55 protein-coding genes (1 of these 55 only partly in view) are annotated in these 57671 nt (G+C 35.2%); 33 read left to right on the top strand and 22 right to left on the bottom strand.

From position 1 onward, the window contains the following. Window positions 1-1215, top strand: the final stretch of a protein-coding gene (metH, locus tag BLR30_RS05985) for a methionine synthase (RefSeq protein ID WP_089856150.1). 1446 nt of this gene lie to the left of the window's left edge; only the last 1215 of its 2661 coding nucleotides appear in the window; its start codon lies beyond the left edge, outside the window; its stop codon occupies window positions 1213-1215. A gap of 91 nt (window positions 1216-1306) precedes the next feature. After that, on the top strand, window positions 1307-2266 hold the full coding sequence (metF, locus tag BLR30_RS05980; RefSeq protein ID WP_089856148.1) for a methylenetetrahydrofolate reductase [NAD(P)H]: 960 nt from the start codon (window positions 1307-1309) through the stop codon (window positions 2264-2266). A 93-nt stretch (window positions 2267-2359) separates the two neighbouring features. On the opposite strand, the gene BLR30_RS05975 is transcribed toward metF, so the two are convergent. After that, a complete protein-coding gene (locus BLR30_RS05975; protein WP_089856146.1) occupies window positions 2360-3514 on the bottom strand; it encodes a hypothetical protein in 1155 nt (384 codons plus the stop codon). Between the two features lie 98 nt (window positions 3515-3612). Here BLR30_RS05975 and folE point away from each other — a divergent pair, with 98 nt between their 5' ends. From folE to BLR30_RS05940, 7 genes are all read left to right on the top strand, one after another. Continuing rightward, entirely contained in the window at window positions 3613-4278 is a 666-nt protein-coding gene (gene folE, locus BLR30_RS05970; RefSeq protein ID WP_089856143.1) for a GTP cyclohydrolase I FolE, read from the top strand. Between the two features lie 145 nt (window positions 4279-4423). After that, window positions 4424-5890, top strand: a complete 1467-nt coding sequence (gene cysS, locus BLR30_RS05965) for a cysteine--tRNA ligase (protein ID WP_089856141.1) — start codon at window positions 4424-4426, stop codon at window positions 5888-5890. Window positions 5891-6211: 321 nt separating this feature from the next. After that, window positions 6212-7378 (top strand): T9SS type A sorting domain-containing protein, encoded by a 1167-nt coding sequence (locus BLR30_RS05960; RefSeq protein WP_089856139.1) that lies wholly within the window; start codon window positions 6212-6214, stop codon window positions 7376-7378. A 122-nt stretch (window positions 7379-7500) separates the two neighbouring features. Continuing rightward, entirely contained in the window at window positions 7501-10152 is a 2652-nt protein-coding gene (locus tag BLR30_RS05955) for a 4-alpha-glucanotransferase (protein WP_089856137.1), read from the top strand. A gap of 137 nt (window positions 10153-10289) precedes the next feature. After that, on the top strand, window positions 10290-11291 hold the full coding sequence (locus tag BLR30_RS05950) for a hypothetical protein (protein WP_089856135.1): 1002 nt from the start codon (window positions 10290-10292) through the stop codon (window positions 11289-11291). Between the two features lie 179 nt (window positions 11292-11470). Next, window positions 11471-11920: a Spy/CpxP family protein refolding chaperone gene (locus BLR30_RS05945; RefSeq protein WP_089856133.1), complete on the top strand. Its 450-nt coding sequence runs from the start codon at window positions 11471-11473 to the stop codon at window positions 11918-11920. Between the two features lie 124 nt (window positions 11921-12044). Beyond that, entirely contained in the window at window positions 12045-12554 is a 510-nt protein-coding gene (locus BLR30_RS05940) for a ferritin (RefSeq protein ID WP_089856520.1), read from the top strand. Window positions 12555-12631: 77 nt separating this feature from the next. On the opposite strand, the gene BLR30_RS05935 is transcribed toward BLR30_RS05940, so the two are convergent. After that, entirely contained in the window at window positions 12632-15772 is a 3141-nt protein-coding gene (locus tag BLR30_RS05935) for a UvrD-helicase domain-containing protein (RefSeq protein WP_089856131.1), read from the bottom strand. A 181-nt stretch (window positions 15773-15953) separates the two neighbouring features. Between BLR30_RS05935 and BLR30_RS05930 the strand changes: the two genes are divergently transcribed. Then, entirely contained in the window at window positions 15954-16691 is a 738-nt protein-coding gene (locus BLR30_RS05930) for a carboxypeptidase-like regulatory domain-containing protein (RefSeq protein ID WP_089856129.1), read from the top strand. Window positions 16692-16712: 21 nt separating this feature from the next. Continuing rightward, window positions 16713-17492 carry a carboxypeptidase-like regulatory domain-containing protein gene (locus BLR30_RS05925; protein ID WP_228400725.1) on the top strand — a complete coding sequence of 260 codons (780 nt, stop codon included), beginning with the start codon at window positions 16713-16715 and terminating at the stop codon, window positions 17490-17492. A gap of 52 nt (window positions 17493-17544) precedes the next feature. On the opposite strand, the gene BLR30_RS05920 is transcribed toward BLR30_RS05925, so the two are convergent. The 10 genes from BLR30_RS05920 to BLR30_RS05875 form a co-directional block, all read right to left on the bottom strand. Next, window positions 17545-18057 carry a GNAT family protein gene (locus BLR30_RS05920; RefSeq protein ID WP_089856125.1) on the bottom strand — a complete coding sequence of 171 codons (513 nt, stop codon included), beginning with the start codon at window positions 18055-18057 and terminating at the stop codon, window positions 17545-17547. Window positions 18058-18060: 3 nt separating this feature from the next. Continuing rightward, on the bottom strand, window positions 18061-18282 hold the full coding sequence (locus BLR30_RS05915) for a PspC family transcriptional regulator (protein ID WP_029297636.1): 222 nt from the start codon (window positions 18280-18282) through the stop codon (window positions 18061-18063). 1 nt (window position 18283) lies between these two features. Next, the gene (locus BLR30_RS05910; RefSeq protein ID WP_089856123.1) at window positions 18284-19549 is read right to left on the bottom strand and encodes a DUF2851 family protein; all 1266 of its coding nucleotides are present in this window, start codon (window positions 19547-19549) and stop codon (window positions 18284-18286) included. 210 nt (window positions 19550-19759) lie between these two features. Beyond that, complete coding sequence (locus BLR30_RS05905) at window positions 19760-20440, bottom strand: hypothetical protein (protein ID WP_139164594.1); 681 nt, start codon at window positions 20438-20440, stop codon at window positions 19760-19762. Window positions 20441-20512: 72 nt separating this feature from the next. Further along, complete coding sequence (locus BLR30_RS05900; RefSeq protein WP_089856120.1) at window positions 20513-21067, bottom strand: DUF6705 family protein; 555 nt, start codon at window positions 21065-21067, stop codon at window positions 20513-20515. A gap of 17 nt (window positions 21068-21084) precedes the next feature. After that, a complete protein-coding gene (locus BLR30_RS05895; protein WP_089856118.1) occupies window positions 21085-22371 on the bottom strand; it encodes a hypothetical protein in 1287 nt (428 codons plus the stop codon). A 325-nt stretch (window positions 22372-22696) separates the two neighbouring features. Then, entirely contained in the window at window positions 22697-23176 is a 480-nt protein-coding gene (locus BLR30_RS05890; RefSeq protein WP_139164593.1) for a hypothetical protein, read from the bottom strand. Between the two features lie 223 nt (window positions 23177-23399). After that, window positions 23400-24548, bottom strand: a complete 1149-nt coding sequence (bshA, locus tag BLR30_RS05885) for an N-acetyl-alpha-D-glucosaminyl L-malate synthase BshA (protein ID WP_089856114.1) — start codon at window positions 24546-24548, stop codon at window positions 23400-23402. An 18-nt stretch (window positions 24549-24566) separates the two neighbouring features. Continuing rightward, entirely contained in the window at window positions 24567-25205 is a 639-nt protein-coding gene (locus BLR30_RS05880) for a hypothetical protein (RefSeq protein WP_139164592.1), read from the bottom strand. Window positions 25206-25214: 9 nt separating this feature from the next. Then, window positions 25215-26906, bottom strand: coding sequence for a glycoside hydrolase family 3 protein (locus BLR30_RS05875; protein ID WP_089856110.1), 1692 nt, complete (start codon window positions 26904-26906; stop codon window positions 25215-25217). A gap of 121 nt (window positions 26907-27027) precedes the next feature. Here BLR30_RS05875 and BLR30_RS05870 point away from each other — a divergent pair, with 121 nt between their 5' ends. After that, complete coding sequence (locus BLR30_RS05870; RefSeq protein ID WP_089856108.1) at window positions 27028-27546, top strand: hypothetical protein; 519 nt, start codon at window positions 27028-27030, stop codon at window positions 27544-27546. Between the two features lie 66 nt (window positions 27547-27612). Here the strand turns inward: BLR30_RS05870 and ribA are convergent, their stop codons facing one another. From ribA to BLR30_RS05830, 8 genes are all read right to left on the bottom strand, one after another. Continuing rightward, on the bottom strand, window positions 27613-28209 hold the full coding sequence (gene ribA, locus BLR30_RS05865; RefSeq protein ID WP_089856106.1) for a GTP cyclohydrolase II: 597 nt from the start codon (window positions 28207-28209) through the stop codon (window positions 27613-27615). An 18-nt stretch (window positions 28210-28227) separates the two neighbouring features. Next, window positions 28228-28677, bottom strand: a complete 450-nt coding sequence (locus BLR30_RS05860; protein ID WP_089856104.1) for a hypothetical protein — start codon at window positions 28675-28677, stop codon at window positions 28228-28230. Continuing rightward, complete coding sequence (locus tag BLR30_RS05855) at window positions 28674-29288, bottom strand: DUF4254 domain-containing protein (protein WP_089856102.1); 615 nt, start codon at window positions 29286-29288, stop codon at window positions 28674-28676. Before BLR30_RS05855 ends, BLR30_RS05860 begins: the two co-directional genes overlap by 4 nt. Before the next feature lie 16 nt (window positions 29289-29304). After that, complete coding sequence (locus BLR30_RS05850) at window positions 29305-29511, bottom strand: twin-arginine translocase TatA/TatE family subunit (RefSeq protein WP_089856100.1); 207 nt, start codon at window positions 29509-29511, stop codon at window positions 29305-29307. A gap of 29 nt (window positions 29512-29540) precedes the next feature. Beyond that, a complete protein-coding gene (locus BLR30_RS05845; RefSeq protein WP_089856098.1) occupies window positions 29541-31106 on the bottom strand; it encodes a murein hydrolase activator EnvC family protein in 1566 nt (521 codons plus the stop codon). Beyond that, window positions 31103-31951 carry a lipoprotein insertase outer membrane protein LolB1 gene (locus tag BLR30_RS05840; protein ID WP_089856096.1) on the bottom strand — a complete coding sequence of 283 codons (849 nt, stop codon included), beginning with the start codon at window positions 31949-31951 and terminating at the stop codon, window positions 31103-31105. Before BLR30_RS05840 ends, BLR30_RS05845 begins: the two co-directional genes overlap by 4 nt. A 107-nt stretch (window positions 31952-32058) precedes the next feature. Further along, entirely contained in the window at window positions 32059-33075 is a 1017-nt protein-coding gene (locus tag BLR30_RS05835) for a sugar phosphate nucleotidyltransferase (protein ID WP_089856094.1), read from the bottom strand. A gap of 120 nt (window positions 33076-33195) precedes the next feature. Continuing rightward, complete coding sequence (locus BLR30_RS05830) at window positions 33196-34614, bottom strand: oligosaccharide flippase family protein (RefSeq protein ID WP_089856092.1); 1419 nt, start codon at window positions 34612-34614, stop codon at window positions 33196-33198. Window positions 34615-34817: 203 nt separating this feature from the next. Between BLR30_RS05830 and BLR30_RS05825 the strand changes: the two genes are divergently transcribed. Together BLR30_RS05825 and BLR30_RS05820 are read left to right on the top strand one after the other, a co-directional pair. Beyond that, window positions 34818-36155, top strand: a complete 1338-nt coding sequence (locus BLR30_RS05825) for a dihydroorotase (RefSeq protein ID WP_089856090.1) — start codon at window positions 34818-34820, stop codon at window positions 36153-36155. Between the two features lie 162 nt (window positions 36156-36317). Continuing rightward, a complete protein-coding gene (locus BLR30_RS05820; protein ID WP_089856518.1) occupies window positions 36318-37145 on the top strand; it encodes an endonuclease/exonuclease/phosphatase family protein in 828 nt (275 codons plus the stop codon). A 66-nt stretch (window positions 37146-37211) separates the two neighbouring features. Here the strand turns inward: BLR30_RS05820 and BLR30_RS05815 are convergent, their stop codons facing one another. Further along, entirely contained in the window at window positions 37212-37790 is a 579-nt protein-coding gene (locus BLR30_RS05815; protein ID WP_089856088.1) for a TetR/AcrR family transcriptional regulator, read from the bottom strand. Between the two features lie 460 nt (window positions 37791-38250). On the opposite strand from BLR30_RS05815, the gene clpB reads away from it, so the two are divergent. The 7 genes from clpB (at window position 38251) to BLR30_RS05780 (ending at window position 45483) form a co-directional block, all read left to right on the top strand. Then, on the top strand, window positions 38251-40857 hold the full coding sequence (gene clpB / locus BLR30_RS05810; protein ID WP_089856086.1) for an ATP-dependent chaperone ClpB: 2607 nt from the start codon (window positions 38251-38253) through the stop codon (window positions 40855-40857). Window positions 40858-41196: 339 nt separating this feature from the next. Continuing rightward, complete coding sequence (locus tag BLR30_RS05805; protein ID WP_089856084.1) at window positions 41197-41460, top strand: hypothetical protein; 264 nt, start codon at window positions 41197-41199, stop codon at window positions 41458-41460. A 223-nt stretch (window positions 41461-41683) separates the two neighbouring features. Continuing rightward, window positions 41684-42226, top strand: a complete 543-nt coding sequence (locus BLR30_RS05800; RefSeq protein WP_089856082.1) for a hypothetical protein — start codon at window positions 41684-41686, stop codon at window positions 42224-42226. 25 nt (window positions 42227-42251) lie between these two features. Next, window positions 42252-42899, top strand: a complete 648-nt coding sequence (locus BLR30_RS05795; RefSeq protein ID WP_089856080.1) for a hypothetical protein — start codon at window positions 42252-42254, stop codon at window positions 42897-42899. Further along, the gene (locus BLR30_RS05790; RefSeq protein ID WP_089856078.1) at window positions 42878-43663 is read left to right on the top strand and encodes a sensor histidine kinase; all 786 of its coding nucleotides are present in this window, start codon (window positions 42878-42880) and stop codon (window positions 43661-43663) included. Before BLR30_RS05795 ends, BLR30_RS05790 begins: the two co-directional genes overlap by 22 nt. Beyond that, complete coding sequence (locus BLR30_RS05785) at window positions 43660-44298, top strand: response regulator transcription factor (protein WP_089856076.1); 639 nt, start codon at window positions 43660-43662, stop codon at window positions 44296-44298. The genes BLR30_RS05790 and BLR30_RS05785 overlap by 4 nt, the downstream gene beginning before the upstream one ends. Before the next feature lie 189 nt (window positions 44299-44487). Then, a complete protein-coding gene (locus tag BLR30_RS05780) occupies window positions 44488-45483 on the top strand; it encodes a zinc metalloprotease (RefSeq protein ID WP_089856074.1) in 996 nt (331 codons plus the stop codon). A gap of 60 nt (window positions 45484-45543) precedes the next feature. Here the strand turns inward: BLR30_RS05780 and BLR30_RS05775 are convergent, their stop codons facing one another. Further along, the gene (locus tag BLR30_RS05775; protein ID WP_089856072.1) at window positions 45544-47406 is read right to left on the bottom strand and encodes a M1 family metallopeptidase; all 1863 of its coding nucleotides are present in this window, start codon (window positions 47404-47406) and stop codon (window positions 45544-45546) included. A 402-nt stretch (window positions 47407-47808) separates the two neighbouring features. Between BLR30_RS05775 and BLR30_RS05770 the strand changes: the two genes are divergently transcribed. From BLR30_RS05770 to BLR30_RS05710, 12 genes are all read left to right on the top strand, one after another. Beyond that, window positions 47809-49125, top strand: a complete 1317-nt coding sequence (locus BLR30_RS05770; RefSeq protein ID WP_089856069.1) for a phenylacetate--CoA ligase family protein — start codon at window positions 47809-47811, stop codon at window positions 49123-49125. Beyond that, complete coding sequence (locus BLR30_RS05765) at window positions 49126-50211, top strand: 2Fe-2S iron-sulfur cluster-binding protein (RefSeq protein ID WP_089856066.1); 1086 nt, start codon at window positions 49126-49128, stop codon at window positions 50209-50211. Window positions 50212-50228: 17 nt separating this feature from the next. After that, on the top strand, window positions 50229-51272 hold the full coding sequence (locus tag BLR30_RS05760) for a putative phage abortive infection protein (RefSeq protein WP_089856064.1): 1044 nt from the start codon (window positions 50229-50231) through the stop codon (window positions 51270-51272). Window positions 51273-51289: 17 nt separating this feature from the next. Next, complete coding sequence (gene paaA / locus BLR30_RS05755) at window positions 51290-52228, top strand: 1,2-phenylacetyl-CoA epoxidase subunit PaaA (RefSeq protein WP_089856062.1); 939 nt, start codon at window positions 51290-51292, stop codon at window positions 52226-52228. Between the two features lie 109 nt (window positions 52229-52337). Next, entirely contained in the window at window positions 52338-52619 is a 282-nt protein-coding gene (gene paaB / locus BLR30_RS05750) for a 1,2-phenylacetyl-CoA epoxidase subunit PaaB (protein ID WP_027373980.1), read from the top strand. A gap of 102 nt (window positions 52620-52721) precedes the next feature. Beyond that, entirely contained in the window at window positions 52722-53471 is a 750-nt protein-coding gene (paaC, locus tag BLR30_RS05745) for a 1,2-phenylacetyl-CoA epoxidase subunit PaaC (RefSeq protein WP_089856060.1), read from the top strand. Between the two features lie 177 nt (window positions 53472-53648). After that, window positions 53649-54113, top strand: a complete 465-nt coding sequence (paaD, locus tag BLR30_RS05740) for a 1,2-phenylacetyl-CoA epoxidase subunit PaaD (protein ID WP_089856058.1) — start codon at window positions 53649-53651, stop codon at window positions 54111-54113. Between the two features lie 101 nt (window positions 54114-54214). Further along, the gene (locus BLR30_RS05735) at window positions 54215-55015 is read left to right on the top strand and encodes an enoyl-CoA hydratase/isomerase family protein (RefSeq protein ID WP_089856056.1); all 801 of its coding nucleotides are present in this window, start codon (window positions 54215-54217) and stop codon (window positions 55013-55015) included. A gap of 183 nt (window positions 55016-55198) precedes the next feature. Next, window positions 55199-56329 carry a 3-hydroxyacyl-CoA dehydrogenase NAD-binding domain-containing protein gene (locus BLR30_RS05730; RefSeq protein WP_089856054.1) on the top strand — a complete coding sequence of 377 codons (1131 nt, stop codon included), beginning with the start codon at window positions 55199-55201 and terminating at the stop codon, window positions 56327-56329. A gap of 276 nt (window positions 56330-56605) precedes the next feature. Further along, entirely contained in the window at window positions 56606-56917 is a 312-nt protein-coding gene (locus tag BLR30_RS05720) for a hypothetical protein (RefSeq protein ID WP_089856052.1), read from the top strand. Between the two features lie 25 nt (window positions 56918-56942). Continuing rightward, on the top strand, window positions 56943-57191 hold the full coding sequence (locus tag BLR30_RS05715; protein ID WP_089856050.1) for a hypothetical protein: 249 nt from the start codon (window positions 56943-56945) through the stop codon (window positions 57189-57191). Next, window positions 57188-57601 (top strand): PaaI family thioesterase, encoded by a 414-nt coding sequence (locus BLR30_RS05710; RefSeq protein ID WP_089856048.1) that lies wholly within the window; start codon window positions 57188-57190, stop codon window positions 57599-57601. Before BLR30_RS05715 ends, BLR30_RS05710 begins: the two co-directional genes overlap by 4 nt. Window positions 57602-57671 lie beyond the last annotated feature (70 nt).

Below are 57671 nucleotides of genomic sequence, written 5' to 3'. Positions count from 1 at the left end.
CTGGAAAGACAAAATTTAAATTTTCCTTTACTGATCGGCGGTGCGACAACTTCAAAAGCACATACTGCCGTTAAAATAGATTTAAAATATAAAAACGCAGTCGTTCATGTAAATGATGCTTCCAGAGCGGTAAACGTGGTAAGTTCATTGCTGGGTGATCGGAATAAAGAATATGTTGCAGATTTAAAAAATGATTATTCAGAATTCCGGGAAAAATTCCTGAACCGGCAGGTGGAGAAGGATTATGTTTCTATTGAAGAAGCCCGACAAAATAAATTTAAAATTGACTGGCAAAATGAAGAAATCTTTATCCCAAATCAATTAGGAATTACGGTTGTTGAAAACCAGGATTTAAGAGAATTGCTGCCTTTCATCGACTGGTCTCCGTTTTTCAGAAGTTGGGATCTTCACGGAAAATACCCAAACATTTTAGAAGATGAGGTTGTTGGAGCTCAGGCTAAAGAATTATTTAAAGATGCTCAGGTTATTTTAAAGAGAATTCTGGATGAAAAATTACTGACTGCAAAAGCTATTTTCGGAATTTTTAAAGCCAATTCTACTGATAAGGATGACATTTTAATTTTTGATGAAGATAATGAACAGAAAGTGAAATTTCTGACATTAAGACAGCAGGCTCAACGTTCAAAAGGAAAGGATTACTTGGCTTTAAGTGATTTTATTGCGCCTCAAAGTTCAGGAAAAACCGATTATATGGGCGCTTTTTGTGTAACGACAGGTTTTGGAACAGATGAACTGGCAGCCGAATATGAAAAAGCAAACGACGATTATAATGCGATCATGGTAAAAGCTTTGGCAGATCGTTTTGCAGAAGCCTACGCCGAATTTTTGCATAAAAAAGTAAGAACCGAATATTGGGGTTACGCTAATCAGGAAAATTTAACCAACGAAGAATTAATTGCAGAAAAATACAAAGGTATTCGTCCGGCTCCGGGATACCCTGCCTGTCCAGATCATCTGGAAAAGCACGCCATTTGGGATTTGCTGAAAGTGAAAGAAAATATAGGAGTGTATTTGACTGAAAATTTAGCGATGTTTCCGACGGCTTCCGTTTCCGGATATTATTTCGGAAGTCCGCATGCAAAATATTTTGGCCTAGGAAAAATTGCAGAAGACCAATTGAAAGATTATTCCATAAGAAGAGGAATTTCTTTGCAGGAAGCGAGAAAATGGCTGTCGCCGAATTTAGCAGATTAATAAAATCGTTTATGGTTGATAGTTGTTGGTTTTTGAACTTTTTGTAACTACCATCAACTAACAACTTTCAACAAGCAACAAAAATATAATAATGAAAATCACAGACCATATAAAAAACGCAAACGGAAAAACCTTATTCTCCCTAGAAGTCGTTCCGCCGCAAAAAGGAATCGGGATTGAAGATTTATATAGAAATATTGATCCTTTAATGGAATTTAAACCACCATTCATTGATGTGACAACTTCGAGAGAAGAGTATATTTACATCGATAAAGGAAATGGTTTAATGGAGCGCCGAATCACAAGAATGCGCCCCGGAACATTAGGAATCTGTGCTGCCATTCAGCATAAATATAATGTAGATACCGTTCCACATCTGCTTTGCGGAGGTTTTACCAAAGAAGAAACAGAATATCTTCTGGTCGACTGTATGTATCTCGGAATTGATAATGTAATGGCTTTAAGAGGAGATGCGATGAAAGGGCATCAGTATTTTGAACCTACGAACGGGGGACATGCCAGCGCAATGGATTTGGTTCACCAGATCAATAATTTGGGAAGAGGAAAATATCTACATAATGAAGATCAGGAGTGTGATGAACATAACAAATTTTGTGTTGGCGTTGCCGGTTATCCTGAGAAGCATATAGAAGCTCCTTCCATGAATTATGATTTAAAATGGCTCAAACAAAAAGTAGACGCAGGTGCCGATTATATTGTGACGCAAATGTTTTTTGATAATAAAAAGTTTATCGAATTTGTAAAAAAAGCCCGTGAAATGGGAATTACAGTTCCTATTATTCCTGGGATTAAACCCATTGCCACTAAAAAGCATTTAAAAATTCTTCCTCAGATTTTTAAAATTGATTTGCCAGAAGAGTTAATTAATGAAGTGGAAAATGCTAAAAATAACGAATCCGTAAAACAGATCGGAATTGAATGGGCGATTAATCAGTGCAGAGAATTGCTGGATTTTGGAGTTCCTGTTTTGCATTTTTATTCGATGGGAAAAAGTGACAATATTAAAAAAGTAGCCGGAGCGCTATTCTAATAAAGTAAAAGTGAATTGATTTTAAGTTCTGCATATGCAGAACTTTTTTTGCTTAGGTTTCGGCGGCTTCGCCGCCGAAACCTAAGCAAAAACTCATAAAACAGGATGTCTTTCAAATTTTTTATTCCTGTCAAAAAGATATCGGTACGTTGCCAGTTTTCTGGTTACCGTGGTATCAAGATTTTCCGCAATTTTTATCATTTTAGGATTAAAATCCCCAATCCACTGCATCTCAGTTACTTTAAAATAGGTATGTTTTCTAAGGTGCTGAGTTCCTTCCCAGATCATGTATCCCTCAAGACCCTTCTTTTGCCACTCTGGAACAACACCAAAAACAAGACCTACCATTTTTTCATTTTTCTTAAACTTTTTAACCCAGAGAAATTTCAATTTTTCCCAGATTCCAAACTTTCCATTTAGGTACTTAAACCATTGATTCGTGTCCGGAATATTCATCCACATGGCAATCGGCTTTTCATTTTCATATACAAACCACGAAATGTGTTCATTGATAATAGGTTTCATAATCTTGAACATTTTTAGAATTTTAGTCTCATCCATACATTTTCCTTCACCGTGAGATTCCCAGGCTTTATTGTAAATTTCAGTAAAATCTGCAGCAAATTTCTCCAGATGCTTCTTCGTCATAGGTTTTGCTGAAATACTGGGATTCTTGCTGTGCTTAGCATGCATTATCGTAAAAATTCGGGAAACCTCGGCGAAAATAGGACGTGAAAAGCAAAGCTGTTCAAAATAGATCTTAAACCCATAATTCTCGAAAAGATCTTTGTAGTAAGGAAAGTTATAATTCATTCCATACAAAGGTTCAGTAAACCCTTCAGTAACGAGTCCCCAGAATTTATCACGTTCTCCGAAATTTATCGGGCCGTCCATGGCTTCCATTCCTTTTTGCTGAAGCCATTTTTTGCAATGGTCAAAAATAAAATTCGCCGTTTCCTGGTCATCAATACAGTCGAAAAATCCAATTCCGCCCGTTGGCTGTTTTTGGGGATAATTTTCGTTTATAAAAACGGCAACTTTTCCTAAGGTTTTATTTTTTTTGTTTTTAAATAAAAATCTCTCACACTCACCGGTTTTGAAAAATTTATTTTTAAGAGGATTGAAAATAGCTTCAATATCTTTATCTAAAGGCCTTATGTAGTTTTTGTCATGCTTATAAAGTCTCGGAGGAAACTCTAAAAATTCACGTTTCTGATTTTCATTTCGTACTTCTTCTACAGTAATCATATCTTATTTTGGTAGTGTATAAGAAAGATAATAATTTTCGTTTAAATCGAAATCATTTAAAAAGATATTATCCGTATTTTTGTGCAAATTAAATAAAAATGGTTGATTTTACCGATAACGACGATGATATTTTCACTGGAAAAGAACATACGCCCATAAGGAAAGATGCTTTTGAGAAATCGCCAGAAGAAAAGATCGAAAAGATTACCACACTTTTCGGAGAAATCATGGAAACATTAGGATTAGACATGACTGATGACTCTCTGAAAGATTCTCCGAGAAGGGTTGCGAAAATGTATGTGAATGAAATTTTCGGAGGGCTTCTTCCTGAAAATAAGCCGGGAATTTCCACATTTTCAAACAAATATAAATACCGCCAAATGCTGGTGGAAAAAGATATTACCGTATATTCGTTCTGTGAACATCACTTTTTGCCGATCATCGGAAGAGCACATGTTGCTTATATTTCGAATGGAGAAGTGATCGGTCTTTCAAAAATTAACAGGATTGTCGATTATTATGCAAAAAGACCGCAGGTTCAGGAAAGACTCACAATGCAGATTGTGGATGCTTTAAAAGAAGCTTTAGGGACAAAAGATGTTGCCTGTATTATTGATGCAAAGCATCTTTGCGTAAATTGCAGAGGAATAAAAGACACGGCAAGCTCTACTATTACAGCAGAATTAAGTGGTATTTTCAGAACCAATCCTATTACAAGGCAGGAATTCCTTCATTACGTGGGAAGTCATGCAAAATTGGATTAAATGATAAACAGAATTATTAATGATAAAATTTAAAAAAATCTCAGATAAAATTTTCATCACGACAATTATTTGTTGTGAAAGATTTTCTTGAATTAAACTTTTTAAAAATCATTTATCAATCATTAATTATCACTTATAAAGAATCATGCAATTAAAAATATATAACTCGCTTGCCGGCGAAAAAGAAATATTTAAACCCATCTTAGAAGGAAATGTAGGAATGTACGTCTGCGGACCGACCGTTTACAGCAATGTGCATTTGGGAAATGTAAGGACTTTCCTTTCTTTCGACTTCATTTACAGAAGCTTAATGCATTTAGGCTACAAAGTTCGGTATGTAAGAAATATCACCGATGCAGGTCACCTTACTGACGATGGTGATGTCAACAACGACCGTTTCGTAAAACAAACGCGCCTTGAAAAGCTGGAGCCCATGGAAATCGTTCAGAAATATACTGTGGATTTTCATAAAGTATTGGAAATGTTTAATTTGCTACCGCCAAATATTGAGCCGACAGCAACAGGACATATCGTTGAGCAGATCGAATTAACTCAAAAATTAATTGAAAGAGGGTTTGCTTATGAAAGTAACGGATCTGTGTATTTCGATGTGTTGGAATACAACAGAAGAGGTTTAAATTATGGTGAGCTTTCCAAAAGAAATATTGAAGAGCTCTTCGCTAATACCCGTGATCTGGATGGACAGGGAGAAAAGAAAAATCCACAGGATTTTGCATTGTGGAAAAAAGCTTCACCGGCGCATATTATGCGATGGAATTCTCCTTGGGGAGAAGGTTTCCCGGGATGGCACCTGGAATGTACTGCGATGAGCACGAAATATTTAGGGGAGACTTTCGATATTCACGGCGGTGGAATGGATCTTAAATTTCCACACCACGAATGTGAAATCGCTCAGGGGAAAGCCTGCAATGATGCCGCTCCTGTCAACTACTGGATGCATGCGAATATGCTTACCATGAATTCACAGCGTATGAGTAAGTCTACCGGAAATTATATTTTGCCAATGCAATTGGTGACTGGTGAAAATGATTTCTTCGAAAAGCCCTTCCATCCTTCGATTGTACGTTTTTGCTTTTTACAGGCACATTACAGAAGTGTTTTAGACATTTCAAATGATGCCATGATTGCCAGTGAAAAAGGATTTATCAGATTGATGGAAGCGATTAAAGCTTTAAATAATATTATTCCTAATGACGAAAAACAATCATCTTTTAGTCTGGAAGAATGGAAAAATAAAGCATATGATGCCTTAACGGACGATTTTAATTCTCCGGTTTTAATTGCGCATTTATTTGAAGCAGTGAAATACATTTTTGCATTAAATGATGGCAAAGAAGCGATTTCAGTGGAAGATTTAGAAGAGTTAAAATCTACGTTAAATGCACTTGTTTTCGATGTTTTAGGACTTCAAGTCATCGAAGAAAACAACAACGAAAAACTGGATCAGACGCTGAAGGTTTTAATTGAATTAAGAAATCAGGCAAGAAAATCGAAGAATTTCGAGTTGTCAGATCAAATCCGTGATAAACTGCTTGCCGAAGGCATCGAATTGAAAGACGGAAGAGATGGTACTTCTTACGTTTTGAATTAAAATTAAGTTTAAAGCTTTTAATTATATCTCTCGCAGATTTTACAGATTTCGCAGATTTTTTAAACATGATCTTCTGCCAATCCGCAAATCTGCGAGAGTTTTTTATGCGTAAAACTGTCATTTCGACGAAGAAATCTTATAATTGATTTGCTGACTAATGCATCTTTGCGAACCAAAATGTTCTCAATGATTTAAAGAAATAATCAAGCGAAAGTTGCATTGAAAATAAATTGTTTTCTCAACCTTAAATTTTTTATAATTCAATTCAAAAAATATGTAACTTAGTTATAATAAAATGATTAAAAATTAAAATTTATATCTATGAAAAAACATTTACTCCCTTTATTTCTGGTTTTAATCGGTATTAATGCTTCTGCACAACAGGATTTTTTTGCACTTGTCGGTAAAGATACTCCAAGTATTATTTTCAATGATTTCCGTGCGATTGACGCTGCGAATGGTATCTCCGGAGAAAAAATATTTACAGCAGATTCTCCTGCCAAAGTTTTCTCGCAAAGCAGAAATGGTTCTGTAACTGAGGATAAAAATACATATAATAACGCTCAGGCAATCAATATGGCAACATTGGCTTATGACTCTTTCAATAATAATTTGGTATATATGCCGATGTTCTCGTCGAATATTTATGTATTGAATGCAAAATCCAAGGAAATTACTTTGGTAGAAAACAGTGTAGCAAGAGTAACCTCCTGCGATATTAACTCTCACGTAACGAGAATGGCAACAGGGGCTGACGGCAATATTTATGCAATCAATAACGCAGGAACACAGTTTTTACAGATCAGCAGAAAAGGAAATCAATATGCAGTCACTGATCTCGGGATCATTAAGGATGATGCTTCCAATGGAAAGAATTCTTTCACAACTATTGAAACAGGTTTTGGTGGCGATATGATTGCTGATGCTGATGGCAGTTTTTATGTATTCTCGGCTGCAGGAAATGTATTTAAAGTTTCAACGAAGGAATTGAAAGCAAAATTTGTTGGCAAAATTTCAGGAATTCCGGATAATTATTCCGTGAATGGTTCTGCTGTAAATTCTAATGGAAAAGTGGTGATTGCCAGCGCAAAAGGAGCTCCGATGTATGAGGTTGATTTGAATACTTTACAGGCAAAGCATCTTCCCGGCGAACAAAATTTGCATATTTATGATTTAGCAAGTAAATATTTAGCAAATGATAAGGCGATCTCAAATAATGTTTTTGCAAATATTGATATTTATCCTACAAGAGTTGATGAAAATTTAATTAATGTAAACATCAATGATAAAGAGATCAAAGGAAATATCAAACTGAATATTTTCGATTTGTCCGGAAAAAATGTAATGAACCAGAATTTATCTGTTAAAAATGGTTCCTTGAATCAGCAGGTTTATCTTAGAAATCTGGTAAGTGGAGCTTATCTGGTAAATATCACCGATTCGTCAGGAAAAGTATTGCTGAACAAGAAAATTCTGGTAACGGAATAATCTTTATCTTTATAAAATAGAAGCCTTTTCAAATAATTTTGAGAAGGTTTTTTTAATGAATATTTGATATTCAATAAGTTTTATTTTTCGATATTATAATGTATTTTTATAAAAAAATGTAAATGAAGCTATATTTTAATGTAGATTACAGTACAAAAGTAGGAGAAAGACTTCAGCTGCTCATCAATGAAGAAGGCGCTGTATCACAGACTCATCCTATGTTTTACGAAGAAAATGGCTTATGGAAAGGTGAAGTAGACTATTTTTCAAAATCTATTTCTTATCAATATCAGCTGGTAGACGACAGAGGAAATATCTTGCGCGAAGAATTTGTTCCGCACCGTTTGAATTTTCCTCATAATTACAAAGAGTTTATAATTTTCGATCATTGGAACAATAAGAATTTCCCTGAAAATTATCTGAATAATAAAATTCTCCATAACAAGCTAAATGTATTTAAACCTGAAAAAATTTCGGTTTTAAAAAAACATTCTCACCTATTCAGAATTGAAGCACCTATCTACAATCCGAATTGGGAAATCGCATTATTCGGTAGTACGGCTTCTCTCGGGAATTGGGATTATGAAAAAGCAATTCACTTATCACAAACTGATTTTGGCATTTGGGAGGCTTCTGTTGAAATTCCTGAAAATGAATTTATTCAGTATAAATATTGCCTTTACGATAAGCAAACCGGAAAGATTATCGATGTGGAAAACGGAGAAAATCGCTTTGCACTAGCCAATAATTCCAAAGATGTTTTACAGATTATTTCTGATCATTATTTTAAGTTTAAATTGTATCAGATGTATCACGATGCAGGTGTTGCGGTTCCTATTTTTTCTTTGAGAACTGATGACGGCTTTGGGGTTGGAGAATTTTCTGATCTGAAAAAACTGGCAGACTGGGCAAATGAAACCAGTTTGGGAATCATTCAGATTTTACCGATCAACGATACAACGGCGAATTATACATGGACGGATTCTTATCCTTACGCCGCAGTTTCAGTTTATGCACTTCATCCGCAATATATTTCTCTTGAAAATCTTGATTTTCCTTTACCTGAAAATCTTATTTCAGAATATGAAATTGAAAAGTCTGAATTAAATTCTCTTGCGCTGATCGATTACGAGAAAATGATCTCAGGCAAATGGAAATATCTGAAAGCGGTTTTCAATGAAGATAAAGACAAAATCTATAAAGACAGGAATTTCAAAAAGTTCATTAAAGACAATGAATCCTGGTTAGTTCCTTATGCTGCATTTTGTGTTTTAAGAGACAAATACAAAACTCCTAATTTCAACGAATGGAAAACGCATAAAAAATACATTCCGGGGAAAATAGCTCCATTCTTTACTCCAAAAAGTAAAGATTATGATGCCTCTATGCTTCATGCTTGGGTGCAATATCAGCTTCATAAGCAATTGAAAGAAGCGGTTGATTATATGCACGATTTAGGTATCTCGATAAAAGGAGATCTGCCGATTGGAATTTACCGATATTCTGTGGAAGCATGGACAGAACCCGAGTTATTCGGAATGGATTTTCAGGCTGGAGCACCGCCGGATCAGTTTACGGAATTAGGCCAAAACTGGGAATTCCCGACCTACAACTGGGAAGCCATGAAAGCCGATGATTATAAATGGTGGAAAAACAGGTTTAAGGCATTAGAGCAGTATTTTGATGCGATGAGAATCGATCATATACTAGGGTTTTTCAGAATCTGGAGAATGCCGATTTCTGCGACACAGGGTATTCTCGGTTATTTTTATCCTGCCGTTCCGGTTACGCTGGAAGAATTCAATGCGTGGCATATTCCGTTTAATTTTGACAGATATTGCAAGCCGTTTATCAATGATGATATTTTGTGGAAATATTTCGGAGAAAACAGAGAAAAAGCATTTGAATTTATCACGAGTAATCAAGACGGAACGTATTCATTCAAAGAAGAATTCAATACGCAGAGAAAATTATCTGATTTCTTTAAGAAAAATCCTCGAGGTCCGATAGAAGAACAATTGATTTCGCTTTGTGCCAATGTTTTATTTTTAATTGAAGAAAGAAACGGGCAGGTCGTTTATCATCCAAGATTCAATGTATATCATACAGATTCTTATCAGTATCTTTCGGATTGGGAAAAGAAAACGATCTATGATCTGTATCATGATTATTTCTTTAAAAGACAGGATCATTTATGGTATGAAAAAGCGATGGAAAAGCTTCCGGTAATTCTGAATGCAACCAAAATGCTGATCTGCGGTGAAGATTTGGGACTTGTTCCGGATTGTGTTCCTGTTGTGATGGACGAGCTGGCAATTGTTGCTCTAAAAGTGCAGAGAATGCCTTCTGATAATATTCCTTTTTATAATCCTAAAAATGCGGGCTATCTAAATGTTGTGACAGCATCTTCACACGACAGTTCTACACTAAGACAATGGTGGAAGGAAAATTCCTCATTAACACAGCAATATTTTAATCAGCAGTTGGTTCAATATGGAAAAGCTCCCGATGAACTGGACGCTCATCTGGCTGAAATTATTATGAAACAGCATCTTTATAATAATGCCATGTTAGCTATTTTCCCGATACAGGAATTTTTTGCTACCGACAAAGATCTTACGAATAGTGAGATGAATAATGAAAGAATAAATAATCCAGCTGTTTTCCCACATTACTGGAGATACCGGATACATCTCAGACTGGAAGATCTTAAACACAGAACAGACTTTAATAAAAAGATATCGGATTGGGTAAGAGATAGCGGTAGGTTATAAATTTAACATTTGATTATCAATTATTTAATATAAAATTAAAAGAAGTTTTATCATAGGATTTAACTTCTTTTTTCGTTTCATATCAAAAAGATAGAAAAAGAAATTCGACTTATATTAACCAATTAACGACTATAGAAATGAAAAAAATATTGATCGGTTTTGCTTTGAGCATCGGGACTTTTTCCCTCGCTCAGCAGTATCCAAATAACGGTTGGGAGGATGATGGATATTATCAGAATGACGGAGGTTATTACAGTGATGAAGATGACCAGAACTATTTCCCGGACGACTATTATTACAACTATCCGCAGGATTATTATCCACAGAACTATTATCAAAGTAATTACAATGATTACAGAAACAGCATCGTCAGCATCAACTGGAATGTTTTCTTTACCCAAAACAGATTGAGTCCGTGGCAGATTGATCAGATTATCAGATTAAATAATCTATATGTAAGCTTTTCTTCATGGAACAGGTTCTACAGATACAACCCGGACAGATGGTATTATGACAGATTCTACGCTTTACAGAGAATTATGGGACCAAGGGTTTTTGTAGTTTTCCAAAATAATTATTACAGAGGATACAGCCCGGTGGTTTACTTCCAAAATTACAGAAGAACGCATTATGCAGCTATCTGTAGACCTATACCGAGATACAGAAACATAAACATCAATATCTACAGGGTAGACAGAGCGAGGTTCAGGAGAATGGATAATCCAAGTTTTAAAATTGTGAGATCCGACAGACCAAACAATGGTTTCAGAGGCCCTGTAAGAGATGGAAATAACGGAGGTTTCCGCAACCAGTCAGAGAAAAGAAGTAGCGATAATTCTGGTTTCAGAAGTGATAATAATGCGCCGAGAAATAACGGAGGATTTAGAGGAAATGATAATGCAGGAATTAGAAATAATGAAGGCTTCCGTAATGAAAGAGCTGAAAATAACGGAAACCGTGGCGGTGGATTCAGAGGTGGTGAAATAAGAAGAGAGGAGGCTCCGAGAAGAGAAAATAATAGTGGTTTCAGAAATGAAGGCGGTTCAAGGAGAAGTGAAAATTCAGCTCCAAGACAGCAAAATAATGGAGGAGAAAGAAGAAGTAACGGCGGTTTCAGAACCGGATTTGCAAAGAATTAATTTTCATATATTATATTTAAGTGGTGTGAAGGGCAGGTTTCTATAATCTGCTCTTTTTTTTATTTAAGTAATTAATATATTGATATTTAATTTTAACAAAATTTATGAATTTTATAGTTTAACTTTTATTTTAACTAATAATCAAAAAGATATAAAAGAAATAATTAAAAATTTAGAATATGAAAAAATTAGTATTAGCGATAGCATTTATCGGATTCGGAGGTTTAGCAATGGCTCAAACAACTCCACAGGACAAACAGGCAAAAAGAGCTGAAATGCATCAGAAGTTTCAGCAAAGAGAGCATGAACATCTGGCAAAGATGCAAAAAGATTTAAATTTAAATCAGGCACAGGTTGATAAAATCAAAGCATTGCAAGATAAAAGAAAAGCTGAAATGAAAGCCGATTTTGAGAAGAATAAAGGGGAAAGACAGGCAAGAATGGAGCAGATGAAAGCAAAAAGAGCACAGATGGATGCGGACATGAAACAGATCTTAACACCCCAGCAATACGATAAATGGCAGGCTGACAGAAAAGCTAAAATGGAGCAACGAAGAATGGCGATGAAAGAAAGAGGAGCTAAAATGCATAAGCCAATGAATACAATGGCTCCGGATGCAACAAAGTAGTTTATAATTTTGATTTTTTAATGTGTTAGAGGACGGATTTTTTTCCGTCCTTTTTTTACTAATTTTTATTAAAACTTTTGATTTCGGGGTTTTATTCCCTAATTTTGACAGTAAATTATTATTTATGATTAGCGAGAAAATTGCGAAATTACTTAACGAACAAATAGCCCACGAACAATACGCTGCCCAATATTATCTGTCAATGTCTGCATGGTTTTCAGGAAAAGATCTGGACGGAATTGCCAATTATTTCAGAGTGCAGAGCAAAGAAGAAATGATGCATGCCGACAAAATGTTTGATTATCTTAATGATGTAGGAGGAGAGATCATCATTGGTGAAATACCAAAACCTCCACATGAATTTCTGGGAGCAATTGATATTTTTGAAAAAGCACTGGAACACGAAAGAAAAGTGACAAAAAGTATTTTCAATATTGTGAAGAATGCTAATGATGAAGGAGATTTTGCAACCACTTCTTTTCTGCAATGGTTCATCAACGAGCAGGTAGAGGAAGAAGCCAATGCTTCACAACTGGTTACAAAAATAAAAATGGTAAGTGACAACCCATCGGCTCTTTATCTTTTTGATCAGGAGCTTGCACAAAGGGTCTTTAATCCGGATGCAACGGCTTAATCCGGTTTATATAAAATAGTTTCGGCGGCACCTTTGGTGCCGCCGAAACTTTTCTGTTTATGAAGATTTAGACATCCTTACAGGTAAATAAGCTGTGTCTTCAACACTTTTTTTCCAAGAGTTTCAAGGATATGTTTATAATTTTCGATCTGACGTTCATTTTTAGCAGATTCTTCCCCTGTTTTAAAATCAACAATGATATAACCTTCATTACTCTTTAAAATGCGGTCAGGCCTGTACACTCTGCTTTCGCCTTTTTCGGAAATCATAATGTCTTTTTCATTAATCACTTTCCATTTTTCATCGAAAAATTCGGAGTGGGTATCTATAATTTTTTCAAGTTCAAATTGTATCGTGTGGCTTTCTTCAATAGTAATCTGACCTTCGATAATGTAGCGCTCAAGAACTTTAGTAATGTCTTTTTTAGTGTTGATTTGTGATAAAAGTTCATGTACAAAAAGACCAATCCTCACTTTTTCATTTCGCACCTGGTAATTTTTAGAAGGAGTAGCTACCTTTATTGATGTCGTATTTTCACTGATATTTTTCAAAACACGGATGTCTTTGGTTTTAAAAGATGAGGTCTTTTCTTTTGAATGTTTCTTTAACAGTTCAGGATTTACTTCATAAAGATCAAACTCATCAAGATTTTCTGTGTTTTTTGACTGAAGAAATTCCAGCAGCTCAAGATTGTTGGATGTTTTATTGGCCTTTTGGATGTAAAAAAACAACTGTTCAACAGGTCTTGTAGTAGCTACATATTGTAGACAAAGTCGATCTACGAAATTTTTGTAAGAATTTTGTTTGTTGAATTTCTCAATCTCTTCATCGTAAATTTCCAGGTTCTTGTTGAACTGATTGATATTAACAGACTTCAGAGGAGTGTCCTGCGAGGTTTCAAACCAGTTGGTAAATTCAGCATCGCGGTTTTTATTCATCATCGGAATAAAAATAATCGGAAACTCCAGACCTTTTGCTTTATGGATCGTCATGATCTGTATCGCGTCAATATTTTCAGAAGCCTGAATTGTGTATTTAGAAGCCTCTTCATCCCAATACTTCAAAAATTCTTTTGTGCTGGCGCCTGCATTTTGGGTAAAGTTAAAAAGCATTTCAAGGAAATTCAGCAGGAAATCTGTTTCTTTATTCTCAACTGAAAACTCATTAATATAATATTCAACAAAATTATAGAGATTAAATCTCGGAAAATGATCCTGTTTAAGTTTTATAGAATATTTGTTCTGAATAAATATCAAAACCTCTTCATGTGAATTAATATCAAGAATTTCTTTCATTTCCAACGTGAAATCTGCCATGCGAATTCGTCCTAACTGATTCAGATAATACATCATCATGATCAGATTCGGCTTATTTTTCGGGTTTACTTCCCATTTTAAAAATTCAATGACCGCTTTTAACGTGTTTGAAAGTTCCAGGGTAAGCCCTTTGTCGGAGATTGTTTTGATATTGGTTTCCTCTCCTCTGTAATGCACTTTCAGATTTCCCAATTTCTGGGAATAACTGAAAATATCGAAGTTCCCGCGACAAAGAATTGTAATGTCGGAAAATTTAAAACCATTATCCAGGCTTTCCTGAATATCTTTACGCATTCTCTCAGAAGTATCGTTGTAAAAATCTTCATTCGTCAGGTTTTCAATTAAATTGACTTTCACCCGGCCTTCCATCGAAGATTTTGGGTTTTGTTCCGCATCTGTCCCGAAAATATTTTTGTGTTCTTCTTCAAGTCTTTCAGAATGAAATCTGTACAGATCATTATTAAAATGTACAATATTCCGTGCGCTTCGCCAGTTATCTTTTAATACCAAAAGCTCAGCTTCCTTTGGCGTGATTTCTTTTTTGTTGATAATATCAAGCATCAATTTGCTTTCTCCACCTCGGAAACGGTAAATACTCTGTTTAGGATCGCCCACCAGTGTGAACGAAGTATTTTCCGTCGAAATTGAGTGGTCTCTCAGCGGAAGAAAATTCTGCCATTGCAACTCGGAAGTGTCCTGAAACTCATCAAAGAAATAATGCTGAAACTGTGATCCTACTTTCTCATAAATGAAAGCCGAAGGTTCATTTTTTAAATTTTCGTTGATAAGAATATTGAACTTTGAAAGGAGAACAAGATCATTTTCTTCCTCTATTTTTTTCAGTTCATCCTGAATGTCTTTATTAACTTTTAAGGGGAGAAGTGCCGATAGAATTTTCTCTTTCTTCTGTGTTTCGATATAAAGCAGAATTAGCTGCATCCTGTTCTCCAGCAATTGATCCAGAATTTCCAGAATGTCTGTTTCCTTGTGTTTTGATTTTGCAGAAGATCCTTTTCGGTAATTGTTCACTACCGATTCTTCAGCGGTGGTCGGAAAAGGAAATCCAGATCGTCTTTGCTGATAAAAATCTAAAACTTTGGTGAAAAATCCACCGATTCCGTTTTTGCCCTGTGCAAAATCTTCAACCTCAATATTTCTTGATTTGAATAATTCGATTGATTTTTCGGCGAGCTCAACGGCTTGTTTTTTATGTAATACAATCTCTTTACGAAGTGTATTTTTAATATTTTCATAATTCGTGCTGTCGAAATCTTTATTGTTTTTAAGATGTTCATAATGAATATCTTTTACGAATTCTTTCGCTGAATCATAAAGGTTTTTATTTAAATTAATTCTCTCATTGTTTTCCAGGCTATAGTCGACATAATCCATGAAAGACTCGGAGATTACTTCATTTTCCCCAATCTGGTCGAGCATTTTATCTACTGCTTCTATCAGAAAAGGTTCGGCTTCAATTTCCAGGTTGAAGTTTTTAGCCAGTCCTAATTCATAGGAAAAACTTCTTACCAATCGCGAATTAAAACGGTCGATGGTTCCGATATTTAGAGTAGAATAATTATGGAGAACATAATCCAGGAGCTTTTTTGCACGGATGTGAAGCTCGTCTATTGTTATTTTTAAACCTTCCTGCTCAAATGCTTTCTGAATATTCTTAAGATCACTGTTTTCTGCAAAATCTTCTGAAGAAAAATTTCCCAGCCATGTCAGAATCCTTTCTTTCATTTCATTGGCTGCCTTATTGGTGAAAGTCAATGCCAGAATATTCCTGATCGACTGTTGCTGATTGGGATAGCGGAGACAGATCATCAAAAGCCGCTGCACCAGGGCATATGTTTTCCCTGAGCCTGCTGAAGCGTTGATAACTGTATAAGAATTTTGCATTTTGAGTAGAATTCAACCTGCAAGTTAATTAATTTTTGAATGGAATTTTAACAATTATAGTTCATGATTTAACAATTTAAGAAAGAAAAATCTAAAATAAATCCTAAAACGAGTTAAGTGTGGTTAAACTTTGCATAATATTTAAAAATAATTTTAGTTTTGCTCTAACAAAAAACTTTCCGTGAAAATTAAACTATTCTTTCTTTTATTAACTGTTTTTTTTATCAATGCAAAGGCTCAGGATTACATCTTCGGAAAAGTAACTTCTGAAAATAACGCCGAAATTCCTGACGTTACAGTCATTAATATCAGAACTGATGAAAGAGTTCCTACCAATCGCGATGGTCATTTTATGATTTCAGGAAGAAGCGGCGACGAACTTCGTTTCGTAAAAAACGGGTACGAAAGAGCTAACCGGAAAATTACCATAGAAAATATCAAAGAACCCATCAACGTAACGCTCATAAAAGCTGCCACGCTGATCGCAGAGGTTGAAATAAAAAAAGAAATGACAGGAGATATTAAAATCGACGCTAAGAATCTTAATCCTCCGCGAAAAGTACAAAAGCTGAAAAGCGATCTTGCGGGTTATATATCCAGAAGATCAGACCCTGCAGTTTTGGCACCAAGACCGGGAGAGTTTGTACAGCCTGTCACTAAAGGAGTATTTTCAATCGGGAAAGTTAAAAATAAGTGGGATGATGTTGACCTGCTAAACTATCTTCAAAATTCACTTGGAGATCAATTTTTTGAAGAGCTTAAAATTGATAAACCTCAGATACAACATTTTATTCTTTACATCTTGAGAACAGGTTTTGAAAGAAAAAAGATCCTGAAATACGGATACGTTACGGAAGCAGATATGAACAGATTCAAAAATGCTGTTCTGAGCAGGATTTCGGCTTACAAAACTCCTTAAATTTATCAGTATAATTTAAAAATGATGCGAATAAAACTTTTACTTTTTCTTTTATTTCCGTTTTTGAATGTATTTTCTCAGGAAGTCATGAAAGGAACTATCACTGATGAAGACGGAGTTGTTCTGAAAGGCGTTACAGTAATGAACATTTCTTCGGATAAGAAAAGCTATACTTCTGCAGACGGAACTTTTTCTATTGAAGCAAAGTCGGAAGATGAGATTCGTTTTGTACGCTCAGGCTTTGAAAGGTCTTCAATAAAAGCTAAATATTTAGCGGATAAAAATGTGACCATACAGCTGATAAGAATAGCACAGCCTATTGAGGAAGTAGAAGTTACCAAAATTACGGGTGATATTACAAAAGATTCCCGGGCGGTTGCAAAAGCAGATAAAGGAAAAATTGTAGAAGATGCGGTAGGGCTTCCACAGCCCGTAGGAAAAATGCGGGAAGAACCGGCAAATGTAAAGCAAGTGCTGATTCCTATTCTTCTGGGAAACCTTAATGTTCAGGGATTGTATGATCTTGTCAGCGGAGATGCAAGAAGAATGAAACGCCAGTACAGGTATGACGACCTTCAGGAAGATATTGTGTGGATCAGGGATAGAGTGGAGGACGATTACTTTACGAAAGAGGGAATTCCTGTAGAAAGGATTTCCGAGTTTATTGAGTTTTCATTCTTAAATAATCCGCAATCCAGAACTTTTGTCAGAGCCAAAAATCTGACGGGTACTTTGTCAAGAATGGAAGAAAGTTTTCCGGTTTTCATACAAAGGCTGAAGGATAGCAAATTGGGAAAATAGTTTTCTCAATCACGGCTTATTAAGATGATTTTCCAAAGTAATAAAGTCTTTTTTAGTGATAAACGATATCGTAAATTTCGTCTTTAACCTCTTTTACATTTTCAGGAGTATAATTGGAAAGCAGCCATAAGTCCAATGGTTTTTTATCTTTCCCGTAGCTTGGTTGTACGTACATCTCATCAATCAGGTGAAAGCCGTTTTTCTGATAGAACGAATAACGTCTTGCAGCATTTTCACCAAAATGTTCAGGTTCTATTTCCAGAATAATTCTCGGATAGTTTTCAAAGAGATAGCCTGTGATATGCGATCCCAATTTTTGGCTTCGAAATTCTTCAAAAACTTCAAAGTGTTCTACAAAAGTAAAATTACTGAGTTCCCAAACGATAAGGTAACCGATATTCTGAGATTCATGAAATACAGAAATTATTTTTGCTTTCGGATGAGAAAACAATGTGGTAAGCTTTTCCCAATCTCTTCTTTCGTCTTCGGGGAAAGTCGTGCAGTATGCAGAATAAATTTCCTGAACTCTGTAATCTTCAGAGGATGTGATCTGTAAAAATTCCATAGTTTAAAGATCAAAAACGTTAGGTCTTCTGGTGATGAAAATATCTTTTACCCAAAGCGTGAATGCCAGTCCGAGGTAAATTAAAAAGAAAAAACCAGCCGTAGCAAAAGTAGAGTAGATAAAGAAAACCCTGAGCTTGGATACCGGAATACCCAACTTCGCACCGGTTCTGGTAAGAACACCAAACCATTCTCTTTCCATTTTGTGACGGATGTTATCTAGCATTTTAAGATTCTTTTAAAAGGTTAAATCCAATACCGCAATTTAAGCAATTTTTCTCAACACAGGAATGCCTAAAGTGATAAAGCAAACTCTGGCTTTCCAAGGAAGTCGGGATCTTCGTTTTTAGTTTTTTCCAGCTGTCGATAACAGAATTCTTTTCCGCAGGAAGGCTTTTGTAAAAAACAAGTATTTCATCTGCAATTTCCTCGTTATAGTATTTATGATAAGTATATTTTAAAGGTAAAATGGTATTTAAAATGATAAGTTCGATAAAATCTCTGCTTAGAAATTTTGAATTCTCTACAGTAGAGATTTTTCCAAAATTGAAATGATTGTCCCAATATTCAGAGGCTTTTATATTTTTAAATAAATCGAATAATTCTTCGGACGATTTTACATGAATAATCTTTGAAAACAAATTTTGGTGACGATAATATAAATCGGCAAGCTGAGCCAGCCGAATCGTCGGGAAATTAGGCGGTCGAAGTCTTAAGAATTTCGGATGAAATTTTAAATCCGAGATATTGAATTTTGCTTTTAAAAACTCAAACTCCCTTTTCCAGATTTTCATGGTTTCATCTTTAGGATCTTCCAGCCATCCAGAAACTCCGAATAACAATGCTTCCAACTGTGTTCTGTTTTGGCGGATTTTAAGGATAATAGTAAAATCAATACTTTCTGCCAGATGTTTGAAAATATCAGCATTTACTTTCAGTCCAAAAGAGTAGGCAAGACTGTGAAATAAGACCGCTTCAAAATTATTTTTAAATTGATTGAGACTTTTCTCCAGTTCAAAAGATTTTTCATTAAGTTTTTTAAGAATATTTTCTTCGTGAAAATGTAACGGAATCTTATCAGGATTAAAGATATTCTCGCAGGCAATGAACTGGTTTCCGCTCAACAGTTTTTCGTACTTCCAAAGGATATTCTGATCGATGTAGTTTTTCAGTTCAAGAGTGGGAACATTTTTATTCCTTAGTTCATCTATTTCCATATCGTTGTGGTAAACAACATGCAGGATCATATTCTGATAATTGGGATCGTGAGAATGATTATGAAAAATCCAGTCAGAAGCTTTTACATGCAGCTCTATATGACCGGCTAAAATAATGTTATTGATTTTTATTTTTGCTGTTAAAAAATCCGGACCGGAATTGCTATTCCATTTTCCAAAATCTAAAATTTCAACAGAGTTTCCTTCAATATCTTTGAAATCAAAATGCGTAAAAACCTTATAGTTCCAAAGGTATTGGAATAATTTTTCTGTCATGAGTGTTTTTTTGTGTTGAGCTAATTTAGGGAATTTGTGTTATTTGTAAAACAAAAAAGACTACCCAAAATTTATATATATTTAAGAAAATGAATTTTTGTGAGGGTTTATTCAGAGAATAATAATCTTACGGTATTTATATAACCTTTTTCCGGCTACCACCTCAGCCTCTTTATGATCAAATATGAAAAATTGAAATGCAGAATTCTATCATTGCTTTTTCTTTTTAATACATAAGATACTATTTCCGGAACCGTAGCAATATACACCGATTTTTTGTCCTTTTATTAGCTCTGCAAATTGATTTTTTAAATGGATTTCTTCATCAATTAAATTGACTATTTTTTGAGCTTTATTTCTTACGCAGTTTTCTTCAACCTTCCCACCATTCTGAGAAAGCGGATAAACTTCAGGAAATTCTTTATGATCCGTTTTATCATTTTTGATATCAATAACCAAATAATCGGCATCCAGAAAAGCTGTCTTTTCATTTTTATTTCCATTTTCACAGCCAGATAAAGAATCTATTCCACCATTTTTTAGTTTATAAAATAATTTTTCAGCCTGAGTCTTTGATAATTCCTTTTTAAAAGTAAGGTCTTTGCTTCTCCTACTTTTTAAAGTTTTTTTTATCCATAATTTTGTTTCAAGATATCCAGTGATTTTACCATTATTATTTTGGTTAAGTTGTAAGGTTTGAGGTTTACCGCAAAAAGAAATTTTATATTCAGTGATATTCTGCGAAAATAAATTGATGGATAAATAAAAAAGGGGGAAAAGGATATAATTCTTCATTGTATGTCTTTTTAAATAAACTGGTAAATTGAACTGCCCCAAAAAGCGTCTAACTTTTTTGGGCAGTTCAATAGAGTTGAAATTTTTAAAATTCAATTCGCTCAGCAATTTGAGAAAATATTACTTTTCCCAATGCGAGCGACAATATGATCAAAACTTTTTTGACCATTATTGTTTTGTTAGAATAATGCTTTTAGGAAGTGGTTCAGGAAATGGGCTTGCATTATAATAAGGACAATCGGGTGTTATAATGTCTGTCCAATCGGAAAATGTAAATAGCATTTGGGTTTTTGTCGGATTTGTGAAATTTATCAATATGCTTCCCATCATATTACATATATCAGGGTCAATATATCCTAAAGAATATTTATCATCAACTTTTCTTATTCCTGAACCCGTAATTTTAGCATCATTATCTGAAATAGATGTATTATCAAACAATATTTGTCCATTAGAATCTTCAACTTTAAATTTACCAATTAATAAGTCTTTATAATATTTTAAATTACTATTATATTGATTTGTTATCTTTTTGAATGTAATTAAAATAGTTTTGCTATTCCACGTTCCTTTCCAAGTCCCTACATAATATTGCAACTCATTGTTAGTGTCTTTTAAATAAGCATTTTGAGGTATTTGTGTAAATGTTCTCAATGGATAAATTTGTGCCCTGCAAGATATCGTAAGGGTAAATAATATTATAATTAAAAAGAAGTTTTTCATTGTTTAATATTTTAAAGTTAAGGACAAGGTGTTTTTGTGCCGTTTGTGTTAAGTTTAGAAGCTTTACCCGAACTTTTTTCTACATGGTAAACTTCTAATCCGGTTATATTTACACTTTCTGCTAAAAATTGTGCAAAAGTTTTCTCGACATTGAGTTGAGTTAGTTCATCAGTTCTAACCAACTCTTCATATTTATCTTTGTACCATTTTTTCCAATTATTAACTTGGTTAGGACCGATACTATAATCACCAGTTCCACTATACTGAAGCATATAATTTCCTTCGGATGTAATCACCATACAATAAGCATCTCCTATGCTTCCGTGTTCATCAGCATTTCTTACGCAATTTGTCAAAAAAGTGATAAGATCAGATGGAGAAAATATTTTTATTGGAGTTCCTCCATTACTTTCATTATTGTGAGAATGAATATACCCAAAATATTGATTTCCATCAGGTAATTTCACACTGTGGGTGCCTAATGAGTTTTCCATTGGTTGATACTGTATATCCGTAACAGTAGTATTAACTGGGTAGGCAGATGCAAAGCCCATTTCGTGGTCATAATCAAATACTTCAGGCTTATCTATAGCAGTTACTTTTTGTTTAAATTTTGTATTGTTAAGCATGTTCTCTGTTTTTTCGCAAGGTGTCTGGTTTACCACAATACTATCTGTAGGATTTTCATATCCTCCGCCCAAAGGTGGATAGTCATACCCTACGTTTCCACCACCATCATCCGGATTTTCAAAAGAATCGATGGTAAGGTCGGTACAAATGGTGTAGGATGAAGTCTCCCAGTGTCCGCTTCCGCTAGGATTGTTTTCATTGTCCGGATACCACGTAGAAAATGTTTTCACTACGCACACTATTTTTGATGCCATACTTACAGAAGATGCCGGAAGAGTTTTTTTGGGTCTGTCGGTCATCAGTTGATTAAAAAGGACAACTTTATCATCATCGTCAGAATACCTGAAATATACTTTTCTTCCAAATCGGGGAACTTCCAGAACTTCCACGATTCTGCCATTTCTGCGTACAGGAACTACAAGATAGCTTTCGTCAAACTTATCCATCGTCATTGCATATTCCCATAATGCTGCTCCATGCTCTTTACGGATCTCATTTTCATTTTCTTCGTAGATTTTAATAATATTTTTGATGTAGATTTCATCCTCTTTCCAGAGACTTTTAGAGTGATACTCTTCAGAAGCGGAGGCAGAATAGATCTCATCATGTACACAGGAGTTGAGAAGAAAAAGAAACACTGCCATGAAAGACAGCGATGAAATTTTTTTCGTCATAGTTATTGTAACGTTTTTTTGAGGTTTAAATATATAAATTTTTTATCACTTTGATGTGATACTGCAAATCTAAAATAAAATCCTGAAATTTTTCAAGTAATTTTTGTTTGAGCTCTTTTAAATTGAAACACTCGCCGTTGAGGTAAAAAGACTGGCGGTTGAGTCTTTTTATCTCAAAAACCAGTCTTTTAGAGTGGTTGTCGAGTCTTTTTACCTCGTCGGTGAGTCTTTTTGTGACAACGTTGACAGATTTAGTGTCAAAAACGACTCTTTTATACTCAATGACGAGTATAAAAGAGTCGTTTTACAGATAAGAGGAGATAACTTATTCTTTTTTAGGAACAGCCTTGTTTCCCCTTCTTACAAATCTTTGGCTGAGATCGTCATAAATGGGTTTGGCTGTAGCAATTCCTTTATCGGCAGCTTCTTTGGTGGTTCCGTAATAAAATAAGGCGGAAATTAAAGCTTCGCTTCCCGCAAGCGTTACCGTATCGTCGATGTCTGAAGCCAGTTGCGTGGCTAAATTTCCTAATGGGCTAAGGCCGGTAACCACGGCTTCATCTTTCAGAAATTCTGTTTTGTCCATGTAGGCAGGCGCAAATTCAGGATTGGTTTCAAGGTAGTCTTTTACTTTCTGTACGGTAGCAACGGTTTTGTCGCCCATTTTAAAAAGTTTTTTTCGTTGATCTACCGTTAGCCCCTGTAAATATGGAGCCAATAATGTTTTGCAGTCCTGTAGCTTTTGCGCTACATCATTAAGTACGGTCTGTGGGATTTCTACACTGATTTGATTGTTTGCACTCATCATTTATAATTTTAATTAATAGAAACTAAAATAATAAAAAACTTTTTAATTTGATTTAAATATTTAATAATCAGTGAAATATGAAAATATTTACTTTAAAATATTAAATGCGTTTATGATTTCAATGAAATTTTAGATTTGTATTAAAAAAATTAGCCAAATAAGAATAAGATAAAAAAAGCTGCATCAAAAAATGCAGCCTGTATTTAATTCTGTTAAACGCTTATGCTTTCGTCAGCTCTCTTTTAAAATTTTCGATGGTCGTTCTGTACATTTCCTCATAGATGGGAAGAATGTTTTTCAAATCGAATTTTATGGCCTGCTCTTTTGCGTTTTTTTTCATTTTGGTTAAAAGCTCTTCATTGCTCAGCAGCTTGATCGTGTAGTTGCTCATGGCCTCCACATTACCGATTTCTGCCAAAAATCCGGTTTCGCCCTGGATGTTTACCTCCGGAATTCCGCCCGCATTGGAACTTATGACCGGTGTATTGGCAGCCATCGCTTCTAATGCGGCCAACCCAAAACTTTCCTGTTCCGAGGGTAATAAGAATACGTCAGAAAGCTGAAGAATTCGGTACAGATCGTTTACTTTTCCGAGCAAACGGATCTTTGAAATAAGATCAGGATTTTCTTCTAAAAACTCATTGACCTTTTCCATATCCGGGCCTTCGCCGATGATGATTAATTTAGATTTTACTTTATTCTGAACATTTTTGAAAATCTGAAGTACTTCATTCACTCTTTTTACAGGCCGTAAATTGGAAACGTGAATAAGGATTTTTTCATCCGGGTTGGCAAACTGTGTTCGCTGGCATTCATTTCGTTCCTCAAATTCAGAATTGTCGATAAAGTTGGTAATCACCTGGATTTCCTTTTTGATTTTAAAGAACTGAAGGGTGTCTCTCTTTAAACTCTCGGAAACCGAAGTAATGGCATCGGATTGATTGATGGAAAACTCTACCGCATGTTTATAGCTGGGGTGCTGTCCTACAAGCGTAATATCTGTTCCGTGAAGGGTGGTTACCAATGGGATATCGTTGTCATCCTCTTTCAGCATCTGCTTTGCCGTAAAAGCTGCGTACGCATAAGGGATAGCATAATGGGCATGAAGGAGATCCAGTTTATAAAGATTTACCACACGATAAATCATCGAGCTCAACGCAATATCATAAGGCTGATACTGGAAAAGCGGATACGTCTGAACATTTACCCTGTGAAAGAAAATATTAGGATTCGTAATATCTAGTCTTGCCGGCAGCGCATTGCTGATAAAATGAACTTCGTAGCCTTTATTGGCAAGAGACATTCCCAGTTCGGTTGCTACAATTCCGCTTCCGCCATAGGTCGGATAGCAAAGTATGCCTATTTTCATTTATTTTGTTGGTATTTTTTAATTATTTGTACTGCAGTTCTTATCATAATACTCAATGAGTATTTGGGGATTATTATTTTTAATTACTATTTTTTCTGCCTCAAAATCGCTTACAAGTTCTGGGCATTTATCATTGAAGAATTTCCTGATATGTCTTTTCAGAATCTTATTTTTATTTATTGTCGGAAGATTTGTGTTGAAATAAATTAATTGCGGTTTTTCATCTTTATATTGAAGAAAGTAATTCACTAATGAAGATGGCACTGATGTATAATGATTTCCATGCATAATTCCTCCATCATAAGCGTAAGCGGTGTACATAGACAAGTTTTCATCGGTGTATATTTTGCTCATCCAAGAATACTGTGTTTTAGGTTTTTCCGATAAAAAATAGTAAGTGTATTCCTTTAGTACGGCAGTTACAGGCTGATTGTTTTTAGGATTAATATATTCTACCTTATCTAACAACTTTACGTTGATTTTTTCTTTCTTTTTTGAATCGTTTTCGATAAATAAAAGTTTAGGCTCTTCATTATTTACTATTGCAGCTTTTCCGGATCTTTTTGTTCCGTCCAGATAAAATAAAGTGGCATCATATGTTTGTGCATGAAGATGCAATGAAAAAATGACAATTAAAAAAACAAATAACCGAATCATATTTTAGGTTTAATTAGTAGAAGAATTAAGATCAATCCCCATCCCGGCTTTTAATTTATCATTTACCAAAACAGGCAGCCTTCCCCATATTTTTGTCTGTCCTTTTAAAGCTTTGGCAGTAGCCGTCATAGAATCATCGTTATTCTCATAAGCAACCAACACTGTGGAAACCTTTGAAATATCAATATCTTTCAAAGCATAAGCGCTTCCGAAAACACTAAGAATTACATTCTGATTTTTAGTAAGTTCAGATAAAATCTTTTTTGATGAGTCAGAAATTTTATAGGGCTTGTACGCTGTTGAATTATCTTTATGAAATCCTACAATCACGGTGGAATTGGCAGGGATTGTATTGATTTCACTTGCTTTTTTAATCATGATGTCAGATCCCATTTCATTAACGAAGGTTTGATAGGGAGCTTCTTCTAAAGGAACATAGTAAACCTGTTTGTCACGCAATGGAAGTAAGTTCTTTTCATCTTTTAATAAGGTTAAAGCATTAGCATATAAATGTTGAACCAATGTTTTGTGTGAATCATTATTTAAATCTGAATTGATATTGTCAGGATTTCTGGGAGTGTATTTATCTAAGCCTAAGAAGTATTTTGTCAGGAGAATCTTCTTTACGCTTTCTTCCACTCTTGACTGCGGAATTTCGCCATTTTCAATTGCTTTCTTGATGAGTTTTTTTCCTTCAGCAACCCCTTGTGAAAAAAGCATGATATCGTTTCCTGCTTTAAAAGCCAGAGCGTCCAATTCGCCCGGTTTGTATTTGTTGGCTACTGCACCCATGTTTAGTGCATCAGTGATGATTAATCCCTTATAGCCTAATTGATCTTTCAGCAGACCTGTGATGATGTTTTTGGAAACCGAAGCGGGAATTCCCTTTCCGGACTCCAGACTCGGAACATATAAATGCGCTACCATTACTCCGCCAATACCTTTATTCATTAAAGCTTTAAAAGGTGCGAGCTCAATACTATTCAACCTTTCCAGATTGTGGGAAACTACAGGAAGATCAAGATGCGAATCTGTGCTGGTATCGCCATGTCCCGGAAAATGTTTAATAGCAGCTAAAATATTGTTATCCTGAAGACCATTTGCATAGGCTAAAGCTGAACTGATGACATTATTAACCTCAGATCCGAAACTTCTGTTGCCAATGATTGGATTGTTCGGATTGGTATTGACATCCACAACAGGCGCAAAATCCCAATTGATCCCCATTCTGTGGCAGTCTTCAGCAATTTTGGCAGACATTTGATGAATGAGATTTTTGTCCTGAATGGCTCCCAACGTCATAGCCCACGGAAATTTATGAGATGTAGCAATTCTTTGATATACTCCCCATTCTGCATCCATTCCGATCATCAGAGGGACTTTGGATTTTTGCTGAAATTCGTTGACAAGACTGATCTCTCTTGCTGCATCATCCTGCATAAGAATCAGCCCGCCGATTTTATCATTGACTACAATATTTCTTACGTTACTGATTTCATTTTCACCTTTGTTTGTATATAATGCAACAATAAACAACTGACCCAGTCTTTCTTCCTGTGAAAGGTGTTTATAGGTTTTGTCTACCCAGTGATTTGCTTTTCTGAGATCTTCTTTAGAAAGATTTTGCGGAATATATTGGGCTGTAAGTTTTGAGCTTAAAAATAAGAGAACAAAGAGTGATGTATAAACCAGTTTCTTCATAATTTTTTGAATAATAACAAAAATACAATTAAAAAAATGAGGAAAACAATGTTTTTGAATTTTTTGGTATATGATTTGAATATGAATTATAAATAATAAACAATAACTAAACTTTTATAAAATGAAAAAATTTCTTCCAATTTTACTATTAGCCTTTGTAGGTTTATTTATATTCAGCTGTAAGGATGATGATACGGATTATGATACGTATTCGCAATCAAAAGATGTTGTAGGATCTTTTACTAGTTCAAATAGTTATGCATTCACACAGGGTATCGCTATACAAGGTACTGACGTTGTATTGGTATATAGATATTTGGGTGATTCCTGGCAATTGATTCCAAAAATGATGTATTTACCAGATGCTACAGGAATGCCTACAAACAGAGAATTTCAATATAATTTTGTTTTTGATACAAATAATGTACAAATTAGTATAGATGATCAAAATTTTAATCTCTCTACAGGACTTACTTCAGCTGAAGCAACTCAATATTTAAATAATCAAAGATTTAGAATTGTACTAGTTCCTGCAAGTGCCGGAAAAACTGTAAATTCTGTAGATACCAGTGATTATAATGCAGTGATTAAATACTATAATATTGATGAGTCTAGAATAAAGACTTATAAAGTTAATTAAGAATATATCTTTTCAGTTTTTTATAATTACAAAAAAAGCTCCGGAATTTATTTCGGAGCTTTTGATTTATTTGTCGTTGTCATCAAGGAGATGACCAAAATAGTCTTTCTTTGTCTGCAGATATCCTCTGCTTATTTCATTCGCCGGAATTTGTAAAGGAACTCTTGAATTCAGATGAATATTGCTTTCCTGTACATATTTTACCTTTTCAGGATTATTGGTAAGAAGATTAATGTCTTTTATACCCAACAGATTTAGAATTTCAATGGCCTCCCCAAAGTTTCTGTCATCGGCGGGAAGTCCAAGTTTTAAATTGGCTTCTACCGTATCAAATCCTTTTTCCTGTAAAGAATATGCTTTTAATTTATTGATGATTCCGATATTTCTTCCTTCCTGTCGAAGATAGATAATAACTCCTCCATTTTCATGGATATATTTCATGGCAGCATCGAGTTGCTGGCCGCATTCACATTTTTTTGAATGGAAAACTTCTCCGGTAATACACTCTGAATGGAAACGCACATTCACAGGTTTTGAAAAATCTGTTTTTTCTGCGACAATTGCCATATGAGGCATCCAGTCATTTTCGTTTTCGGATAAAGCAATCATTCGGAAAGTGCCATATTCCGTAGGAACATTGGACTCTGCCTGAATTTTAATCATTGAACCCCTTAATTAATTTTAATTTCCCTTTATATAATCTTCGATAGCAGAAACATTAGTTTTTAGCCTTACAAGATAGCGATTAAGAATTTCATCGTCATCATTGGTGAGGTTTGGTCTCAGTTTCTGAACTTTTTTATAAGATTTTTCAAAGTCTTTTATAGCTTTATTTTTTCCATTCACATTACCAGCATCTATTGCATAAAGATAGTTCTGTAAACTATACTTTAACTTTGTAATTTCATTGTTTAAAGCCGTATTTTTGAATTGGGGAAAAGTGGCGATCAGATTAGAAATTTCAGAAGCATTAACGTTACCTTTTATTTTAATATCAATACTTTTTCCTTTTTCAGAATCGGATGTTTTGGTTTCGCTATAAAAACTTGTAGACAACGGAGAAAAATTTGGTTTTTCCGTTGCGCAAGATGCTATTGTTAATAATACTCCAAAAAAAAGAAATCGTTTCATTTTTGCTGCCCCTTTTGATATAGGACTGGGTTAAGACTTTCGTCATTGTACATTTTCATTTGTTTGTACACTTTCATCTTAACATCACCGTTCTCAATATCAGCAAGCAACTGATTAATAGAAGTAGAAAGATCTTCATGCTGAGTAAGAAGTACATCAAGTTTGGCCTTACAATTGGCTCTGTGCTCTTCTGAAGCAGAATCTCTGTTTGCTTCTAACGACATATGATAAACCTTGAGTGCCAGAATTGATAACCGGTCTACCGCCCATGCGATAGTCTCAGTATTGATTTTTGCCTCAGGTTTAGGAGTTACACTTTCAAATTTTTTAAGAAACCAGCCGTCTATAAATTCTACCAGATCAGTTCTTTTCTGATTGGAAGCATCTATGACTCTTTTTATTTTAAGAGCTTCAGCCGGATCAATATTTTCATCTCTAATTATATCTTCCAAATGCCATTGAACGGTATCAATCCAGTTCTTTGCATACAAAATTCGTTCCAAAGTGTCTTTTTCGAACGGGTTATTAATTAGAGTGTTAACGTCATCAGACATGTGATAATCTTCAATAGATTGATTGAAGATTTTCCATGCAGTCTCTGTAAAATTCATTGATTTTTGAGAATTTTTAGTTGCTAGAAGAATTATTGTTGTTGGTCTTATTTTCAGAGCCAGGCTTATCCTCTTCCTTTACAGCATCCTTAAATTCTTTAATACCGGAACCAACTCCTCTCATTAGTTCAGGGATTTTTTTTCCTCCAAAAAGCAACAGAAGGATGATCGCTACGATCAGGATGTGTTGCCAAGATAATGACAATATTGTTAATGTATTCATTGCTAAATTTTTTACAAAGTTAATCTTTTTTAATAAGAAACCCAACCTAAAGGATCAACGGGTGTACTTCCGTTCCATACCTGGAAATCAAGGGTATAGGTTCCGTCGAAATCCTGACCGATTACTCCTACCGGGGTTCCTGCTGATACCTGCTGCCCTTTTGAAACACTTACGCTTCCTAAATTAGAGTAAATGGTGAAATAATTACCATGTTTAAGGATAACTGTTTTGGTTCCGTCACTATTTGCCAATACAGATGAAACAGTTCCCGGGAATACAGATCTTGCACGTGTCCCGGATGGTACGGCGATCTTGATGCCGTTATTCTCCTCTTCGATATTCTTAAATACAGGGTGAGGATGCCTTCCGAAACGATGGGTGATCTGACCAATTTTATCGGCAGGATATCCAAGTCTTCCTTTATTATCCGCAAAATTACTTCCTGCAACAGTTGTAACGCCATAGCTGGTCATTGCTTTTGTTTCTGCAGCTTTTTTGTCGTCTTCTTTCTTTTTGGCGAGTGCAGCTTCGGCGGCTCTTGCGGCTGCCAGCTTTTCAGATGCTTCTTTAGCTTTTGCAGTAGCTTCATCAGAAGCTTTTTTTGCGGCTAATTTTCTGGCCTCATCTCTGGCTGTTGCCTCTGATCTTTTAGCCTCTTCATTACGCTTTCTTTCTTCCTCAGCACGTTTGGCTGCCAGTTCGGATGCTTTTCTTGACTCGGCTTCGGCAGCAAGTCTTTCTTTTTCCAAGGCTTCTGCTTTTACCTTATTTTCAGCTTCAATTCTGGCTTTCTCCCGCTCAGCAGCAATTTTAGCAAGACGTATTTTTTCAGCTTCAGCTTTTTTTCTTGCTTCTTCTTCAGCTTTTGCAATCCTGATTTCTTCCGCAATAATTGATCTGATCTGCCCTTCCAGTGCTTTAGACTGTGTTTGCTTTTGTCTCAGCTCTGTTGTTAGTTTAGATTCGTTTTTCTTAAAATCTGCAACAAGTTTTTCCTTCTGAGCTTTTTCAGCATTGATTGTTGTTAAATCTTTCTGCTGGTTGATAAGCAAATTGGCTTTTTCTTTTACGGAATTTTGCTTCTGTATGATAGACTGCTTTATTTTTGCTGCGGCAGTGGTGATTTCTGCAGCTTTCTTATCCTGATAATCAGAGTATTGTTTTAAATATTGTACTCTTCTTATAGCCTCACCCATATTTTTGGCTGAAAGAATAAAAGTTACCTTATTCTGTACACCTTTGTTTTTGTAGGCATTGACAAGAACTTTAGCATAATTTTCCCTGAGGACTTTCAGCTCTCTGTTCTGGCGGTTGATATCAAGCTGACGAAGATAGATTTCGTCTTCAATGAATCTTTTTTCTTTTTGAGTATTGTTGTAAACCTTCTCTCTTAGTACCAGTTTCTTGTTTACATTATCAAGATAGGCTATGGAAAGTTTAGATTCATTTCTGGTTTTTGCTAAATCTGTATTTATCTGTGCAATTTGTTTTTTAAGTTCAGCATTTTGCTTTTGCAATTGTTCTTTTTTGCTGTTTTGGCCCTGATGGAGACCAAATAATAAAATACCTATTAAAAAGCTAAATTTCTTAATCATTTAATCTCAATTTTCTTATAACTGGACGGCACCGAGTAGGGTGTGTCGATCCTCGAAAAATCAAATTTCGTATTTTCCAGTAAAATCTGGCTGTTTTTTGAGCCTTTTATAATTATTTTAACATTTCTGGGCAAACGGATTCCGTTGATTTCTTCCCAATTACTGTATGATACATCAAGCTCGTCAGGAGACAGTACATCTTTCAGATTTACATTTAATAAATCATAGTTGGTATCGTAATTCAGCACAATATTGTACTCTCTTGTTTTTTCATCCGTTACAATTTTCTGGGTAACATTGGATGCCATTTTAAAGCCTTGAGAATTTTGAGTCAATGTAAACTGCGAATCATTGATTCTGACAAATGTTCGTCCCAAAAGGATTTTTTCAAGAGACTTATAATCAATGAAATTAACATTCAATAAATTATTAAGGTAATCAAAATCTGAATCGATGTATGTTTTGCTTGTTTTATCCTGTCCTTTTATTCCTTCGGGAGTAGCAATTCCACGGGCAACAGTGATGATGAATGCTGTAAGGTTCATCCAGACTTTTTTGTCTTTTTCGATATAAATTGTGGCATCGAGAGTAGGTACAAAGCTGCCAGTTTCAACATTGACTTTACTGTTTATTTTGATCTGCTCAAACTGAGGCATCGGGATCACATGTTCAAAAAACGGAAGTTTATTAATGACAGGCTGGTTGATGTCTTTCGGATTTCGATCATCTTCCAGTACAAATGTGCTGTCAATATTTATATTTTTATTGGCTTTTTTAGCTGAATTTCTCGTTTTACAGGAAGTTACAGCAAAAAGCAATAATAGTACTATGATCCAGTTTTTCATGTATTTACCTTTTCAATTTTAAAAATTACGTTGCAATATTAACGCCAAACCACACAAAACATTTTGTGTGGTCTGAAGATAATTATTTACGATAATATTTCGCTTATTTATTTCGACAAGAAATCAAGAACTGAATAGTCACCCAAAGAAATTTCCCTTGCCACACCGAAATATTGTGCAGAATTTCCGATCATGGAATTAGAAAGATTTCCGTGATTGATTCTTGTGTTTTCCTGAATCAGTGAGTTTTCAATGTTTGAGTTAACGATAATTGTATTGTTACCCAGCGATACTCCCGGGCCTACTTTAGAATTGGAAATTTTCACATTTTCCCCGATAAAGCAAGGTGGAATGATCAATGAATTTTCAATTTGAGCAGAAGCAGGATATTGAGACATTGTCTCTTTTTCGTATGCGAGAATTTTGCTGTTGGTTTCTACGGTGGCATTTTTGTTTCCACAGTCCATCCAGTCGTTTACTTTCCCTAATGTGAATTTTGCACCTTTAGCACGGAGGTTTTCTAAAGCTGTTGTCAGCTGGTATTCTCCACCGTTTTTAATGTCATTCTCCATCAGGTAATTGATCTCGTTCATCAGCTTTTCTGCGCTGTTGAAATAATAAATTCCAATGATAGCAAGATCTGAAACGAAAGTCTGAGGTTTTTCAACAAAATCTGTAATGAAACCATAATTGTCGAGTTTTACAACCCCGAAAGCGGAAGGATCTTCCACGCTTTTCACCCAGATTACCCCGTCGGAATTTTTATCTAAAATAAAATCTGCCCGGAATAACGTATCTGCAAAAGCGATTACTACATTTCCAGTCATGGATTGTTCTGCGCATTTAATGGCGTGTGCTGTACCAAGAGGGTCATTCTGATAATAGATGCTGCCTTTTGCCCCCAGCTTTTCAGCAATATGAATCAGGGATTTTTCAATTTCGTGACCGAAATCTCCGATAATGAAAGCGACCTCTTCAATTTCTTCTCCTGCGACTTTGGCAATGTCTTCTACCAGTCTCTGTACGATTGGTTTTCCGGCGATAGGGATCAGAGGTTTTGGAACGGTAAGAGTATGTGGACGTAATCTGGAACCACGTCCAGCCATAGGAACGATAATTTTCATAAATTATTTAGTAAGTTTTAATTTGTATAAAGATAATAATAAAACCGTTGCTGAAGTATATGACTTCTTTTAAGTATTATTTAAATAATGAAACCCATAGCAACAAATAAAAGACCAAAGTTATTTTTTAATTCTCGAGAGTAGCATTTCTTTTTCAGAATAGATCAGCATACCTGCATAGACTGCGAAAAGTAAATTGCCGACCCAGAGATTGTAATCAAAAAATTCTACAATCACATAGCTGAAAATAATTAACAGTCCTAAAAATAGTATCATTTTACTTATACGGTAAGGGATAGGATAGTATTTCTGACCTAATAAATAAGATGTCACCATCATTACAAAATATGCTATAAAGGTAACCCAAGCCGAAACCATGAAGCCAAATTTCTTTAAGAATACTAAGTTTAATATAATAGTTAAACCCGCTCCCAACCATGAAATAATAGTTCCGATTTTAGTCCTGTCCGTTACCTTGTACCAGGTTGAAAAATTATAATAAATTCCAAAACAAAGATTCGCAATTACGATAATCGGAATAATGTCAATTGCAGTCCAATAAGAGCTATTTGGGATTAAAATCTGTTTTAACCATGAAATATTGGCGATAATTCCCATGGCAACGGTTGAGGCAAAAAATGTAAAATATTCTGTTACTTTAGCATAAGTATTCTTTGCATTTTCGTTATTCATCTGTTTAAAGAAGAAAGGTTCTATTCCCATTCTGTATGCTGTTACGAATAATGTCATTAAAACTGCTAATTTGTAACATCCGCCATATGCTCCGGCATCCTCTTCCGGAATGAACCATATTTGAATGGCTTTGTCGAAATTTTCATTAAACATAAAAGCAAGACCGGCGATCATAATTGGCCATGAATACTTTATCATTTTTTTGAAAAGATCAACAGAGAATTCAATCCGAATTTTGAAAACTACGGGAAGAAGTAAAACGAATCCCATAAAACTAGCTGCCAGATTACTGTAAAACGGAAAAGAAACTTTTTCTTTTAAACCAAAGTCATGAGATATTTTTAAAGGGATATACAGAAATAAAGCAAGAGTTAAAACAGTCTGAAACAAAGATTGCAAAACTCTTACCATAGAATATTTTATTGGTTTGTTATTGTAACGGAGCCAGGCAAAAGGAATAACACAAAGATTATCAAAAAAAGCGATCCATGCGAACCAGCGGATGTATTCCGGGTTTGAGGAATACTTTAAAGTGTCTGCAATAGGTTGTGTGAAAATAAGACATCCCAGTAGAAAAAGTGTGGATAACCCGAACAGAAACCAAAAAGAAGTGTTGAATGTTTTCTTTTGATTGTCTTTTTCGGATGAAAAACGAAAGAAAGCAGTTTCAAATCCAAAAGAAAGAAGAATGTTAACAAAGGAAATTAATGCATAAAGATTTGAAAATATGGCGAAATCCTTTTTGTCAATCTGATCAATATATAACGGATTTAAAATAAATAGAATGACTCTCGGCATAATCGCCCCGATTCCATATATAATTGTTTCGTTAAGAAGCTTCTTCAAAATCTGAAATTTTTATGCAAATGTAAATATTTAGAAATTGATTTGTTGTTGGCGGGGTTAAAATTCGTTCATAAACCTTAATTTTGCTTTTATAGAAGCAAGAGATTAGAAGTTAGAAATTAGTGATCAGCATGATGTCTTATTTATAATGTATAATCTTCGAAACTAACTTCTAATTTCTAACATCTAATTTCTAAGTTAAAATGAAGATATTAATCAAAAATGTAAAAATCGTTAACGAAGGAAAAATCGTTGAAGGTGATATTTTAATTGAAAATGATTTAATTTCCAAAATAGATACCCAGATTTCTGAGGAAGCAGATCAGATTATTTACGGTTCAGGAAAATATCTTTTACCGGGAGTGATAGACGATCAGGTACATTTCCGTGAGCCGGGACTTACTCATAAAGGAGATATCGAAACTGAATCGCGAGCTGCAATTGCCGGAGGAACAACAAGTTTTATAGATCAGCCCAATACGGTTCCGAATGCTGTAACGCAGGAATTATTAGCAGATAAATATGAAATTGCTTCTCAAAAAGCGTATGCCAATTATGGTTTTATGATGGGAGGAACGAATGATAATCTTGAAGAGGTATTGAAAACAAATCCGAGAAATGTTCCTGGAATTAAATTATTTCTAGGATCTTCCACGGGAAATATGCTGGTTGATAATCCGGAAACCCTTGAAAATATTTTCGGTAATACCAAAATGCTGATTGCCGTTCACTGCGAGGATGAGGCTACCATTAAAGCAAACACCCAAAAATATATTGATGAATATGGTGAAGATATTCCTGTGAAATTCCATCACCTTATCAGAAGTGAAGAAGCGTGCTACAAATCTTCGTCAAAAGCCATTGAGCTGGCGAAGAAAACAGGAGCGAGACTGCATGTTTTCCATTTGTCAACGGCGAAGGAGACGGAACTTTTCAGAAATGATATTCCTTTAAAAGATAAAAAAATTACCGCAGAAGTCTGTGTTCATCATCTTACCTTCACCAACGAAGATTATGAAACAAAAGGTGGACTAATTAAATGGAATCCGGCCGTGAAAACGCAAAAAGACAAAGACGGACTTTGGGAAGCGTTGCTGGATGACAGAATTGATGTGATTGCCACAGACCACGCACCGCACACCTTGGAAGAAAAGCAAAATGTTTATACCAAATGTCCTTCAGGAGCACCGCTGGTGCAGCATTCATTGGTTGTTATGCTGGAGAATTATAAAAACGGAAAAATTTCTTTAGAAAAGATCGTTGAAAAAATGGCTCACAATCCTGCGATTCTTTTCAGAATTGAAAAAAGAGGCTTTGTGAGAGAAGGCTATAAAGCCGATTTAGTTTTGGTTGATCTGAATGAAAACTGGACGGTTGCCAAAGAAAATATTCTCTATAAATGTGGATGGAGCCCGTTAGAAGGAATGAATTTCCATTCTAAAGTAACACATACTTTCGTTAATGGGAATCTGGTTTACGAAAACGGAAAAATCAATGAACGGAAATTTGGAGAGCGCTTGCTTTTTGAAGTTCAGGAATAATTTTTAACAAATAACTGTACAATATTTATATGCTTCTCAAAAAACTTTTTGTTGGAGTCAGCCAAGTCTTAATGATATTTAATATTAAAAACTGTCCATTATTAATGCTCTTCTGATGATATGCATTACTTTTGTTATGAAATTAACGAATATAAAATGAATATGAATTTCAGACTTTCAATCGTGTGTCTTATGATGTTTGCGTTAGGGTTTTCGCAGGATCTTAAAGTAATGAGTTTCAATATCAGGCTGAATGTGGATTCTGATAAAGAAAATTCATGGACGAATAGAAAACAGGATGTTGCAGACCTTCTTACCTATTATCATCCGGATTATTTTGGCGTTCAGGAAGCACTGCCGGAACAGATGAAGGACATTAAGAACGGATTGAAAAACTATGATTATGTAGGAGTAGGGAGAGACGATGGAAAAGAAAAAGGTGAATTTTCTGCCATTTTTTACGATACCGAAAGGCTTCAGGTGCTGAAATCGGGAACGTTCTGGCTTTCCGAAACACCTGAAAAGCCCTCTAAAGGATGGGATGCCGCGCTCAATAGAATATGTACTTATACTGTATTCAGAGATAAAAAATCGAATAAACAATTTATGGCAATGAATCTTCACTTCGATCATATAGGAAATGTAGCAAGGGTGAAATCTTCTGAGCTTATTTTAAAGAAAATTAAAGAATTAAATCCTAAAAACCTGCCGCTTACCGTGAGTGGTGATTTTAACCTTACCGAAGATTCTGAGCCGATTAAAATTATGTCACAAAACTTACAGGACAGTTATTATCATTCTGAAACCAAGCATTATGGCCCGAAAGGAACTTTTACCGGTTTCAATGTGAATGAAATTCCTAAAGACAGAATTGATTATATTTTTGTAAAAGGTTTTAAAATTAAGTCACACAGACATATTAACGACAGACGCGAAAACTTGCTTTATCCGTCGGATCATTTTCCGGTTTTAGTAGATTTACAGTTTTAAAAAAAAGTAATTTAGATGTAAGCTAAAAAAATAAAATGGAGTTTTTCACAACGATGAAAGGCTCCATTAATTTTTATGTTTGCCCAAAAGTCCAAATAAGATCTTGTCTCTGATCTGGTCTGTGATTTCCGTAGTCGATTCTGTATTTCTCTTGAACCAAAAATAGGAATTATTCAGGGTGTGAAGAATAAACCGGGTTGTGAAAGATGGTGAGCGAAGTTCCCACTGTTCGGCTCTGTAAATATCCGAGATCAACTGTTCCACTTCCTGCTGATAATTCTTTCTCAGTTCTACAAACTCGCTAAGCCTTTCTTCAAGGTGCTTCCACTCATTGGAGTAAATATGTGTGACATCACGGTTCTGAAGCACTACGGATAAGTGTTTTTCAATAAACAGGTTCAGTTTTTCCTTTGGAGTGATATCCGTGTTTTTTACCTCTTGAAGCTCATCAAAAAACTCCTGGGCAATACCAAAACAGATCCATTCAAGAATTTCTTCCTTGGAACGGATGTGTGCATAAAGAGATGCGGCCTTGATGTTCAGTCTTGTAGCTAAATCCCTTACAGAGCTTCCCATGTAGCCTTTTTCCTTGAAAAGTTCTACAGCAACGTCTAATATTTTTTTTTGTTTTTCTTTAAGTTCCATCTGGTAAAACGCAAAAGTAATTATTTTGTTCGTAAAAAGGTATTTTGAAAGGATGATTTTATACGTAAGTATTCGTAAGATTGAATTGTGAGAAATTAAATGAAAGCCTTTTTATCATTCAACGGAACTTTACCATTTGTAATCCTGTTACATCTGACGGTTATGCTATGATTTATCACTGGAATTAATAAAATCGGAAATTTTGTCTAATGATTTTAAGTGTGAAAGTGTGAATTTCGGAAATTTTGTCTTTATTTTTTTTAAAATCAACAATTGAATACTTTTTGCGATATAGCTTTCGAATTAAATGATTGATAGAGACATTAAGATTAGAATTAGCGACTTTGATCTTAATGTTTTTTAATAACAAAAATCATTATTTTAAAAAAGAGAATTGTATAAATTTTGATGTTAATATGTAAACTTTAAACCATCAGCTATAAACCATCAACTAAATAATATGAACTTAAACCAATATACTGTAAAATCACAGGAAGCCATCCAGGCTGCACAACAGGTAGCTATGGAATTTGGCAACCAGAGTATTGAGCCTCAACATCTTCTTGAAGGTATTTTTCAGGTAGATGAAAATATTTCACCTTTCTTACTGAAAAAGTCTGAAGCAGATGCTAATTTGGTAAGAGAGCGTAACCGTGAAAATTTAGAAAAACTTCCTAAAGTGCAGGGAGGAAACATTTATCTTTCGCAATCGGCAAATAAAGTATTGCTTGATGCCCCGAATATCGCCAAAAAAATGGGCGATGAATATGTAACAATCGAGCATCTTTGGCTTTCCTTATTAGAAACAAATTCAGAAGTTTCTAAGATGCTGAAAGATATGGGTGTTACGAAAAATCTTCTGGAAGGCGGAATTAAAGAATTAAGAAAAGGAAGCAAAGCTACTTCTGCAAGCTCGGAAGAAACTTATCAGTCATTAGGTAAATATGCTAAAAATTTCAATGAATTAGCAGCAGAAGGGAAACTTGACCCTGTAATCGGGCGTGATGAAGAGATCAGAAGAGTGTTGCAGATTCTTTCGAGGAGAACAAAAAATAATCCGATTCTCATCGGGGAGCCGGGTGTTGGTAAAACTGCCATCGCTGAAGGAATTGCCCACCGGATTATCAGTGGTGATGTTCCCGAAAATTTGATCGATAAAACATTATATTCACTGGATATGGGCGCTTTAATCGCCGGTGCAAAATACAAAGGTGAGTTTGAAGAGCGTCTGAAATCGGTAGTGAATGAGGTGATTAAATCTGACGGGCAGATTATTCTTTTCATCGATGAGATCCACACACTGGTGGGAGCCGGAGGTGGTGAAGGTGCAATGGATGCTGCCAATATCCTGAAACCAGCCTTGGCGAGAGGAGAACTAAGAGCTATCGGTGCTACAACTCTGAATGAATATCAGAAATATTTTGAAAAAGATAAAGCGCTGGAAAGACGTTTTCAGAAAGTAATGGTGGATGAGCCTGATACGGAATCAGCAATCTCTATTCTTCGGGGAATTAAAGATAAATATGAGGCACATCACAAAGTAAGAATCAAAGACGAAGCGATTATTGCGGCGGTAGAAATGTCTCAGCGATATATTTCAGACCGGTTTCTACCGGATAAAGCGATTGACCTGATCGATGAGGCTTCGGCTAAACTGAGAATGGAAATCAATTCCAAACCTGAAGAACTGGATGTTCTCGACCGAAAATTAATGCAGCTTGAAATTGAACTGGCAGCAATTTCAAGAGAAGGAAATCAGACCAAAATTGATCATTTAAAAGAAGATATTGCAAAGATTTCCGAGCAGCGAAATGAAATCAACGCCAAGTGGCTGAAAGAAAAACAAAAATCTGAGGATTTAACGAATATAAAAAAGGAAATCGAAGCTCTGAAATTAGAGGCAGAAAGAGCTTCAAGAGCGGGAGATTATGCTAAAGTAGCGGAAATTCAGTACGGAAAACTTCGTGAGAAAGAAGAAGATCTTTCAAAGCTTGAAATTGAAATGCAGAACCATCAGAATGAATTGATTAAAGAGGAGGTAACTTCTGAAAATATCTCTGAGGTGATCGCAAAATGGACAGGAATTCCTGTTACAAAATTGCTTCAATCTGAAAGGGAGAAATTATTAAATCTTGAAACAGAGCTTCATCACCGAGTTGTGGGTCAGGATGAAGCCATCACAGCGGTGGCCGATGCCATCAGAAGAAACAGGGCAGGACTGAGTGATGATAAAAAACCGATTGGTTCATTCTTATTCTTAGGAACCACCGGAGTCGGAAAAACTGAGCTGGCAAAAGCGTTGGCAGAGTTTTTATTTGATGATGAAAATAACATGACGAGAATTGATATGAGTGAGTATCAGGAACGTCATAGTGTTTCAAGATTAGTGGGCGCGCCTCCGGGATATGTGGGTTATGATGAAGGCGGGCAACTGACTGAAGCTGTGAGAAGAAGACCTTATTCGGTTGTGCTTTTAGATGAAATTGAAAAAGCGCATCCTGATGTTTTCAATACGTTATTGCAGGTTTTAGATGACGGGCGTTTAACGGATAATAAAGGTCGTGTCGTGAATTTCAAAAACTCGATCATTATTATGACTTCGAATTTAGGTTCGCATCTGATTCAGGAGCGTTTCGACTCTGCTCAACGGGATAACGATGATAATATCAGCCCGGAAACTTTGGAAGAAGCAAAAGATGAGGTTTTCGATCTTTTGAAGCAAACGTTACGTCCGGAGTTTCTGAACAGAATTGATGAAGTGGTTTTATTCCAGCCGTTAAGAAAAAAAGAAATCGGAAAGATTGTTACCTATCAGCTGAGAGGTTTTAATGAAATGCTCGCAAAACGCAATATCATAATGACAGCTACCCAGGATGCTGTAGATTATCTGATGAATAAAGGATATGATCCTGCTTTCGGTGCAAGACCTTTGAAAAGAGTGATTCAGCAGGAAGTTCTCAATAAATTATCAAGAGAAATTCTTGCAGGTAAAGTAAATGACGGCGACAGAATCACGCTGGATTATTTTGAAGAGACAGGGCTGGTATTCAGGCCGACAGATTTATAAGTAGTTTTTTCATATATATTATTTTTGTAAGTAAGTGCTGTAGATGATTTCTGCGGCACTTATTTTTTGTTTTACTGAATTCTATAAACGCAAAGTCCACAAAGATTTTTTCATACTAGCTGTTTTTAAGTTCGCAAACGCGTTTCACTCAGCGAAGAACACAATTTTTTTGGATTGTGAGGTAATTAAACTGTTCTACAAATAATAACAACTTTTTTAGCTAAACTAAAAATTTATTTAAACAAGCATATCATAAAAAAGATAAGAATGATAAGGTTTTCCATAAATTTTTGGGTTTAAATAATCTTTTCTTTACAGCTAATTTTAAAATATAAATTTATGGGAACAACTATTGGAAACGTATTAATATCTTATGATATTAATACTAAACACACCGAAGTTAAAGCGGCTATGTTGGAATTGAATTATCATGATGTATTTACACAATATGGCAATACATACAATTTGCCGAATACAACACTATTTCATCAAGCTAAATCATCAGATCAGGTAATGGCCGACTTAAAAAGAGTTTGCTCAAATCTTTATGTTACTCTTGAAAAAGCAGTCGCAGTGAAAGCATCTGAATTTGTTGGTTATTAATCTAAGCCACTCGAAAGAGTGGTTTTTATTTGTCTTAATATCATGAATTTTTACCTGAGAGGGTTAAAATATCATTCCCAAATATAATATTAACAAATTAATCTTTCATCAAATGTACAATCCGTAAAAACCCCATATAATAATCAGGAAAAAACCGTGTCGCAGCAAAAGGATTTTTTACGAAATTAGCAGATCAAAACTAACATTTTTAAAAACTAACATTATGAAACCAAAAGCCAAGTTAGAAACTGAAGCGCAAGGTCTTAAACAGCCTTTAAGCATGATGACAACTGAGCTTATTCAGACTCTCGTAAACAACTACAGAGCGAATCAGTTGCTTTCTATAAAAGAAACGATAGGAATTGAAGACGCACATTCCATCCAGTTTGATTTTACGACGCTCAAAAGATTTATTTATGATATTGAAACATTGGCACTTGAAGGAAATTCAGGGATTAATGCAGAAGATCTTGGCATCAGGTTTTATTATGCAGCTTATCCAAATGCAGAAAACTGGGGCATCATGGGAGATACACCGATTGGGATAGAGTGTGCAGAGATGCATACATTGGTCATGGTTCCTACCATCAAAAGAAAAGGAGAAGACGGAGAGATAGGAAATTATGATTTCAATCCTTTAGATATAAACGGGAAAGGAACTATTGCAAAGGCTTTTGGGAAAGATTCAGGCATAGATCCTGAGTTTGTTTGCCAGAATCATGGAAATCTTGTCCCTCCGGATAATTCAAAGACAGAGTTGTTTTAATTACCTATAATTTTTATAAAACACAATGGGCGATTTCCAAAGAATAGTACAGGAATTAATGTTTTGGAGTGAAGGTTTTGCGGCTCTCATTTCGATTTTATATTATCAACGTATAAAAAACGAATATTGGAAATTTTTTGTGTTTTATCTCGTTTTTGCTTTTGTCTCCGAATCTATAGGAAAATGGGGAGATCATTTTATAGAATACAATAAACAGGCGTTTTACAATTATTTTGTAATACCTGTTGAGTTTTTGTTTTTTTACTGGCTCTATGCGGCGAAGTCATTCAACAAGCCAAAGCTCTTCTTTATACTGTCATTTATTTATCTCCTTTCATTTATTCCCGGCGAATTTTTCTATCCGCCAAATAAAGTCATGTTTTCTTTAAACTATACTTTGGGATGTTTAATCCTTATGATTCTGGTTATTATGGAATATTACAAACAGATTAACTCATCCAATATTTTAGATTTTGGTAAAAACAGAATGTTTTATATCAATCTGGGAGTTACGTTGTTTTATATAGGAACTTTACCTTTCTGGACTTTTTTTGAATTGCTTAAATCCTATAGGGAAATCTATAATATTTATTTCGCTTATTTTCTGATTTCAGGAGTGGTTATGTATGTGTTATTTTCAATTTCATTCTTATGGGGAAAACAGAACTCCTGATAATATTAATTCTCTTCAATACATTTTTTGTATTGTTTGTAGCTGCAGTGATGGTTTATATCCTCAAATACAGGCAACGCAAAAAAGAATATATGAATGAAATTGAAGTGAAAAATGAGATTCATAAGCGCGAGCTTCTTGCAACACAGCTTGAAATACAGCAGGTCACAATGCAGCAGATAGGGCGTGAACTTCATGATAATATTGGGCAGAAACTTACCCTTGTCAGCCTTTACATCCAACAGCTTTTATATGAAAATAAAGTTCCGGAAGTAAGTGAAAGGATCGACCAGGTTTCACAAATCATCAATCAGTCACTGCAGGATCTCAGAAGTCTTTCCAAAACATTGACGGATGACAATATTAAGCAGAAAGAAATCGTAACTTTAATACAGGAAGAAGTAGATATTACAAATGCTTTTAAAAAGTGCCACGTTGATTTTAAACATAATTTTCAACAGCTGGATTTAGGGTTTGTTCATAAGAATGTTCTGTTAAGAATTACCCAGGAATTTATTCAGAACAGTATGAAGCACGCCAATTGTAAGAATATTTTCATCAATCTCAACACTTCTGAAAAAGTACTTTGGGAACTTAATATTAAAGATGATGGTGTTGGCTTTGACGCATTAAATGCTAAATCAAACGGAATAGGCCTTACCAACATGAAAAACAGAGCTGAAATTATCGGAGCCGAGTTCAGTCTCGAAAGTCGGGAGAACTTAGGAACCACACTCAATATTATTTTAAAAAGACAGCCATGAAAAAAACAATAGTGATTGTAGACGATCACATCCTTATCGCAAAAGCATTAGAGGGAATTATTGGTAACTTTAAAGATTTTGAAGTTATTTATGTTGCTGAAAATGGTAAAGATCTGATTCATAAATTTGAAAATAAAAGCAAGATTCCGGACATTATTTTACTCGACATCAGTATGCCGATTATGGACGGATTTGAAACTGTACTGTGGCTCAAGGAAAATCATCCTGATATTAAAGTAATGGCATTAAGCATGCAGGGCGATGATAAAAGTGTCATTAAAATGATTAAAAACGGGGCAAAAGGATATTTACTGAAAAACACTCATCCTCAGGAACTGGAAAATGCTTTAATCAAACTTAATACCGACGGGTTTTTCTATCCCGACTGGGCATCGAAAATTATCTTTTCTAATATGAATAATGAAGAAACTGCTGCGAACGTAAGAATTTCGGAGCGTGAGAAAGAGTTTTTGAAGTACACAGTTACAGAACTTAGTTATAAAGAAATTGCAGATAAAATGTGCTGCAGTCCTAGAACTGTGGAAAGTTACAGAGATCAGCTTTGCGACAAACTCGATCTTAAAACCCGCGTGGGATTGGCTGTGTTTGCTATAAAGAATGGTTTTGCGGTCTGAATGCTGATTTAATGAATGTTTAAAATCGTTTAATAATATATATTGATTATTGTTTTAATTTGAATTATAATCAGGGCAATATTAAAAATGTTATTGATTGAATAATAAAACTAAATAACATTTTAGTGAAATACTTGCGTGTGAATTCCAAATTTTATAATTTCATTTTTGTAACAAAATATTACTTTTATGAAAAAACTACTATTCGGAGTTCTCATGTTGAGCTTCTTATCCGCTTGCAACAGCGACAATGTTTCAAATCAGTCTGAAGAATCAAATCCAAATGCTAGCGCATTATCAGGATCAGCTTTACAAAGAGGCTGTCCTTCTGAAGAGATCAGGAAAATTGCCCTTCAGAATAGCCCGGAACTCAGACAAAAATATTCTGAGCTTGAAACTAAAACCGAAAAATTTGTAAACGATCTTAAGCTCGGTAAAGTTTTATCCGACGGAACCGTAGAAATTCCGGTAGTGGTAAATATACTGTACAGAACTTCTTCAGAAAATATTTCTGCTTCCCGTATCGCTGAACAGATTGCTGTACTGAACGCAGATTATGGCGGAACAAATAGTGATGCGGCTAATATTCCAACAGCATTTCAAAGTTTAAAAGCAGGAGATGTAAAAGTAAGATTCAGACTCGCTAACACAGTGAGAAAATCAACCACCAAAACCAGCTGGAGTACCAATGATGCAATGAAAAGATCTTCAAGCGGAGGTATTGACGCGACAAGTCCTTCTAATTATCTAAATATATGGGTTGTCGGAAATATGGGACAAATCCTTGGCTATGCTACTTTCCCTGAATCTTCAGGATTATGGAACGATGGTGTAGTAATCGCGGCTTCTTATTTCGGGAAAACGGGTGCTTCAGCTCCTTTTAACAAAGGAAGAACTGCAACTCACGAAGTAGGACATTACTTGAATTTGAGACATATCTGGGGAGATGCCAACTGTGGAAACGATCTTGTTTCAGATACACCTACGCAGACAGGACCAAATTACGGAACACCAAGTTATCCTTTATATAATACTTGTGGCGGCGTACAAAGATCTGTTATGTTCATGAATTATATGGATTACGTAGACGATGCCGCAATGTTTATGTTCTCAGCAGGGCAAAAAACAAGAATGCAGTCCGTTGTAGCTTCATCAGGAGCGAGATCCGGATTGAGACTATATTAAATCTTTTCACTAATTTTTATAAAAAACCGGCTGTTTCAATCTGAAGCAGCCGGTTGTTTTTTAGAGAGACTTTTTATTGTCTTGAGGAGTGTAATCCATAAAAATTCCTCCGTCGATATTCACGGATTTTACTCTTTTTGTGATCGGAATTGTAAGCATCGTCTGCTTCTGATCTTTTTCCCATACGGAAGGTGAAAAGTGAAGTTTTTCAACCGATTCATCCTCGTATCTGATTTCTGCATCAAAAGGAATAGCAAAACCGCCAATATTACTGATGTTTACCGAAAGAAGATTATTTGCCTGGCTGGCTTCCGTAACCTTGAGGTCAATATAGTTGTTGGTGTAAAACCAGTTATTAAAGAACCAGTTGAGATTTTTTCCCGAACCGGTATTCATCGAATAAAAATAATCCCATGGAATTGGATGTTTCCCATTCCAGTTGTTCATATAATGATGAAGTGCTTTCTTAAACAAATCGTCTCCGAGATAATCTTTTAAAGCTAAATACGATAAGGATGCTTTTACATAAGAATTATTGCCATATCCCGCACCACTTACCTGCGTACTCATAGTGATAATCGGCTGATCCTGTTCTGCAGAAGGATCATTGATCCATCTTTTTACCCTAAAATTTTTGTAAAACTCATTGGCTTTTGCTTCGCCGTTCTCATCAATTCCGATGAGATATTCTAGCGTAGTTGCCCAGCCTTCATCCATAAAAGCATATCGGGTTTCGTTAATTCCCATATAGAATGGGAAATAAGTGTGTGCAATTTCGTGATCCGCGGTTAATCTTGCATCCTGAAAATCATCAGGAATACTGGTGTCGTTAATCATCATCGGATACTCCATATCTGCGTATCCCTGAATGGCTGTCATCACATTATAAGGATATTCTATTCCCGGCCAGTTTTTTGAAAACCAATCCAGATTGTAGCGCATCCATTCTACATAATGTTCAAAATCCTTTGCGTCGGGTTTGTAAGCGGCCTGTACACTGGCTCTTTTGGCCTTTAGCTGAACACTGGAAGCATCCCATACATAATGATTGCTAAGTGCAAAACAGAAATCCGTGATATGACTGGCTTTAAATTTCCATACATTCCACTTATTCTGTTTCGTGACTTTCCCGGATTTCATCTCGTGCTCATTAGCTACATGAACTACCTTATCGCTCTTTAATGAAGACTTGTATCTTTTTAAATATACGGGCTGAAGAACAGCTTCTGGATTCAGGAAATCTCCTGTTGCCCAGACTACATAATTCTTTGGTGCAGTAATGGCAAAACTATAGTCATTAAAATCATTATAAAACTCCTGCCTGTCGGAATGAGGAAGCATATCCCATCCATTGTAATCATCATACACAGAAATTCTTGGGAAAGAATAGGCAACATAGAATGTTTCAGGATCAATCTGTCCTTCTCTTCCGCTTTGCACCGAAAGAGGATATTCCCATTCTATTTTTATTTCCGCTTTTGCTTTAGAATTTAGTGCGGAATGAAGTTTTACTTTTTCAACAGTTCCCCAATTTTCACTGTTTACATTATATTTTTTACCATTTACCACAAATGATTTGATGTGTAATCCTGATGTTAAAAAATCTTTGGAAACCATTCCTGATCTCGGAGCCTGAGGCTTGTGTAAATTATTTACAAACCGGATCGCAAGTTCATTAAGGCTGTTCGGACTATTATTGGTGTAAAGGATGGTTTCTTTCCCCGAGACTATTTTAGAAGTGGCATCCACTTTCACGTCTACATGATAAATACCTTTGTTCTGCCAGTAATTTTTTCCCGGAGCACCCGACAAATCGCGGGTTCCGTTTTCGTACGCCTTTTTGATATTTCTGGGCATGTATAGTTCCTGCGCGGAAAATTGCCATGAACTCAAAAGCAATAAACCCCAAACCAATCTTCTCATGTAAGTTTTGTAATCGTTTTAATTTAACATAAAAGTAATAAAAAATGACAATAAAATAAAGAATTGCCAGATTGTATATTCACTACGAAATGTCTGAATTATTTTTCCTGTTTTGAACTTTTAGCAAAATTTCAATAAAGTTCTCAACAACGGACAAAGATAAGGTAAATTTCGCCCTTTCAAATATCATAAATAATCAATTTATCAAAACAAAATAGAAGTTCTTATATATTGTTTTTCATTGTATTACTAAAATTTTCAATACAGTAGATCGGTGGATTTCCAATTAAATCTGGTGATCAGCTGGAATTAAAGAATATTTACATGATGAAAATCATAAAAATTTGTCAGAAATAAAAAATATTTTTACATTTACACCTAACAAGTGTTAGTTAGTTTGGTATGGATTTTTCAGTGGAATATTTACAATTGGATCAGTTGCGGGCTTTACAGTCTGAAAGATTGGTTAATTTGGTACGATATCTTGGTGAGAAATCGGAGTTTTATGCAGGGAAATTCATGGAGTCTGGGCTCGCACCGGAAAATATAAAATCCATTGATGATATTGCTAAACTGCCGATTACTTACAAACAGGATTTGAGAGACAATTATCCGTTTGGATTATTTACCGTTCCGAAAAATGAGCTGCAGAGAATTCACTGCTCCAGCGGAACAACGGGAAAACCAACGGTAGTAGGATATACAAAAGAGGATGTTGATATATTCAGCGAAGTGGTCGCAAGATCATTAAACGCAGCAGGTGCAAAACCGGGAATGCAATTACACAACGCTTATGGTTACGGGATTTTTACCGGTGGACTGGGACTTCATTACGGAGCTGAGAAATTAGGAATGAGCGTGCTGCCGATTTCAGGAGGAATGACGACAAGACAGGTAGATTTAATTATAGATTTTAAGCCTGAAGTTCTTTGCTGTTCACCTTCTTATGCTTTAACGCTGGCTGATGAATTTGCCAAAAGAGGAATTTCTGCGGATGAAATCAGTTTGAAATATGCCGTTTTAGGTTCTGAACCGTGGACTGAAATTATAAGACATCATATTGAAGAAAGGCTGGGCGTTCACGCGACCAATATTTATGGTTTAAGTGAAATTATCGGTCCCGGCGTTTCAATGGAGGATTTTGAGGAAAAAGGCGGAGCTTATATTTGGGAAGATCATTTTTATCCTGAAATTTTAGATCCGGTTACCAAACAGCCGGTACCATTTGGAGAAGAAGGTGTTTTGGTGATCACGACTCTAACGAAAAAAGCAATGCCGCTGTTACGTTACTGGACAAATGATATTACCAGTCTTTACTACGATAAAAAAGGTAAAAGAACCATGGTAAAAATGAGACCCATTCTTGGAAGAGCCGACGATATGCTGATCGTAAGAGGGGTGAATGTTTATCCAAGTCAGATTGAAGAAGCATTTTCTCATGTGGAGGGAGTTGTTCCTAATTATTATTTAACACCGGTTGAAAAAGAACAAATGTGTATTGCGCTGGATATTGATGTGGAAGTAGATGATGAATTGGTAAAGGCACAAAATTTAAGTTTAAATACCGACGATTATGCTATTTTTGTCGGAAATTTCGGGAAAAATATAGAAAACGAAATTAAAAAGAGGGTAGGAATCACAACGAAAGTTAAAATTCATGCCCAGGACAGTCTTCCAAAATGCGAAGGTGGAAAAATTAACAGAATACTTAAAAAATAAATGAATTCATTTTATAAACTAAAAACGGTAAAAGTTCAGAAAGATACTTCGGACGCTGTGAATGTAGCCGTTGAAATTCCTGATGAGCTGAAGGATAAATTCAGATTTAAGCAGGGGCAATATCTTAATTTTCGTATGATGATTAACGGAAATGAAGAAAGAAGATCCTATTCTATCTGCAATGCGCCGAGCGAAAAAAGTAACACGCTGGAAGTTTTGGTAAAATTGCTGGAAGGCGGAAAAGTTTCGGGATACTTCAACGAACATCTTCATATGGATGAACTGCTTGAAGTGATGCCTCCAATGGGCGGTTTTAATACTTCTTATCACCCGACTAACGTTAAAACTTACATTGGTCTGGCAGCAGGAAGCGGAATTTCGCCGGTTTTATCCAATATCAAAGAAAGTCTATATCAGGAACCGAATTCAAACGCTTATCTGTTTTACAGTAACAGAAGCATGAATCATGTGATGAAAAAAGCTGAAATTGATAAGCTGGTGCAGCAATTCAACGGAAGATTGAAAGTTATCTATCTAGTAAGCCGCGAAAAGCATGAAGATCAATTGTTTGAAGGAAGAATCTGCCCCGATAAACTGGAACAGCTTTTTGAAAGACATCCTGAAATCGATGTTAAAGAAGCCACCTATTTCATTTGCGGTCCTGCTGAAATGATCAAAAGCGTTGCAGATTATCTTAAAAAAGATAAAAAAGTACCTGCTATTCAGGTTTTATTTGAATATTTCACTGCTCCGGATGAAGAAAATACGGAAGAAATGAGTGATGAATTCAAAGCTATTGCCAATATTGAAAGTATGGTAACGGTAATTATTGATGATGATGAATATTCGTTCCACCTGAATTCAAAAAAAGAAAGTATCTTAGATAAAGCATTGAAAGACAATCTTCCTGTACCTTTTGCATGTAAAGGAGGCGTTTGTTGTACGTGTAAAGCCGAAGTTTTAGAAGGTGAAGTTTTCATGGAAAAAAACTATGCGCTTACCGAAGAAGAAGTAGCCAGAGGTTATGTTCTTACCTGCCAATGTCATCCTACAACGAATGTGGTGATGCTTAATTATGACGTATAATTTCATAAAATTGTATAATGAAGTTTATTAAGGATGAACATTATAAAATAACGCTATGGATCTTAGAAATACTTGCTACATTAGGATTTATATATTTAATAGTATATTTTGTTAATGCTTATTCGAATTATGAAATATTAGAAAATGTGCCCTATGATTTTAAGAAAGGAGGAGATAATAATTATCTTAGTCCCAATGAAAAAGGAGATGCCTTAGGTGGAGTTTTAAATCCAATTATTGGAATTGTAGCTATTTTAGTTACCTATTTAGCTTTCTATATTCAATATATAGCGAATAGACAAGTACAAAATCAATTTAAAATTCAGCAGTTTGAATCTCAATTTTATGAAATGTTGAGAATTCATAAAGATAATGTCAACGAAATGTATTTGACGTCTAAGGATGGAGAAAATTTTAATGGTAGGTACGTTTTGGAATCGATATATTATGAATTAATATTTTGTTTTAATACATGTAGATCAATAGTAGAAGCCAATTATAAACGTCAAAATCATAACGAATCAAATTTAAAAACAGATAAAAGTATTTTAAATTTTGTTTATTCAATTTGGTTTCATGGGGCTCAATATATAAATAATGAAAAATTTGACTTTTTACAAGTAGAATGTTTTAAAAAGCTTAAAAATCTTCAGAATGAGAAGAATTTACATGAGGATATAAAGCATCAAATTTTGAAAGGGAATCAATCTAGAGTTGCTCATTATTATAGACATTTATTTCAAACAGTAAAGTTTGTAGCAAATCAGGATGAAGATTTTATTTCATACGAAAATAAAAGAAAGTATTTGAGAATTTTAAGAGCTCAATTAAGTAATTATGAACAAGCATTATTATTTTTTAATTGGTTTTCAGATTTTGGTTATAAGTGGGAAGAGGCAAATAATTTAGGAAACAAGTTTTTTACTGATTATAGAATTATACATAATTTATATCCAGCTTTAATATTAAAAATGTTTGATTTAGATGCTTTCAAGTCTGATAGAAAAGAAAAAAATCGAGGTAATGATAGTATTTTTGAATATCAAGATTGGGGATATTAAATAAAATTTGAGAAATTATGGATTTAGAAAAATTTGTACAATACGTACACGAAGAAAATAAAGTAGAGCCAAAAGATGTAATGCCTGATGATTACAGGAAATTATTGGTTCGTCAGATCTCACAGCACGCCCATTCCGAAATCGTCGGAATGTTGCCGGAAGCCAACTGGATTTCCAGAGCACCGTCATTGAGAAGAAAAATGGCGCTTTTGGCAAAAGTTCAGGATGAGGCAGGTCACGGTTTATATCTTTATTCAGCAACAGAAACGTTAGGTGACGGAACGGTAAGAGCAGACAGAGATGCTACTTATGACGATATGCTTTCAGGAAAAGCAAAATATTCCAGCATCTTCAATTATCCGACGTTGAGTTGGGCTGATATCGGCGCAATCGGCTGGCTGGTAGACGGAGCGGCAATCATGAATCAGGTGATGTTGATGGGAAATTCTTATGGCCCTTATTCAAGAGCGATGGTAAAAATCTGTAAAGAAGAATCTTTCCACCAAAGACAAGGTTATGAGATTTTGATGGCGCTTTGTCGTGGTACAAAGCAGCAGAAAGAAATGGCTCAGGCTTCATTGAACCGTTTCTGGTGGCCGGCTCTCATGATGTTTGGTCCAAATGATGACAGTTCACCAAACTCTAAAATCTCTATGAATTACAGGGTGAAAAGAGAAAGTAATGACAGCCTTCGCCAGAGATTTGTTGACGTTACCGTCGCTCAGGCAGAGTTTTTAGGATTAACCATTCCTGATAAAGATTTAAAATGGAATGAAGAAAGACAGCATTACGATTTCGGAGAACTTCCGTGGGATGAATTCATGGAAATCTTAAAAGGAAACGGTCCTTGCAATAAAAAACGTATCGAAACCAAAAGAAAAGCGCAGCGAGAAAATGCATGGGTGAAAGAAGCGGCGGTAGCTTTTGCAGAAAAACAGGAAAAAATTTCAATATAACAATATACCAATGTAAAAATGTAACGATCCGATTGTCATTCTGAGCAAAGCGAAGAATCTAATTATTGTTAAACTGTTACATTGATACATTGTTAAATTAATTTTAATTATGGCAAATTTAGATATGTGGGAAGTGTTTATTCAGACTAAACCGGGATTATCCCACAAACACGTTGGAGTGGTACAGGCACCAACAGCAGAAATGGCTTTGCAGAATGCAAGAGACGTTTATACAAGAAGAAAAGAAGGGACTTCGGTTTGGGTTGTTCCAAGTAAATATATTGTGACTTCGGAAGGCGTGGATAAAGAAGCATTCTTCGATCCGGCGGATGACAAACTATATCGTCACCCGACATTCTACGAAATCCCGAATGATGTAAAAAATATGTAATAAAAGACTTTGGAGATAATAAACGAATAGATAAAAGACATTGAAGTTTGCTTGTCTATTTCTATCAGTCTATCATCTATTTGTCTTTAAATTTGATTAACAATGAACCCATTATACAATTATTTATTAAAACTGGCAGACGACAGCTTCATCATGGGACAGCGATTGTCTGAATGGTGTGGTGAAGGTCCTTATCTGGAGGAAGATATTGCATTGACGAATATCGCACTGGACGAACTTGGACAGGCCAACAATTTTTACGTGTACGCTTCAAGAGTTATTGATGACGGAAAAAGTGAAGATGATTTGGCATTTTTAAGATACGAACATGAATATGTAAATGCCCATTGGGTAGAACTTCCCAACGAAGATTATGCTCAGACGATTTTAAAAGTGTACGTTTTCGCGATATATCAGAAGCTTATGTATGAGGCATTATCAAACTCTGCAAATGAAGAACTTTCTGCGATAGCACAAAAATCTTTAAAAGAAGTAAGATATCACTATACGCACGCAGCTTCCTGGATGAAAATCTTCGCTCAGGGAACAGAAGAAAGCAAAACCCGATTGGTAAAAGCCATCGAAAATATCTGGGAATATACAAAAGGCTTATTCGCAAAAACAGAAGGGGAAGATGATTTGGTAGCTTTAAATATTGCTCCTAATGCAGATGCTCTTTACGAAGACTTTTTAGCGATCACGCAAAAAGATTTTGCAGATTTCGGCTTAGAATATCCGACAAATCCTTTCATGCAGCCAAAATCAAGAACGGGTTATCACACAGAATATTTCGGATATATTCTTTGTGAATTACAATATATGCAAAGAGCGTATCCTGGTTGTACGTGGTAATAAAATATACCAATATATCAATGTAGTAGTTTAACAATCTAACAATTTTGAACTGCCATTGAATTTACTCTTCGTTGGCTTTGCTGAGTAGAACGCCTTTGCGAACTTAAAAACAGTTAGTAGTGAAAAAATCTTAGCGCACTTTGTGTTAAAAAAAAACTTTTCAGAATCAAAAGATTGAAAAATCCTTTAGACATATTAGAATTAATTCCCGATCCGGAAATTCCCGTGATCAATATTGTGGAATTGGGCATTGTAAGAGAAGCGAAAGTTACCGGCGAGAATTCGTGTGAAGTAACCATCACGCCGACTTATTCTGCCTGTCCTGCTATGTTTACCATTGAAGAAGATATCATCAAGATCATGAAACAAAACGGCTGGGAGACAAAAGTCATCACCAAAATGTTTCCGATCTGGACAACAGACTGGTTGACGGATGAGGCAAGAGAAAAACTTCGTGCTTACGGAATTACTCCTCCTGAAAAAGGAGCAGATGAGCATCATATCGGAAAACCGAAGAAATGCCCGAGATGTGGTTCGGAAAATACAAAGCAGATCAGCAGATTCGGATCGACTTTATGTAAAGCTTCCTATCAATGTTTAGACTGTTTAGAACCTTTTGATTATTTTAAATGTCATTAATCAATTTGAAAATGTGTAAATTTGAGAATATGTTAATTAATAAAAATTGCTTAGAAAAACATTTTCAAATTATATAATTTTCAAATTAAAAAAATAATACTATGTACACACAACTCGATATTGAGAGCCACTTTGAAGGAAAATTAAAAATCGCTTACCTCAATCAGCCTGACACGATGAATGCGCTTACAAAGCCTTCATTGTCAGATCTAAAAGATTTTGTTAAAGAATGTAATGAAGATCCAACTGTGAGATGTGTTGCGATTTCAGGAAGAGGAAGAGCTTTCTGTTCCGGACAAAATTTAGATGATGCTTTTGTTACGGGTAAAGAACATCACGATCACGATATCATCAGAAAAATTGTAACCGATTATTACAATCCATTGGTATTAGAAATTACCCGTTGCAGAAAACCTGTCGTAGCATTGGTAAACGGCCCTGCAGTAGGAGCCGGAGCGATGCTGGCGTTGATTAGTGATTTTGTGTTGGCCAATGATAAAGCCTATTTTGCACAAGCGTTTTCCAATATAGGATTAATTCCTGATACTGGAGGAACTTATTTTTTACCTCGATTAATGGGGCGTCAGTTGGCAAATTATTTAGCTTTTACCGGAAAGAAATTGTCCGCGGAAGAATCAAAAGCATATGGTTTGGTGGCAGAAGTATTTCCGGAAGAGGAATTCAACTCAAAATCAATGGAGATTCTGGAAAAAATGGCAAATATGCCGACTGCAGCAATTAAATTAACCAAAAAAGCATTTGCCAATTCTTACAACAATACCTTGAAAGAACAGCTGGATTTGGAAGCCGACCTTCAACAGGAAGCAGCAGCCACAGAAGATTTCATCGAGGGTGTAAATGCATTTTTACAAAAAAGAAAACCTGAATATAAAGGAAAATAATTAATTTGAGAATGAGTTAATTTGAGAATTTGAAAATGAGAAATGATAGACATTTGAAATCTCCAAACGAAAAATTAATTTCAGATTTAAAAGAAATTCAATTAATTCTGTCTAAAATTATTTCAAGTTCAAAGTTAAAATAATTTTCAAATTAATTCATTCTCAAATTTTCAAATTTAAAATATGAATGTAGGAATCATCGGTGCCGGAACTATGGGAATTGGCATCGCACAGGTAGCCGCAACGAACGGATGCAAAGTTTTGGTGTACGATGCCAATGCAAAACAAGTAGAAACGGCAACTGTAGGTTTAGAAAAAACATTAGCCAAATTGGTTGATAAACAAAAAATTTCAGCGGAAAAAATGACTGAAATTTTAGCCAATATTTCTATCGCTACAGAATTAAAGGATTTCAAAGACTGTGAGCTCATCATTGAAGCCATCATTGAAAATAAAGAAATCAAAACCAAAGTATTTACAGAGCTTGAGAACCACGTTTCCGAATCGTGTATTATAGGTTCTAATACATCTTCCATTTCCATCACCTCTCTCGGCGCGGAGTTACAGAAGCCGGAGCGTTTCATCGGAATTCACTTTTTCAATCCCGCACCTCTGATGCCTTTGGTTGAGGTCATTCCTTCTCTACTTACGGATAAATCTTTACCCGATAAAATCTATAATTTAATGAAAGAATGGGGCAAAACGCCTGTCATTGCCAAAGACATTCCGGGATTCATCGTGAATAGAATTGCGCGCCCTTATTATGGGGAAGCATTAAGAATTGTTGAAGAAAATATTGCCACTCCTGAGCAGGTAGATGATGCCATGAAGACTCTTGGAAACTTCAAAATGGGACCTTTTGAATTAATGGATCTTATCGGCGTTGATGTGAATTTTTCCGTTACTACTACGGTGTATAAAGAATATTTTTACGATCCGAAATACAAGCCATCTTTATTGCAGCAAAGGATGTCGGAAGCCAAACTTCACGGCAGAAAGACAGGAAAAGGTTTCTACGATTATTCTGAAGGAGCAGAAAAGCCTGTTCCCCAGAAGGATGAAGTATTATACGATGATATTTTTCACAGAATTCTCTCCATGCTTATTAATGAAGCGGTTGAAGCAAAAAGATTGGGAATTGCCAGTGATGAAGATCTTGAATTAGCCATGCAGAAAGGCGTAAATTATCCGAAAGGTCTTTTACAGTGGGGAAAAGAAATCGGTTACGACTTAGTTTCTGAAGTCCTTGAAAATCTTTATGATGAATATCAGGAAGACAGATACAGACAAAGTCCGTTGCTGCGTAGAATGTAATCTATTTATTTATAGATTATTACTTTAGCAAATAATAAATTATGGTTAAAAAGAAATTGATTTCATCTTTCGCGGTAGCCTTTTTCTCAACAATTTTTGTAGGAGGTATATTTTACTTAACAGATGCTCGCTTTAAAACGACAGATGATAAAATGTTTAGTTGGGGATTCGTAATCATTTATTTTTTAGCTATGTTTATGAGTCGTCTTTTTATTGATAAGCTGATGAATTTTTTTAGAAAGACTAGTCGAAAAGATTTGATAAAATAAATGATTGATGGATATAAATGCATTCAGAGCTGAATTGGAAATAAGACTGAACATTGAAAAGGAGTACGTTTTTCAGGAACTTTCTGCGATAGATGATTACCAGGAAAAGCTGGAATTGTTAGGAAAGTTTAACGGAAAATATAAGGGGCTGATTAAAAGAATTGCTAATGAAGAAGGTATTGATCTAAATGCTCCTCACCAGAATGAATGTGAACCAGATTCAGAGAATCTTTCTAATGAGCAGATCATATTTGGTATAACCATGAATATCTATGATAAAATGGCAGATGATTTATACGAAAAAATAACACATCCATAACAATTAATCTGAAAAGTAAAAATGTATGCTTAAAAGAATTTTCACAAAGAAAAACTTTCTGCGTTCTCTCACAAGTGCAATTGCTTTTTTGGTTAGCTTTTATCTCATTAAACTTCTTTTTTACTATTTAGGATGGGATGATGAAAAAAGCATGAGTCTATATGGCTTTATATTTTATTTTGTCTTTGTGTTTTTAGCTTTATTCATTTTAGATGGCAGAGACTACACTTGGAAAGATGTGATAAAATTTAAAAATTTAAATAAGAATAAATGAACCCAAGACAGGTTGCAGAATATATGTTTGATCAGGATGAGTTTTCCCAATGGATGAATATCAGATTGATTGAAGTTAAAGAAAATTACTGTTTAATAGAAATGCCCATCAAGAAAGAAATGATTAATGGGCTGAAAACAGTTCATGGTGGAATTACATTTGCTTTTGCGGATTCTGCATTAGCATTTTCATCCAACAACACCGGAGATGCTGCTGTTGCATTAAACTGTATCATCAATTTTACCAAAGCCGGAAAAGAAGGCGATATTTTTAGGGCAGAAAGTATTTTGGTCAATGACACCAGAAAAACTGCTGTTTATGATATTAAAATTACCAATCAAAATAATGACCTGATTGCTAAATTTGTCGGAACAGTGTACAAAATAGGAAAGAAAGTAACAGAATTATAAATAAGCAGTAAGCTTTAAGCAATAGGCAGTAAGCTTTTTCGAAGCTGGACACGCCTATTACTTAAAGCCT

It is taken from the genome of Chryseobacterium taeanense, assembly GCF_900099685.1.
Lineage (GTDB): Bacteria > Bacteroidota > Bacteroidia > Flavobacteriales > Weeksellaceae > Chryseobacterium > Chryseobacterium taeanense.
Note: the sequence above shows the minus strand (reverse complement) of the source record. Positions and strands in the feature narration are given on the sequence as shown.

Coding starts and splice junctions, on each gene's coding strand:
- BLR30_RS05720 (WP_089856052.1), top strand. CDS start 56,606: ATGGATATAAATGCATTCAGAGCTGAATTGGAAATAAGACTGAACATT.
- BLR30_RS05915 (WP_029297636.1), bottom strand. CDS start 18,282: ATGCTAGATAACATCCGTCACAAAATGGAAAGAGAATGGTTTGGTGTT.
- BLR30_RS05730 (WP_089856054.1), top strand. CDS start 55,199: ATGAATGTAGGAATCATCGGTGCCGGAACTATGGGAATTGGCATCGCA.
- folE (WP_089856143.1), top strand. CDS start 3,613: ATGGTTGATTTTACCGATAACGACGATGATATTTTCACTGGAAAAGAA.
- BLR30_RS05765 (WP_089856066.1), top strand. CDS start 49,126: ATGAATTCATTTTATAAACTAAAAACGGTAAAAGTTCAGAAAGATACT.
- BLR30_RS05880 (WP_139164592.1), bottom strand. CDS start 25,205: ATGATTCGGTTATTTGTTTTTTTAATTGTCATTTTTTCATTGCATCTT.
- BLR30_RS05875 (WP_089856110.1), bottom strand. CDS start 26,906: ATGAAGAAACTGGTTTATACATCACTCTTTGTTCTCTTATTTTTAAGC.
- paaB (WP_027373980.1), top strand. CDS start 52,338: ATGGCAAATTTAGATATGTGGGAAGTGTTTATTCAGACTAAACCGGGA.
- BLR30_RS05795 (WP_089856080.1), top strand. CDS start 42,252: ATGGGCGATTTCCAAAGAATAGTACAGGAATTAATGTTTTGGAGTGAA.
- BLR30_RS05845 (WP_089856098.1), bottom strand. CDS start 31,106: ATGATTAAGAAATTTAGCTTTTTAATAGGTATTTTATTATTTGGTCTC.
- bshA (WP_089856114.1), bottom strand. CDS start 24,548: ATGAAAATAGGCATACTTTGCTATCCGACCTATGGCGGAAGCGGAATT.
- BLR30_RS05815 (WP_089856088.1), bottom strand. CDS start 37,790: ATGGAACTTAAAGAAAAACAAAAAAAAATATTAGACGTTGCTGTAGAA.
- BLR30_RS05800 (WP_089856082.1), top strand. CDS start 41,684: ATGAAACCAAAAGCCAAGTTAGAAACTGAAGCGCAAGGTCTTAAACAG.
- BLR30_RS05870 (WP_089856108.1), top strand. CDS start 27,028: ATGAAAAAATTTCTTCCAATTTTACTATTAGCCTTTGTAGGTTTATTT.
- paaA (WP_089856062.1), top strand. CDS start 51,290: ATGGATTTAGAAAAATTTGTACAATACGTACACGAAGAAAATAAAGTA.
- BLR30_RS05935 (WP_089856131.1), bottom strand. CDS start 15,772: ATGCAAAATTCTTATACAGTTATCAACGCTTCAGCAGGCTCAGGGAAA.
- BLR30_RS05960 (WP_089856139.1), top strand. CDS start 6,212: ATGAAAAAACATTTACTCCCTTTATTTCTGGTTTTAATCGGTATTAAT.
- BLR30_RS05940 (WP_089856520.1), top strand. CDS start 12,045: ATGATTAGCGAGAAAATTGCGAAATTACTTAACGAACAAATAGCCCAC.
- BLR30_RS05900 (WP_089856120.1), bottom strand. CDS start 21,067: ATGAAAAACTTCTTTTTAATTATAATATTATTTACCCTTACGATATCT.
- BLR30_RS05850 (WP_089856100.1), bottom strand. CDS start 29,511: ATGAATACATTAACAATATTGTCATTATCTTGGCAACACATCCTGATC.
- BLR30_RS05710 (WP_089856048.1), top strand. CDS start 57,188: ATGAACCCAAGACAGGTTGCAGAATATATGTTTGATCAGGATGAGTTT.
- BLR30_RS05840 (WP_089856096.1), bottom strand. CDS start 31,951: ATGAAAAACTGGATCATAGTACTATTATTGCTTTTTGCTGTAACTTCC.
- BLR30_RS05855 (WP_089856102.1), bottom strand. CDS start 29,288: ATGAATTTTACAGAGACTGCATGGAAAATCTTCAATCAATCTATTGAA.
- BLR30_RS05780 (WP_089856074.1), top strand. CDS start 44,488: ATGAAAAAACTACTATTCGGAGTTCTCATGTTGAGCTTCTTATCCGCT.
- BLR30_RS05785 (WP_089856076.1), top strand. CDS start 43,660: ATGAAAAAAACAATAGTGATTGTAGACGATCACATCCTTATCGCAAAA.
- BLR30_RS05910 (WP_089856123.1), bottom strand. CDS start 19,549: ATGACAGAAAAATTATTCCAATACCTTTGGAACTATAAGGTTTTTACG.
- BLR30_RS05920 (WP_089856125.1), bottom strand. CDS start 18,057: ATGGAATTTTTACAGATCACATCCTCTGAAGATTACAGAGTTCAGGAA.
- BLR30_RS05790 (WP_089856078.1), top strand. CDS start 42,878: ATGGGGAAAACAGAACTCCTGATAATATTAATTCTCTTCAATACATTT.
- BLR30_RS05805 (WP_089856084.1), top strand. CDS start 41,197: ATGGGAACAACTATTGGAAACGTATTAATATCTTATGATATTAATACT.
- clpB (WP_089856086.1), top strand. CDS start 38,251: ATGAACTTAAACCAATATACTGTAAAATCACAGGAAGCCATCCAGGCT.
- BLR30_RS05820 (WP_089856518.1), top strand. CDS start 36,318: ATGAATTTCAGACTTTCAATCGTGTGTCTTATGATGTTTGCGTTAGGG.
- BLR30_RS05890 (WP_139164593.1), bottom strand. CDS start 23,176: ATGAGTGCAAACAATCAAATCAGTGTAGAAATCCCACAGACCGTACTT.
- BLR30_RS05975 (WP_089856146.1), bottom strand. CDS start 3,514: ATGATTACTGTAGAAGAAGTACGAAATGAAAATCAGAAACGTGAATTT.
- BLR30_RS05925 (WP_228400725.1), top strand. CDS start 16,713: ATGATGCGAATAAAACTTTTACTTTTTCTTTTATTTCCGTTTTTGAAT.
- BLR30_RS05835 (WP_089856094.1), bottom strand. CDS start 33,075: ATGAAAATTATCGTTCCTATGGCTGGACGTGGTTCCAGATTACGTCCA.
- BLR30_RS05955 (WP_089856137.1), top strand. CDS start 7,501: ATGAAGCTATATTTTAATGTAGATTACAGTACAAAAGTAGGAGAAAGA.
- BLR30_RS05860 (WP_089856104.1), bottom strand. CDS start 28,677: ATGAAACGATTTCTTTTTTTTGGAGTATTATTAACAATAGCATCTTGC.
- BLR30_RS05945 (WP_089856133.1), top strand. CDS start 11,471: ATGAAAAAATTAGTATTAGCGATAGCATTTATCGGATTCGGAGGTTTA.
- paaC (WP_089856060.1), top strand. CDS start 52,722: ATGAACCCATTATACAATTATTTATTAAAACTGGCAGACGACAGCTTC.
- ribA (WP_089856106.1), bottom strand. CDS start 28,209: ATGATTAAAATTCAGGCAGAGTCCAATGTTCCTACGGAATATGGCACT.
- BLR30_RS05715 (WP_089856050.1), top strand. CDS start 56,943: ATGCTTAAAAGAATTTTCACAAAGAAAAACTTTCTGCGTTCTCTCACA.
- cysS (WP_089856141.1), top strand. CDS start 4,424: ATGCAATTAAAAATATATAACTCGCTTGCCGGCGAAAAAGAAATATTT.
- BLR30_RS05735 (WP_089856056.1), top strand. CDS start 54,215: ATGTACACACAACTCGATATTGAGAGCCACTTTGAAGGAAAATTAAAA.
- BLR30_RS05895 (WP_089856118.1), bottom strand. CDS start 22,371: ATGACGAAAAAAATTTCATCGCTGTCTTTCATGGCAGTGTTTCTTTTT.
- BLR30_RS05770 (WP_089856069.1), top strand. CDS start 47,809: ATGGATTTTTCAGTGGAATATTTACAATTGGATCAGTTGCGGGCTTTA.
- BLR30_RS05950 (WP_089856135.1), top strand. CDS start 10,290: ATGAAAAAAATATTGATCGGTTTTGCTTTGAGCATCGGGACTTTTTCC.
- BLR30_RS05760 (WP_089856064.1), top strand. CDS start 50,229: ATGAAGTTTATTAAGGATGAACATTATAAAATAACGCTATGGATCTTA.
- BLR30_RS05775 (WP_089856072.1), bottom strand. CDS start 47,406: ATGAGAAGATTGGTTTGGGGTTTATTGCTTTTGAGTTCATGGCAATTT.
- BLR30_RS05825 (WP_089856090.1), top strand. CDS start 34,818: ATGAAGATATTAATCAAAAATGTAAAAATCGTTAACGAAGGAAAAATC.
- metF (WP_089856148.1), top strand. CDS start 1,307: ATGAAAATCACAGACCATATAAAAAACGCAAACGGAAAAACCTTATTC.